General features: G+C 59.9%; 60 protein-coding genes (1 of these 60 only partly in view). 33 read left to right on the top strand and 27 right to left on the bottom strand.

What is annotated here, in order from left to right:
* Both PG5_RS27930 and PG5_RS27925 read right to left on the bottom strand, forming a co-directional pair.
* Window positions 1–892: the 5' portion of an acyl-CoA dehydrogenase family protein gene (locus PG5_RS27930; RefSeq protein WP_020800434.1), read on the bottom strand. 302 nt of this gene lie to the left of the window's left edge; only the first 892 of its 1,194 coding nucleotides appear in the window; it begins with the start codon at window positions 890–892; its stop codon lies beyond the left edge, outside the window.
* Window positions 889–2,061, bottom strand: a complete 1,173-nt coding sequence (locus PG5_RS27925) for an acyl-CoA dehydrogenase family protein (RefSeq protein WP_020800433.1) — start codon at window positions 2,059–2,061, stop codon at window positions 889–891. Before PG5_RS27925 ends, PG5_RS27930 begins: the two co-directional genes overlap by 4 nt.
* Before the next feature lie 227 nt (window positions 2,062–2,288).
* On the opposite strand from PG5_RS27925, the gene PG5_RS27920 reads away from it, so the two are divergent.
* Window positions 2,289–2,936, top strand: a complete 648-nt coding sequence (locus tag PG5_RS27920) for a YceH family protein (protein WP_020800432.1) — start codon at window positions 2,289–2,291, stop codon at window positions 2,934–2,936.
* 42 nt (window positions 2,937–2,978) lie between these two features.
* Here PG5_RS27920 and PG5_RS27915 read toward each other — a convergent pair whose 3' ends face one another.
* Window positions 2,979–3,806, bottom strand: a complete 828-nt coding sequence (locus PG5_RS27915) for a shikimate 5-dehydrogenase (protein ID WP_020800431.1) — start codon at window positions 3,804–3,806, stop codon at window positions 2,979–2,981.
* Between the two features lie 244 nt (window positions 3,807–4,050).
* Here PG5_RS27915 and PG5_RS27910 point away from each other — a divergent pair, with 244 nt between their 5' ends.
* The 3 genes from PG5_RS27910 to PG5_RS27900 all read left to right on the top strand — a co-directional run bounded on the left by PG5_RS27910 (window position 4,051) and on the right by PG5_RS27900 (window position 5,109).
* Complete coding sequence (locus tag PG5_RS27910; RefSeq protein ID WP_020800430.1) at window positions 4,051–4,434, top strand: hypothetical protein; 384 nt, start codon at window positions 4,051–4,053, stop codon at window positions 4,432–4,434.
* 173 nt (window positions 4,435–4,607) lie between these two features.
* Window positions 4,608–4,802 (top strand): hypothetical protein, encoded by a 195-nt coding sequence (locus PG5_RS27905; RefSeq protein WP_020800429.1) that lies wholly within the window; start codon window positions 4,608–4,610, stop codon window positions 4,800–4,802.
* A 115-nt stretch (window positions 4,803–4,917) separates the two neighbouring features.
* A complete protein-coding gene (locus PG5_RS27900; RefSeq protein ID WP_032831464.1) occupies window positions 4,918–5,109 on the top strand; it encodes a hypothetical protein in 192 nt (63 codons plus the stop codon).
* Here the strand turns inward: PG5_RS27900 and PG5_RS27895 are convergent.
* The 3 genes from PG5_RS27895 to PG5_RS27885 form a co-directional block, all read right to left on the bottom strand.
* The gene (locus PG5_RS27895; RefSeq protein WP_020800428.1) at window positions 5,106–6,164 is read right to left on the bottom strand and encodes an AI-2E family transporter; all 1,059 of its coding nucleotides are present in this window, start codon (window positions 6,162–6,164) and stop codon (window positions 5,106–5,108) included. The two genes, PG5_RS27900 and PG5_RS27895, sit on opposite strands and share 4 nt — an antisense overlap.
* 193 nt (window positions 6,165–6,357) lie before the next feature.
* Complete coding sequence (gene oadA, locus PG5_RS27890; protein ID WP_020800427.1) at window positions 6,358–8,166, bottom strand: sodium-extruding oxaloacetate decarboxylase subunit alpha; 1,809 nt, start codon at window positions 8,164–8,166, stop codon at window positions 6,358–6,360.
* Window positions 8,167–8,177: 11 nt separating this feature from the next.
* Complete coding sequence (locus tag PG5_RS27885; RefSeq protein WP_008056950.1) at window positions 8,178–9,593, bottom strand: acetyl-CoA carboxylase biotin carboxylase subunit; 1,416 nt, start codon at window positions 9,591–9,593, stop codon at window positions 8,178–8,180.
* A 189-nt stretch (window positions 9,594–9,782) separates the two neighbouring features.
* Here PG5_RS27885 and PG5_RS27880 point away from each other — a divergent pair, with 189 nt between their 5' ends.
* Window positions 9,783–10,745 (top strand): LysR family transcriptional regulator, encoded by a 963-nt coding sequence (locus tag PG5_RS27880; protein WP_033042890.1) that lies wholly within the window; start codon window positions 9,783–9,785, stop codon window positions 10,743–10,745.
* Here the strand turns inward: PG5_RS27880 and PG5_RS27875 are convergent.
* The 3 genes from PG5_RS27875 to uraH form a co-directional block, all read right to left on the bottom strand.
* On the bottom strand, window positions 10,687–10,899 hold the full coding sequence (locus tag PG5_RS27875; protein WP_033042891.1) for a PA3496 family putative envelope integrity protein: 213 nt from the start codon (window positions 10,897–10,899) through the stop codon (window positions 10,687–10,689). The genes PG5_RS27880 and PG5_RS27875 overlap by 59 nt on opposite strands.
* A 171-nt stretch (window positions 10,900–11,070) precedes the next feature.
* A complete protein-coding gene (hexR, locus tag PG5_RS27870; protein WP_008056956.1) occupies window positions 11,071–11,937 on the bottom strand; it encodes a transcriptional regulator HexR in 867 nt (288 codons plus the stop codon).
* A 265-nt stretch (window positions 11,938–12,202) separates the two neighbouring features.
* Window positions 12,203–12,556: a hydroxyisourate hydrolase gene (gene uraH / locus PG5_RS27865; RefSeq protein WP_020800424.1), complete on the bottom strand. Its 354-nt coding sequence runs from the start codon at window positions 12,554–12,556 to the stop codon at window positions 12,203–12,205.
* 434 nt (window positions 12,557–12,990) lie between these two features.
* Between uraH and puuE the strand changes: the two genes are divergently transcribed.
* The 8 genes from puuE to PG5_RS27825 all read left to right on the top strand — a co-directional run bounded on the left by puuE (window position 12,991) and on the right by PG5_RS27825 (window position 21,118).
* Window positions 12,991–13,917 (top strand): allantoinase PuuE, encoded by a 927-nt coding sequence (puuE, locus tag PG5_RS27860; protein ID WP_020800423.1) that lies wholly within the window; start codon window positions 12,991–12,993, stop codon window positions 13,915–13,917.
* Window positions 13,914–14,429 (top strand): 2-oxo-4-hydroxy-4-carboxy-5-ureidoimidazoline decarboxylase, encoded by a 516-nt coding sequence (gene uraD, locus PG5_RS27855; protein ID WP_020800422.1) that lies wholly within the window; start codon window positions 13,914–13,916, stop codon window positions 14,427–14,429. Before puuE ends, uraD begins: the two co-directional genes overlap by 4 nt.
* 86 nt (window positions 14,430–14,515) lie before the next feature.
* On the top strand, window positions 14,516–15,511 hold the full coding sequence (gene alc, locus PG5_RS27850) for an allantoicase (protein WP_020800421.1): 996 nt from the start codon (window positions 14,516–14,518) through the stop codon (window positions 15,509–15,511).
* Window positions 15,512–15,650: 139 nt separating this feature from the next.
* On the top strand, window positions 15,651–16,154 hold the full coding sequence (locus PG5_RS27845) for an ureidoglycolate lyase (RefSeq protein WP_007988150.1): 504 nt from the start codon (window positions 15,651–15,653) through the stop codon (window positions 16,152–16,154).
* A 50-nt stretch (window positions 16,155–16,204) separates the two neighbouring features.
* Entirely contained in the window at window positions 16,205–17,509 is a 1,305-nt protein-coding gene (locus tag PG5_RS27840) for a urate hydroxylase PuuD (RefSeq protein ID WP_033044497.1), read from the top strand.
* 138 nt (window positions 17,510–17,647) lie between these two features.
* Window positions 17,648–19,000 carry a nucleobase:cation symporter-2 family protein gene (locus PG5_RS27835; RefSeq protein ID WP_020800419.1) on the top strand — a complete coding sequence of 451 codons (1,353 nt, stop codon included), beginning with the start codon at window positions 17,648–17,650 and terminating at the stop codon, window positions 18,998–19,000.
* A gap of 170 nt (window positions 19,001–19,170) precedes the next feature.
* Complete coding sequence (locus tag PG5_RS27830) at window positions 19,171–19,956, top strand: outer membrane protein OmpK (protein ID WP_020800417.1); 786 nt, start codon at window positions 19,171–19,173, stop codon at window positions 19,954–19,956.
* Window positions 19,957–20,332: 376 nt separating this feature from the next.
* A complete protein-coding gene (locus tag PG5_RS27825; protein WP_033044650.1) occupies window positions 20,333–21,118 on the top strand; it encodes an outer membrane protein OmpK in 786 nt (261 codons plus the stop codon).
* Between the two features lie 101 nt (window positions 21,119–21,219).
* On the opposite strand, the gene PG5_RS27820 is transcribed toward PG5_RS27825, so the two are convergent.
* The 3 genes from PG5_RS27820 to PG5_RS27815 are packed head-to-tail and all read right to left on the bottom strand — an operon-like array spanning window position 21,220 to window position 23,489.
* Window positions 21,220–22,392: a patatin-like phospholipase family protein gene (locus PG5_RS27820; protein WP_020800414.1), complete on the bottom strand. Its 1,173-nt coding sequence runs from the start codon at window positions 22,390–22,392 to the stop codon at window positions 21,220–21,222.
* Window positions 22,393–22,408: 16 nt separating this feature from the next.
* Entirely contained in the window at window positions 22,409–22,531 is a 123-nt protein-coding gene (locus tag PG5_RS35065) for a hypothetical protein (RefSeq protein WP_020800413.1), read from the bottom strand.
* Window positions 22,532–22,556: 25 nt separating this feature from the next.
* On the bottom strand, window positions 22,557–23,489 hold the full coding sequence (locus PG5_RS27815; RefSeq protein WP_020800412.1) for a lipid A biosynthesis lauroyl acyltransferase: 933 nt from the start codon (window positions 23,487–23,489) through the stop codon (window positions 22,557–22,559).
* 118 nt (window positions 23,490–23,607) lie between these two features.
* Here PG5_RS27815 and minC point away from each other — a divergent pair, with 118 nt between their 5' ends.
* From minC to PG5_RS27780, 8 genes are all read left to right on the top strand, one after another.
* Window positions 23,608–24,345: a septum site-determining protein MinC gene (minC, locus tag PG5_RS27810; RefSeq protein ID WP_033044636.1), complete on the top strand. Its 738-nt coding sequence runs from the start codon at window positions 23,608–23,610 to the stop codon at window positions 24,343–24,345.
* Between the two features lie 200 nt (window positions 24,346–24,545).
* Window positions 24,546–25,358 carry a septum site-determining protein MinD gene (gene minD / locus PG5_RS27805; RefSeq protein ID WP_008056976.1) on the top strand — a complete coding sequence of 271 codons (813 nt, stop codon included), beginning with the start codon at window positions 24,546–24,548 and terminating at the stop codon, window positions 25,356–25,358.
* 3 nt (window positions 25,359–25,361) lie between these two features.
* Entirely contained in the window at window positions 25,362–25,616 is a 255-nt protein-coding gene (gene minE, locus PG5_RS27800) for a cell division topological specificity factor MinE (protein ID WP_007974947.1), read from the top strand.
* Between the two features lie 76 nt (window positions 25,617–25,692).
* On the top strand, window positions 25,693–26,328 hold the full coding sequence (locus PG5_RS27795) for an RluA family pseudouridine synthase (protein ID WP_020800410.1): 636 nt from the start codon (window positions 25,693–25,695) through the stop codon (window positions 26,326–26,328).
* Window positions 26,329–26,474: 146 nt separating this feature from the next.
* Complete coding sequence (locus PG5_RS27790; protein ID WP_020800409.1) at window positions 26,475–27,566, top strand: hypothetical protein; 1,092 nt, start codon at window positions 26,475–26,477, stop codon at window positions 27,564–27,566.
* Between the two features lie 88 nt (window positions 27,567–27,654).
* Window positions 27,655–28,944 carry a M18 family aminopeptidase gene (locus PG5_RS27785; protein WP_020800408.1) on the top strand — a complete coding sequence of 430 codons (1,290 nt, stop codon included), beginning with the start codon at window positions 27,655–27,657 and terminating at the stop codon, window positions 28,942–28,944.
* Window positions 28,945–29,128: 184 nt separating this feature from the next.
* Window positions 29,129–29,305, top strand: a complete 177-nt coding sequence (locus PG5_RS34505; RefSeq protein ID WP_008056983.1) for a hypothetical protein — start codon at window positions 29,129–29,131, stop codon at window positions 29,303–29,305.
* 77 nt (window positions 29,306–29,382) lie between these two features.
* A complete protein-coding gene (locus PG5_RS27780) occupies window positions 29,383–31,539 on the top strand; it encodes a mechanosensitive ion channel family protein (RefSeq protein ID WP_020800406.1) in 2,157 nt (718 codons plus the stop codon).
* A gap of 214 nt (window positions 31,540–31,753) precedes the next feature.
* Here PG5_RS27780 and PG5_RS27775 read toward each other — a convergent pair whose 3' ends face one another.
* Window positions 31,754–33,427, bottom strand: coding sequence for a DEAD/DEAH box helicase (locus PG5_RS27775; RefSeq protein WP_020800404.1), 1,674 nt, complete (start codon window positions 33,425–33,427; stop codon window positions 31,754–31,756).
* A 420-nt stretch (window positions 33,428–33,847) separates the two neighbouring features.
* Between PG5_RS27775 and PG5_RS27770 the strand changes: the two genes are divergently transcribed.
* A complete protein-coding gene (locus PG5_RS27770; protein WP_020800403.1) occupies window positions 33,848–34,639 on the top strand; it encodes a crotonase/enoyl-CoA hydratase family protein in 792 nt (263 codons plus the stop codon).
* Window positions 34,640–34,738: 99 nt separating this feature from the next.
* On the opposite strand, the gene PG5_RS27765 is transcribed toward PG5_RS27770, so the two are convergent.
* Entirely contained in the window at window positions 34,739–35,494 is a 756-nt protein-coding gene (locus PG5_RS27765) for a spermidine synthase (protein WP_020800402.1), read from the bottom strand.
* A gap of 159 nt (window positions 35,495–35,653) precedes the next feature.
* On the opposite strand from PG5_RS27765, the gene PG5_RS27760 reads away from it, so the two are divergent.
* Window positions 35,654–37,000, top strand: a complete 1,347-nt coding sequence (locus PG5_RS27760) for a class II 3-deoxy-7-phosphoheptulonate synthase (RefSeq protein ID WP_033041859.1) — start codon at window positions 35,654–35,656, stop codon at window positions 36,998–37,000.
* Window positions 37,001–37,104: 104 nt separating this feature from the next.
* On the opposite strand, the gene PG5_RS27755 is transcribed toward PG5_RS27760, so the two are convergent.
* From PG5_RS27755 to PG5_RS27745, 3 genes are all read right to left on the bottom strand, one after another.
* The gene (locus PG5_RS27755) at window positions 37,105–38,334 is read right to left on the bottom strand and encodes a winged helix-turn-helix domain-containing protein (RefSeq protein ID WP_020800400.1); all 1,230 of its coding nucleotides are present in this window, start codon (window positions 38,332–38,334) and stop codon (window positions 37,105–37,107) included.
* Between the two features lie 67 nt (window positions 38,335–38,401).
* Window positions 38,402–38,641: a DUF1127 domain-containing protein gene (locus PG5_RS33930; protein WP_020800399.1), complete on the bottom strand. Its 240-nt coding sequence runs from the start codon at window positions 38,639–38,641 to the stop codon at window positions 38,402–38,404.
* Between the two features lie 162 nt (window positions 38,642–38,803).
* On the bottom strand, window positions 38,804–39,025 hold the full coding sequence (locus PG5_RS27745) for a DUF1127 domain-containing protein (protein ID WP_020800398.1): 222 nt from the start codon (window positions 39,023–39,025) through the stop codon (window positions 38,804–38,806).
* Between the two features lie 95 nt (window positions 39,026–39,120).
* Here PG5_RS27745 and PG5_RS27740 point away from each other — a divergent pair, with 95 nt between their 5' ends.
* The gene (locus PG5_RS27740) at window positions 39,121–39,975 is read left to right on the top strand and encodes a LysR substrate-binding domain-containing protein (RefSeq protein WP_020800397.1); all 855 of its coding nucleotides are present in this window, start codon (window positions 39,121–39,123) and stop codon (window positions 39,973–39,975) included.
* Here the strand turns inward: PG5_RS27740 and PG5_RS27735 are convergent.
* A complete protein-coding gene (locus tag PG5_RS27735) occupies window positions 39,965–40,714 on the bottom strand; it encodes a sulfite exporter TauE/SafE family protein (protein WP_020800396.1) in 750 nt (249 codons plus the stop codon). The genes PG5_RS27740 and PG5_RS27735 overlap by 11 nt on opposite strands.
* A gap of 112 nt (window positions 40,715–40,826) precedes the next feature.
* Here PG5_RS27735 and PG5_RS27730 point away from each other — a divergent pair, with 112 nt between their 5' ends.
* From PG5_RS27730 to PG5_RS27715, 4 genes are all read left to right on the top strand, one after another.
* Window positions 40,827–41,783 (top strand): LysR family transcriptional regulator, encoded by a 957-nt coding sequence (locus PG5_RS27730; RefSeq protein WP_020800395.1) that lies wholly within the window; start codon window positions 40,827–40,829, stop codon window positions 41,781–41,783.
* A 69-nt stretch (window positions 41,784–41,852) separates the two neighbouring features.
* Window positions 41,853–42,314, top strand: a complete 462-nt coding sequence (locus PG5_RS27725) for a MarR family winged helix-turn-helix transcriptional regulator (RefSeq protein WP_020800394.1) — start codon at window positions 41,853–41,855, stop codon at window positions 42,312–42,314.
* 270 nt (window positions 42,315–42,584) lie between these two features.
* Window positions 42,585–43,004 (top strand): organic hydroperoxide resistance protein, encoded by a 420-nt coding sequence (locus tag PG5_RS27720; protein ID WP_020800393.1) that lies wholly within the window; start codon window positions 42,585–42,587, stop codon window positions 43,002–43,004.
* A 36-nt stretch (window positions 43,005–43,040) separates the two neighbouring features.
* A complete protein-coding gene (locus PG5_RS27715; RefSeq protein ID WP_020800392.1) occupies window positions 43,041–44,051 on the top strand; it encodes an alpha/beta hydrolase in 1,011 nt (336 codons plus the stop codon).
* A 76-nt stretch (window positions 44,052–44,127) separates the two neighbouring features.
* Here PG5_RS27715 and efp read toward each other — a convergent pair whose 3' ends face one another.
* Window positions 44,128–44,697, bottom strand: a complete 570-nt coding sequence (gene efp, locus PG5_RS27710; RefSeq protein ID WP_008057003.1) for an elongation factor P — start codon at window positions 44,695–44,697, stop codon at window positions 44,128–44,130.
* Window positions 44,698–44,745: 48 nt separating this feature from the next.
* Window positions 44,746–45,888: an elongation factor P maturation arginine rhamnosyltransferase EarP gene (gene earP / locus PG5_RS27705; protein WP_020800391.1), complete on the bottom strand. Its 1,143-nt coding sequence runs from the start codon at window positions 45,886–45,888 to the stop codon at window positions 44,746–44,748.
* Between the two features lie 124 nt (window positions 45,889–46,012).
* Here earP and PG5_RS27700 point away from each other — a divergent pair, with 124 nt between their 5' ends.
* Both PG5_RS27700 and PG5_RS27695 read left to right on the top strand, forming a co-directional pair.
* Window positions 46,013–46,423 (top strand): hypothetical protein, encoded by a 411-nt coding sequence (locus PG5_RS27700; protein ID WP_020800390.1) that lies wholly within the window; start codon window positions 46,013–46,015, stop codon window positions 46,421–46,423.
* A 2-nt stretch (window positions 46,424–46,425) separates the two neighbouring features.
* Entirely contained in the window at window positions 46,426–46,908 is a 483-nt protein-coding gene (locus PG5_RS27695; RefSeq protein ID WP_020800389.1) for a GreA/GreB family elongation factor, read from the top strand.
* 33 nt (window positions 46,909–46,941) lie between these two features.
* On the opposite strand, the gene cysB is transcribed toward PG5_RS27695, so the two are convergent.
* From cysB to PG5_RS27670, 5 genes are all read right to left on the bottom strand, one after another.
* Window positions 46,942–47,916 (bottom strand): HTH-type transcriptional regulator CysB, encoded by a 975-nt coding sequence (cysB, locus tag PG5_RS27690; RefSeq protein WP_008057010.1) that lies wholly within the window; start codon window positions 47,914–47,916, stop codon window positions 46,942–46,944.
* A 112-nt stretch (window positions 47,917–48,028) separates the two neighbouring features.
* A complete protein-coding gene (locus tag PG5_RS27685; protein WP_020800388.1) occupies window positions 48,029–48,532 on the bottom strand; it encodes a universal stress protein in 504 nt (167 codons plus the stop codon).
* Between the two features lie 94 nt (window positions 48,533–48,626).
* The gene (locus PG5_RS27680; RefSeq protein ID WP_020800387.1) at window positions 48,627–49,532 is read right to left on the bottom strand and encodes a 5'-nucleotidase; all 906 of its coding nucleotides are present in this window, start codon (window positions 49,530–49,532) and stop codon (window positions 48,627–48,629) included.
* Between the two features lie 25 nt (window positions 49,533–49,557).
* Complete coding sequence (locus PG5_RS27675; protein ID WP_020800386.1) at window positions 49,558–50,514, bottom strand: putative 2-dehydropantoate 2-reductase; 957 nt, start codon at window positions 50,512–50,514, stop codon at window positions 49,558–49,560.
* Window positions 50,511–50,897: a co-chaperone YbbN gene (locus tag PG5_RS27670; protein WP_042955803.1), complete on the bottom strand. Its 387-nt coding sequence runs from the start codon at window positions 50,895–50,897 to the stop codon at window positions 50,511–50,513. The genes PG5_RS27675 and PG5_RS27670 overlap by 4 nt, the downstream gene beginning before the upstream one ends.
* Between PG5_RS27670 and PG5_RS27665 the strand changes: the two genes are divergently transcribed.
* Window positions 50,896–51,339, top strand: coding sequence for a PilZ domain-containing protein (locus PG5_RS27665; protein WP_020800384.1), 444 nt, complete (start codon window positions 50,896–50,898; stop codon window positions 51,337–51,339). The two genes, PG5_RS27670 and PG5_RS27665, sit on opposite strands and share 2 nt — an antisense overlap.
* Window positions 51,340–51,466: 127 nt before the next feature.
* Window positions 51,467–52,543, top strand: coding sequence for a 3-deoxy-7-phosphoheptulonate synthase (locus PG5_RS27660; protein WP_020800383.1), 1,077 nt, complete (start codon window positions 51,467–51,469; stop codon window positions 52,541–52,543).
* Between the two features lie 72 nt (window positions 52,544–52,615).
* Here PG5_RS27660 and PG5_RS27655 read toward each other — a convergent pair whose 3' ends face one another.
* Entirely contained in the window at window positions 52,616–52,903 is a 288-nt protein-coding gene (locus PG5_RS27655) for a GNAT family N-acetyltransferase (protein WP_020800382.1), read from the bottom strand.
* A gap of 640 nt (window positions 52,904–53,543) precedes the next feature.
* On the opposite strand from PG5_RS27655, the gene oprI reads away from it, so the two are divergent.
* Window positions 53,544–53,795: an outer membrane lipoprotei OprI gene (gene oprI, locus PG5_RS27650; protein WP_003183784.1), complete on the top strand. Its 252-nt coding sequence runs from the start codon at window positions 53,544–53,546 to the stop codon at window positions 53,793–53,795.
* A gap of 124 nt (window positions 53,796–53,919) precedes the next feature.
* Here oprI and PG5_RS27645 read toward each other — a convergent pair whose 3' ends face one another.
* Window positions 53,920–54,891 carry a L,D-transpeptidase family protein gene (locus PG5_RS27645; RefSeq protein ID WP_020800381.1) on the bottom strand — a complete coding sequence of 324 codons (972 nt, stop codon included), beginning with the start codon at window positions 54,889–54,891 and terminating at the stop codon, window positions 53,920–53,922.
* Window positions 54,892–55,146 lie beyond the last annotated feature (255 nt).

Raw genomic sequence — 55,146 nt, 5'->3', positions numbered from 1 at the left:
TCCGCAACCCACTCCAGGCCTCGGCCAGGCGTTGGCGCAGGATCGGATCGCGGGCAGCCCCGTTGCGCTTGGCGATGGCGATGATTTCGTTGAGTTCGTTCTGGAACTGCATCTGTTGGCCGAGGGTCGACACGCCGCGCTCGAACCCCAGCAACGCCATGGCGATTTTCCAGCCGTCGCCCGGCGCGCCGATAATATTGGCGGCGTCGGTGCGGGCGTCATCGAAGAACACTTCGTTGAACTCCGAGGTGCCGGTCAGTTGCTCGATCGGTCGCACGGTGATTGAAGCCTGGGCCATCGGGACCAGCAGGAAAGACAAACCTCGATGGCCGACGCTGCCCGGTTCAGTGCGAGCAATCACAAAGCACCAATCCGATTCATGGGCCAGGGAGGTCCAGACTTTCTGCCCGTTGATCACCCAACTGCCGGTCGCTTCGTCCAGCGTCGCGCGGGTCTTGACGTTGGCGAGGTCGGAGCCGGCCCCTGGCTCGGAATAGCCCTGGCACCAGAAGCTCGTGCCGTTGACGATCCCAGGCAGAAAACGCTGTTGCTGCTCGACCGTGCCGAATGCGGCAATAGTCGGCCCGGCCAGGCCTTCACCGATATGCCCCATGCGCCCTGGGCCGCCAGCGCGGGCGTACTCTTCGTGAAAAATCACCTGCCGCGTGATCGACAGCCCACGCCCGCCATGCTTAGGCGCCCAGCCGACGCATGTCCAGCCGCCCTCGGCCAGTTTACGCTCCCAGGCTTTGCGCTCTTGGGGAAACATGTGCTCATCGCCAGGGCCACCGCGAAAACGCAGGGACTCGAATTCGCCACAGAGGTTGGCGCTCATCCAGTCGGCGACTTCCTGGCGAAAGCACTCGTCTTGCTCGCTGAAACTGATTTTCATGGTTGCTCTCCAAGAATCACCGCGGCGATCCGCTCGCGATGCCAGGCCGGCAGCCCGAGGAAGCTCTCGCTGGCGCGGGCGCGCTTGAAGTAGAGGTGTGGGTCATATTCCCAAGTGAAACCGACGCCGCCATGCAACTGGATCGACTCGGACGCGCAGTGGAAAAAGGTTTCCGAGCACTGCGCCTTGGCCAGCGCTGCTGCCAGCGGCAGTTCGCCCGCCACGTCGGCATCGCCCCGGGGATCAAGGGCTTCCTGAGCGACGCACGCCGCGTAGTAGCAGGCCGAACGCGCGCATTCGACTTGCAGCATCATGTCCGCGGCACGGTGTTTGAGGGCCTGGAAACTGGCGATGGGGCGACCGAACTGCTGACGCTCCTGCATGTAGGCCACGCTGAGGTCGAGCACCTGCTGCGCGCCGCCGGTCTGTTCGGCAGCCAGGCCGATGCAGGCCAGTTGCAGGACCTGCTCCAGGTGCGGCCAGCCGTTGCCGAATGTACCCAGCAGGCAGTCGGCTTCGAGGTACAGGCCCTTGAGCTCGATGCGAGCCTGGCGCCGGGTCTGGTCCATGGTCGGCAGCATTTGCCGCTCGATGCCCGCCCGCGCGGCGTCAATGGCGAACAGACTGATGCCCGCCTCGCCGGTCGATCCGGGTTGCCGTGCGGCAATGATCAAGAGGTCGGCGCCATGGCCATCCAGTACATGCTTGAGCGTGCCGTCGAGGACAAAACCGTCGCCCTCAGCCACCACCGTGGCCTGGACATCGCCGGCCGACCAGCCGTTGGCACTGCTGAACGCCAGGGTCGCGGTCAGGCTGCCGTCGGCAATCGAAGGCAACCAACGCTGCTTCTGTTCATCATTGGCGGCCAGCAATAACGCTGGCGTGGCCATGCAAGCAGTGGCGAAAAACGGCGAGCACAACAATCGCCGCCCCATCTGCTCCAGCAGGATTGCCAGCTCGACGAAGCCCAGCCCGAGGCCGCCATAGGCTTCGGGAATATGGATCGCGGGCCAGCACATTTCCTGGCATAACCGCTGCCAGAGGGCCTCGTCGAAACCCCGTTCGCTGACCATTGCCGCGCGCACGGCGGCCGAATCCGACACATCGGCGAGCAAGCCCTCGGCCGATGAGCGGATCATTTCCTGTTCGTCGCTGAATGCAAACTCCATCGCGGCGCCTTCTGCTCGTCTGGTGGGGCACGCGTGGCGCAACACCCCTTTGAACATGAAGTCTGCCGCTGTGCGGGCGCGGTGAAATCGTCAGCCTTGCCTAGTCCGAACGAGCGATGCCGTGGACAATGAAGCGCTGCACGCAGGCAAGGCTCGACTAACCTCCATCAACGAGGTCTTATAAGCCGAGAAAATCCTGACCAACCCTTAGCGAGGTTCCAGACACTGTGAGTACTGAGCAAGAAACGACTTTCGACGAACCACGCCTGAACAGCACGGAAATCCGCATTCTGGGTTCCCTGATCGAAAAACAGGCCACCAGCCCGGAAACCTACCCGCTGACCCTCAATGCCCTGGTGATTGCCTGCAATCAGAAAACCAGCCGCGAGCCGGTGATGAACCTCACCCAGGGCCAGGTTGGCCAGAGCCTGCGCGCCCTCGAAGGACGCGGCTTCGCCAGACTGGTGATGGGCAGCCGCGCCGATCGCTGGGAGCACAAGGTCGACAAGGCACTGGAACTGGTGCCAGCGCAGGTGATCCTGACCGGGCTGATGTTTCTGAGGGGACCGCAGACGGTCAACGAACTGCTGACCCGCAGCGGGCGCATGCATGATTTCGAGGATGCGGAGCAGGTCGTGCATCAGCTGGAACGCCTGATCGCCCGTGGCCTGGCAGTGCTGATCCCGCGTCAGGCCGGACAACGCGAAGATCGTTATACCCACGCACTGGGTGATCCGGCGGATATCGAAGCGATCCTCGCGGCCCGCCAAAACGCGCCGGAGCGTGGTGCTGGCGGCGCGGTATCGGTTGAACGAATCGAGGAGCTCGAAGCACGAATTGCCGCGCTGGAAGAGCGCTTGGCACGCCTCGAATAAAGGGGCGAGCCTTTGCGGGCGGCAATTGCGGCTGCCCGTCAATCAATAGGCAAGGCTGCTGCGGGCAAACTCCACGGCTTTTTGAAACTGCTCATCGGTCGGGCGCACACCGGTATAAAGCACGAATTGCTCCAGTGCCTGGATCGCAATCACTTCGAGCCCGGTGATGACATGTTTGCCCTCGGTACGAGCGCGCACGATCAGCGGAGTTTCCGCAGGAACCGCGACGACATCGAAGACGATATCCGCAGCCGCAATGGCATGGGCATCGAACGCCAACTGCTCGGCATGTGGGCCGGTCATGCCGATGGGCGTGACGTTGATGAGCATTTGCGGACGTTGCTCACCGAGCTCGGCTTGCCACGGGTAACCCAGCGACTGGGCCAATGCCTGGCCCGCGCGCTCATTACGCGCCACGATCAGGCCATCGCGGTAACCGCCATCGCGCAAGGCGCTGGCCACTGCCTTGGCCATGCCGCCACTGCCAAGCAACGCAAACGTGGTGTCCTTGGACACCTGGTGGGTCTGCAGCAACTGGGCAATGGCGATGTAGTCGGTATTGAAGGCCTTGAGATGGCCGTCGGTATTGACGATGGTGTTGATCGACTGGATGGCTGCGGCAGAAGGGTCCAGTTCATCGACCAGGGCTATGCAGGCTTCCTTGAACGGCATCGATACACCGCAACCCCGAATTCCCAGGGCGCGAATGCCGCCGACGGCGCCCGGCAGATCCTGACTGGAAAACGCCTTGTAGTAGAAATTCAGCCCCAACTGCTCATACAGGTGATTGTGAAATCGCAGGCCAAAGTTCCCAGGGCGTCCGGAGAGGGACATGCACAGCTGGGTGTCTCTGTTGGGGTTCATCTGCATATGAATCTCCTTGTGCTGCACTTTCGGATGGAAGGGATTAGCCTGCCCATCGGGTTCTGATCAATCATATTTGCGTGCACTGGCGGACGCCGCATGACCGTAAGGATGACGACACAGACCTTACACAAAATTTACCCGGCGGCTGTGCTGTTTTTTTAAAAAAAGCTGTCTTAGAAGTATCCCCGCGACATTCCTTGAGTCTATTGCAGACACAAGCGCCGGGGCGAAGCACCGAGGAGTCATCATGATCCGTAGAATCCCCACAGTGGCTTTGCTGATCGGCGCCCTCGCGGTCGCAGGCCAAGCAGAGGCCCATGGCGGTGGCGGTTGGGAAGGTCCGGCGGTATTTGGCGCGATCGTCGGCTCTGCCATCGTTGGCTCGGCAATCATCAACAGCAACCGGCCTGTGTACGTGACGCCGCAACCGGTCTACGCCCAGCCGGTTTATGCGCAACCGCAGCCGGTGTACATGGCGCCGCCCCCACCGGTCTACTACCAACCCGCACCGGTGTATGTGGGGCAACCGATCTACTACCGCCCGGCACCGGTCTATTACGGCCCACCCCGTGGTTACTACGGCCCACCTCGCGGCTACTACGGTCCGCCCCACGGCTACGGCCGCTGGTAATCCCGCGCGCGCAATCCGCCGTTCGTCGTCACAGGTCTGGAAAGATCCTGTCGGTGTCGTTCTCGGGACAGTGTCGACCGGTGAAGTCGGCAAGATTGACTCGCCCTTCCCTTTTGCGCCAGCAACAGCAATAACGGCGCCTGCAACGGGTCAATAACAACAAGGACGAGCTCATGCCCACGCAAAACCCGCACCGCATCAATGGCCTGTGCACTTGCAGCAAGGTCTACAACGCCCTGACGGAACTCAAGCAGCTCGAAGGTCATCGCAGCGCCAAGTTCCTTTCGCTACTGACGCAGAACCTGGTGAGAAAGGGACTGCTCAGCGAGCAGGAAGTGGTTCATATGCTCGACCAGGTGGTCGTCTGAGCGTCAGCCGGTGGGCTGACCTCACTGGCATCAATGACCACTATTGAAAACGTTGATTTTCCCTCGACGCACCCGGACCGTAAGGTGACTCCACAGATTGATGGAGGTCCCTATGATGTCTCAGATTCAGATCATGTCCGTTATCGGCAGCGCCGTTCCCGCACCGCTCAGAGCGCTTGGGTTGCTCGCCTGCTGGTACCTGGTCCAGGACGGCGAACAAATCAGCGGCCCGCTGACCTCACTACCGGACGCCCAGGCGTTGTCCCTGCAAATCGGCACGGGACAGCCGGGCAAGCTCAGTGCCTAAGGCAGCTGAACCCGCGGTTTGGTCTCGATGAAAATGGCCCAGCTCGACATGAACAGGGCCGCGATCAACGGACCGATGACAAACCCGTTGAGCCCGAACAGCGCCAGGCCGCCCAGGGTCGAGATCAGGATCATGTAGTCCGGCATCTTCGTGTCCTTACCCACCAGGATCGGGCGCAGCACGTTATCCACCAGGCCGATTACGAATACCCCGAACAACCCCAGCACCACGCCTTGCCAGACTGCGCCGGTCAACAGGAAAAACGCCGCCACCGGCGCCCAGACAATCCCTGCCCCAACTGCTGGCAACAAGGACAGAAGCGCCATCAACACCGCCCAGACCAGCGCGCTCGGAATGTCGAGAAACCAGAAAATCATTCCGCCCAATGCACCCTGGGTAATCGCTACCAATAGGTTGCCCTTCACCGTGGCTCGCACCACGCGGTTGAACTTGAGCTGCAAACGGCGTTTCTGGTGTTCTTCCAATGGCACGGCCATGCGTACCTTGCGCGCGAGTTCAGCGCCGTCGCGCAGGAAGAAAAACAACAGGTAGAGCATGATGAAAAAGCTGACGATGAACTCGAATGTACCCTGGCCAAGACTGAACACCCGATTAGTCACCTCGCCGCCTGCCATCGCGCTCTTGACGATTTTCTCCCGAAGCCCGTTCAACTCTCCCACGCCGAACCGATCGAGCAAATGCTGGAAATACGGTGGCAAGTGATGCTTGAACTGCGTTACATACGCGGCAATGTCCAGCTCACCGCTCTCGATACTCTTGTACAGCGCCGTCCCTTCCTGAACCAGCAGGAAGCTGATGATGATCACCGGCAGGATCGCAATCACCAGGCAGATGCTTAACGTACAGAACGACGTCAGGTTGCGCTCCCAGCCGAACTTGAGCTGCAGCCGGCGCTGCATGGGCGCAAAGACAATCCCCAGGATCACCGCCCAGAACACCGCACCGTAGAATGGCAGCAGGATCCAGATGAACGCGATGCTCACCAACACCAGCAAAACCGCCAGCGATTTATCTTTTAGCGTCTCTTCGTTCATATCCGATCCTGGCCAGTCACCGGGCGCAACGTTGCGCCCTGATGCTTAGGCCATCACAGCGAGCGCGAGTGCCGTACGTTGTTCAAAAAGCATCGGAGGAAGGCGCCCAGGGGACCAATGGTGAAAATCCGGGCAAAAAAAAGGGGAGCACATGCCCCCCCGAGGTTTAAAGCGTTGTATCGCGGCCGTTAACTCAGCCTTCGATCTCGATCAGGATCTCGCCCGGGTTCACCCGGTCGCCCTTGGCCACGTGAATGGCGGTGACTTTGCCGGCGATGGCGGCCTGGACTTCGGTTTCCATCTTCATCGCTTCGGTGATCAGCACAGCCTGGCCCGCCTTGACACTGTCGCCTTCCTTGACCAGCACATCGACGATGTTGCCCGGCATGGTGGTGCTGACGTGGCCCGGTGCGCTGGCCTGCTTGCGCTTGCTGCTACCACCGCCGACGAATTCGTTGAGCGGCTCGAACACCACTTCTTCCGGCATGCCGTCGATGGACAGGTAGAAGTGACGCTTGCCTTCAGCCTTGACGCCCACACCGGTGATGTCGACGCGGTAGGTTTCGCCGTGGACGTCGATGACGAATTCGGTCGGCACGCCTTCGCCGCCAGCCGAAGCGACGCCACCGGCTTCCGGAATCGGCAACAGCACTTCCGGGGTCAGGGTGCCCGCTGCACGCTCTTCGAGGAACTTGCGCCCGATGTCCGGGAACATGGCGTAGGTCAGCACGTCTTCTTCAGACTTGGCCAGGGCACCGATGTCCGCACGCAGCTTGGCCATTTCCGGCTTGAGCAGGTCAGCTGGGCGCACGTCGATCACTTCTTCGCTGCCGATAGCCTGGCGACGCAGTTGCTCGTTCACTGGGGCCGGCGCCTTGCCGTAGCCACCTTGCAGGTACAGCTTCACTTCGTTGGTGATGGTCTTGTAGCGCTCGCCGGCCAGCACGTTGAAAAACGCCTGGGTGCCGACGATTTGCGAAGTCGGGGTCACCAGTGGCGGGAAGCCGAGGTCTTCGCGAACCCGCGGAATCTCTGCCAGCACTTCGCTCATGCGGTTCAGGGCGCCCTGCTCTTTCAACTGGTTGGCCAGGTTGGAAATCATCCCGCCCGGCACCTGGTTGACTTGAACACGGGTGTCGACCGCGGTGAATTCGCTTTCGAACTGGTGGTACTTCTTGCGCACGGCGTAGAAGTACAGGCCGATTTCCTGGATCAGCTCGAGGTTCAGGCCGGTGTCGTACTCGGTGCCCTTGAGGGCCGCGACCATCGACTCGGTGCCTGGGTGGCTGGTACCGGAGGCAAAGCTGGAGATTGCGGTGTCGATGTGGTCGGCGCCGTTTTCAATCGCCTTGAGCTGGCACATGGTTGCCAGGCCGGCGGTGTCGTGCGAGTGAATGAACACTGGCAGCGATTGCTCGGCCTTCAGCGCCCTGACCAGTTCGCCTGTGGCGTAGGGGGTCAGCAAACCAGCCATGTCCTTGATCGCCACCGAGTCGCAACCCATGGCTTCCATTTGCTTGGCCTGTGCCACGAACGCGTCGATGGTGTGCACCGGACTGGTGGTGTAGGCGATGGTGCCCTGGGCGTGCTTGCCGGCGGCTTTCACCGCTTCGATGGCGGTACGCAGGTTACGCACGTCGTTCATGGCGTCGAAGATGCGGAACACGTCGATGCCATTGACCGCTGCCTTGGCGACGAAAGCCCTGACCACGTCGTCGCTGTAGTGGCGATAGCCCAGCAGGTTCTGGCCGCGCAGGAGCATTTGCAGGCGAGTGTTAGGCAACGCGGCGCGCAGTTGGCGCAGACGCTCCCACGGGTCTTCCTTGAGGAAGCGTACGCAGGCGTCGAACGTTGCGCCGCCCCAGCATTCCAGCGACCAATAGCCAACCTTGTCGAGCTTGTCGCAGATCGGCAGCATGTCTTCAGTGCGCATGCGGGTCGCGAGCAGCGATTGGTGGGCGTCGCGCAGGATGGTGTCGGTTACGAAAATCTTCTTGGACATTGTTCTATTCCTCACAGGCCTGCGTGGGCGGCGATGGCGGCGGCGATGGCCAGGGCCAGCTCTTCGGGTTTGCGCTTGATCGAGTAGTTGGTCAGTTCAGGGTGGCTTTCGACGAAGCTGGTGTTGAACTGGCCGCTACGGAATTCCGGGTTACGCAGGATTTCCTGGTAGTAGGCCGCGGTGGTCTTGACCCCTTGTACGCGCATGTCGTCCAGCGCGCGCAGGCCGCGGTCCATCGCTTCTTCCCAGGTCAACGCCCAGACCACCAGTTTCAGGCACATGGAATCGTAGAACGGTGGAATGGTGTAGCCGGTGTAGATCGCCGTATCGGTCCGTACGCCCGGGCCGCCGGGTGCGTAGTAACGGGTGATCTTGCCGAAGCTGGGCAAAAAGTTGTTTTTCGGGTCTTCGGCGTTGATCCGGAACTGCAGCGCGAAACCGCGATGCTGGATGTCTTCCTGTTTCACCGAGAGCGGCAGGCCGGATGCAATGCGGATTTGCTCGCGGACGATGTCGATGCCAGTGATTTCTTCGGTGATGGTGTGTTCCACCTGCACCCGGGTGTTCATTTCCATGAAGTACACCTCGCCCTCGGCGAGCAGGAACTCCACGGTACCTGCGTTCTCGTAACCCACGGCCTTGGCTGCGCGCACCGACAGGTCGCCGATGTAGGCGCGCTGTTCCGGGGTCAGTTGCGGGCTCGGTGCGATTTCGATGAGCTTCTGGTTGCGGCGCTGGATCGAGCAGTCACGCTCGAACAGGTGCACCACGTTGCCAAAGCTGTCGCCGAGGATCTGCGCTTCGATGTGCTTGGGGTTAACGATGCACTTTTCCAGGAACACTTCCGCGGAACCGAACGCCTTGGTGGCTTCGGAAATGACGCGCGGGAACGCCTGTTCAAGTTCTTCACGGCTGTTGCAGCGACGGATACCGCGACCGCCACCACCGGAGGTAGCCTTGAGCATCACCGGGTAGCCGATACGGTCACCCTCGGTCAGGGCTTCTTCGATGCCCGAAACGTTGCCTTCGGTACCCGGGGTGACCGGGACACCCGCCTTGATCATGCTGCGGCGAGCTTCGGTCTTGTCACCCATCCGGCGAATGACTTCAGCCGATGGACCGATGAATTTGATCCCGCGTTCGGCGCAGATGTCGGCCAGTTCAGCGTTTTCCGAGAGGAATCCGTACCCAGGGTGCAAGGCATCGCAACCGGTTTCCACCGCCAGGTTCACCAGCTTGCGCGGGTTCAGGTAACCGGCCAGTGGCTCGGCACCAATACTGTGGGCCTCATCCGCACGTTTGACATGCAGGGCATGGCGATCGGCGTCGGAATAGATCGCGACCGAGCGAATGCCCATTTCGGCACAAGCGCGTACGATTCGTACGGCAATTTCACCGCGGTTGGCGATCAGGATCTTTTTTATCACTTGGAGTTTCCCTTGATCCGGTGGTACCCACGACCTGCTAGACCAGGTCGACGAGTGACCAAATGTTTCAATTTGGTCGCACCGCCACACTAGCGCTCACAAGGGATTAACAAAAATGAATAATTATTGGGTCATGCATAAGTAAAGACTTATAGTTGACGCACCAGCCGTGGCCAGAGTGTTCAAAAAATGCGTAAGTCCTTGATGCGAATGACATTACGTCAATTGCAGATCTTCAACGAAGTCTGTGACCTGAGGTCCTACAGCCGGGCAGCCGACGAAATGTCCCTCACGCAACCGGCCGTCAGCCTGCAGATTCGTCAACTTGAAGAGCTGGTTGGCCAGCCCCTGTTCGATTATGTCGGCAAAAAACTCTACATGACCGAGGCCGCAGAAGCGCTGCAACGAGCGAGCCGGGACATTTTCGGGCGGCTGGAAAACCTCGACATGCAACTGTCGGACATGCAGGGCTCCTTGCAAGGCCAATTAAAACTGGCGGTGGAATCGAGCGCCAAGTATTTCGTACCGCATCTGTTTGCCGCCTTCAAGCGCCAGCACCCGGAAGTGAACCTGCAACTGACGGTGGTCAATCGCGCCCAGGTGATTCGGCGACTGTCGGACAACCGCGACGACCTGGTGATCATGTCCATGGTGCCGCAGGACATGGGGCTGGAGTTCCTGCCGTTCTTGAACAATCCGATCGTTGCTGTGGCACCGCCGGACCACCCGCTGTGCCATCAGGGGCCTTTGCGCCTGCAGGATCTTGAGCCTTACACCTTGCTGATGCGCGAGGTGGGTTCGGGCACGCGATTGGCCTGCGAGGAATACTTCAAGGAGAAACGTGTGCACTTCAACCAGACCCAGGAGGTCTCCTCGGCCGAAGCTCAGCGCGAATGTGTGCTGGCGGGCCTGGGCGTGGCTCTGTTGACGCGCCACGCCCTGAACCTTGAATTGGCCACCGGCGGCTTGATCGAGTTGCCGATCGAAGAACTGCCGCTCTACCGCAGCTGGTGCCTGGTACAGGCCAAGGCCAAACGCCTGTCACCGGTGGCTCACGCCTTCCTTGCGTTCATTCGAAGCGAAAGAATTCAGATCAGCGCGCTGGTTGAGCGCTTCGACGGGAAGCTGTCGCGGCCGCCTGCCAGTAATTGAGCTCAAGGTCGCCAGTAAAATCGGCAATCTCGGCCAGCAGCTGACGCTGCTCACAACGATCTTCGATCGCACGGCGAAACGCCATGCGGCGCCGGTCTTCCTGCTGGCGACGGGTTTTGACGACACTGTTGCGTTCTTCGTAGGGCTGGGCCATTTGAGTTCTCCCAAGTCGAATACGGGAGTTTCAAGATAGGCGCGAGGGATGACGGTTTGGCGGCGGGTCGGTGACAGAGAGATGAACAATCAAAAGATCGCAGCCTGCGGCAGCTCCTACAGGGATTTGTGAACACCTGTAGGAGCTGCCGCAGGCTGCGATCTTTTGACCTTAGTCGTCCAGCGCTTTCACCGACTTGGGTGACAGGCGCAAGCTGCGCAGGCTGCGCTTGACGCTCTTGAGGTGGTTGACCAGGCTCGGCCCGCGGGCCATGGCCACGCCCATGGCCAACACATCGATCACCACCAGGTGGGCGATGCGCGAGGTCAGCGGCGTATAGATTTCGGTGTCTTCGTGCACGTCGATGGCCAGGTTGACGGTCGACAGTTCAGCCAAAGGCGTCTGGCTAGGGCACAAGGTGATCAATGAGGCGCCGCTCTCACGCACCAGGTTGGCGGTGATCAGCAGATCCTTGGAGCGGCCGGACTGCGAAATGCAAATCGCCACGTCGCTTGGTTTCAGGGTAACCGCCGACATCGCCTGCATGTGCGGATCGGAATACGCCGCCGCCGTGAGCAGCAAGCGGAAGAACTTGTGCTGCGCATCCGCCGCCACCGCACCAGAGGCGCCGAAACCATAGAATTCGACGCGCTGGGCCTGGGACATGAGCGTCACCGCACGCTGCAACTCCAGCGGATCGAGCTTCTCGCGAACCTCCATCAGCGTGTGCAGGGTGGTGTCGAAAATCTTCAGGCTGTAGTCCGCTACCGAATCGTCCTCATGGATCGCGAACTGCCCGAAACTCGCGCCCGCCGCCAGGCTCTGGGCCAGCTTCAGCTTCAAGTCCTGGAAACCCGAGCAACCGATGGCGCGGCAAAAGCGCACGATGGTCGGCTCACTGATCCCCACGCTGTGGGCCAGGTCCGCCATGGAACTGTGCATCACGGCCGCAGGATCAAGCAAAACGTGATCGGCGACCTTGAGCTCCGACTTGCGTAACAGGTGGCGAGACTGGGCGATGTGTTGCAGCAGATTCAAAGGGCTGGACTCTTTTTTATTTGGCAGGCGCCGGGGATGTAGCACGCTTGTAGTTATACTACATGAATCGCCTTTTTGCCTGCTCAATAAGTAACTGAATTGTCTTCGTCACACCCTGTTTTGGCGGGATGGGCTTTATGTAGCAGCGGATCCGGCCTTTGCCACCCAGGATTTTTTGCGAAAAAAAGCCCGCAGTGTGAGCGGGCGAAAGACCAAAGAAGCTATATGCGCAGTCGCTTCCAGGTGGAGAAAGCTGCTTGGGGGATCAGCTTCCTCGGTACGTTGAATAGCTGTAGGGCGAAATGAGCAGCGGTACATGGTAGTGATCCTGCTCGGCAGAGATGCCAAAACGTAGCACCACCACATCCAGGAATGCCGGCTCCGGCAACTGGACACCACGGGCGCGGTAATAGTCGCCCGCATGAAACTGAACCTGGTAGACGCCGGTCCGGTACTCATCGCCTTGCAGCAGCGGCGCATCGACACGACCATCGCTGTTGGTTATCGCGCTGGCGACCAATTCCAGCTGCGAACCTTCAACGCGGTACAACTCGACCTTGATCGAGCTGCCCGGGCAACCATGTGCAGCGTCCAAAACATGTGTAGTCAAACGTCCCATTGATTCTGCGCACCTGTCTGCGTGGAGCAGCCAGGCTTCGCGCCTCCCGAAGTCAGATGAAAAGGAGACCGCACCGATTCGGAGCACGAAAAGCTGCGGCGAGCTATTGATTAAGACACTTTTCAAAAAAATTGTACACAATAAAAACGACATTTTTGCGACTGATGGCGCCAACGATAAAAATCCCGCGGATTTCCTGTGAAACCCGCCACCTCTGAACCGTGCAATCATTAACTGACCAGCCAGGCAGGTTTCTTGCAGGTGCTTGTCATTAACACGCAAAGATGACCGTTAACGAAAAATGCAAAAAATCAGGCTTACAAAGTGAATATAAAGTTGTATACAATCACCCCATCGCTGTGACGCCACCCAGTGATCCAACCTTTAGTCGCGTCACACCAACTGTCACCACGAATATAAGAAGGAAGACTGCAGTGAGCGCTGACTACCCTCGCGACCTGATCGGTTACGGCAGTAACCCTCCGCACCCACACTGGCCGGGCAATGCCCGCATCGCCCTGTCATTCGTTCTCAACTACGAAGAAGGCGGCGAGCGCAATATCCTGCACGGCGATAAAGAGTCCGAAGCATTCCTCTCGGAAATGGTGTCTGCCCAGCCGCTACAGGGCGCGCGCAACATGAGCATGGAATCGCTTTACGAGTATGGCAGCCGCGCCGGCGTCTGGCGGATTCTGAAGCTGTTCAAGGAATTCGACATTCCGCTGACCATCTTCGCCGTGGCGATGGCCGCCCAGCGTCACCCGGATGTGATCCGCGCGATGGTCGATGCCGGCCACGAAATCTGCAGCCACGGCTACCGCTGGATCGACTACCAGTACATGGACGAAGCGCAGGAACGCGAGCACATGCTCGAAGCGATCCGCATCCTCACCGAAATCACCGGCGAGCGTCCGCTGGGCTGGTACACCGGTCGCACCGGCCCCAACACCCGCAAGCTGGTGATGGAAGAAGGCGGTTTCCTATACGACTGCGACACCTACGACGACGACCTGCCCTACTGGGAACCGAACAACCCGACCGGCAAGCCGCACCTGGTGATCCCGTACACCCTGGACACCAACGACATGCGCTTCACCCAGGTGCAGGGCTTCAATAAGGGCGACGATTTCTTCGAATACCTCAAGGATGCGTTCGACGTGCTCTACGCCGAAGGCGCGGAAGCCCCGAAAATGCTGTCGATCGGCCTGCACTGCCGCCTGATCGGCCGTCCGGCGCGTCTGGCTTCGCTCAAGCGCTTTATCGAATACGCTAAAAGTCATGAACAGGTGTGGTTCAGCCGCCGCGTCGACATCGCGCGCCACTGGCAGGAAACCCACCCGTACCAAGGGGCCGCGAAATGAGCGCCTTTCAAACATTGAAACCCTCGACCCTGAGCCGCGACGCCTTCGTCAAAGCCTTCGCCGACATCTACGAACATTCGCCATGGGTGGCCGAGAAGGCCTTCGACCTGGGCCAGGACGCTTCGATCGACCAGATCGAAACCCTGCACCAGCGCATGAGCGACATCCTGTTGAGCGCTGATCACGAAAGCCAGTTGGCCCTGATCAACGCTCACCCGGACCTGGCTGGCAAAGCTGCCGTCCAGGGCCAGTTGACCGAAGCCAGCACCCATGAACAGGCTGGCGCCGGTATTCACCAATGCACGGCCGAAGAGTTCCAGCGCTTCACCGAGCTGAACGACGCCTACAAGGCCAAGTTCAAGTTTCCCTTCATCATGGCGGTAAAAGGCAGCAACCGGCATCAGATCCTCGCGGCGTTCGAAACGCGCATCCACAACCCGGTAGATACCGAGTTCAAGTGCGCGCTGGCGGAGATCAACAAGATCGCCCTGTTCCGATTACTGACCCTATAGCGAGTTTTGCCCGAGTGTTAAAAACGCTGAAGCACCCAGGGCACTGCAAGCATCCCAAGCCAACTTATTAAAGGCAGACAAGAAGAATGAAAGCTTACGCCGTACCTTTCGAGAAGTTCGTCAACCTGGCCGACGCCCGCCTGGGCACCAAGATCATCTCGGTCACCGATGACTGGTTCGCAGACGCCAACCGTCTGTTTCAACCGACCCCGGCCGTATGGAAGGAGGGCGTGTTCGATGATAACGGCAAGTGGATGGACGGCTGGGAGTCGCGCCGCAAGCGCTTCGAAGGCTACGACAGCGCCGTGATCCGCCTGGGCGTGCCTGGCTCGATCAAAGGCGTGGACATCGACACCTCATTCTTCACCGGCAACTTCCCGCCGTCGGCTTCCCTGGAAGCCTGCTTCCTGGCCGAAGGTGAGCCAGACGAAAACACCCAGTGGACCGAAGTGCTGTCGGCCGTCGAGCTGCAAGGCAACAGCCACCACTACCACGAAATCAGCAACGACCAGGCGTTCAGCCACCTGCGCTTCAACATCTACCCGGATGGCGGCGTGGCTCGCCTGCGCGTGTACGGCATCCCGTTCCGTGACTGGTCCGCCGTGGGCGACAACGAGCAAGTCGACCTGGCCGCAGCCCTCAACGGTGGCCGCGCCCTCGCCTGCTCCGACGAACACTTCGGCCGCATGAGCAACATCCTCAACCCGGGCCGTGGCATCAACATGGGCGACGGCTGGGAAACCGCACGTCGTCGCACGCCAGGCAATGACTGGGTGATCGTCGCCCTCGGCCATCCGGGCGAGATCGAGAAAATCATCGTCGACACCCTGCATTTCAAGGGCAACTACCCGGACAGCTGCTCGATCCAGGGCGCGTTCGTGAAGGGCGGTACTGACAGCCAGATCGAAACCCAGTCGCTGTTCTGGCGCGAACTGCTGCCAAGCCAGAAGCTGGAAATGCACGCCGAACACACCTTCGCCGAGCAGATCAAGGCCCTGGGCCCGATCACCCACATCCGCCTGAACGTGTTCCCGGACGGTGGTGTGAGCCGCCTGCGCGTCCTCGGCAAGGTCGCTAAATAAGGTGTAGATGATCGTTCCCACGCTCCGCGTGGGAATGCATACCGTGACGCTCCGCGTCACAGTGGACGCGGAGCGTCCATGGCGGCGTTCCCACGCAGAGCGTGGGAACGATCAAATTCAAAAGATTAAGAAGACCAGCATGCGCACACTGACGATTGAACCGCTGACCAAAGAAGCCTTCGCCCCTTTCGGTGACGTGATCGAAACCGACGGCAGCGATCACTTCATGATCAACAACGGTTCGACCATGCGCTTTCACAAACTGGCGACGGTGGAAACCGCCACGCCAGAGGACAAGGCGATCATCAGCATCTTCCGCGCCGACGCGCAGGACATGCCGCTGACCGTCAGCATGCTGGAGCGTCATCCGCTGGGCAGCCAGGCTTTCATTCCGCTGCTCGGCAACCCCTTTCTGATCGTGGTCGCGCCACTTGGCGATGAACCTGTATCAGGCTTGGTCCGCGCCTTCGTCACCAACGGCAGGCAGGGCATTAATTACCATCGCGGCGTCTGGCACCACCCGGTGCTGACGATCGAAAAGCGGGATGACTTCCTGGTGGTTGATCGCAGTGGCACAGGCAATAACTGCGATGAGCATTTTTTCAAAGAGGATGAGCGTTTGATCCTCGCCCCCCACCAATAAGAGAAGGTCTGATCACTCGACAACAGAGTGACAGGCGAGAGGTAAAGACTGTGGAAGCACATCTGTTGGAATGGCTGAACCTGAGCGTGCGCTGGGTTCACATGATTACTGGCGTGGCCTGGATCGGCGCATCGTTCTACTTCGTCTGGCTGGAAAACAACCTCAATCGGGTCAACCCGAAAAGCGGTCTGGCCGGTGACTTGTGGGCGATCCATGGCGGCGGTATCTACCACCTGGAAAAATACAAACTGGCTCCACCGACCATGCCGGACAACCTGCACTGGTTCAAATGGGAAGCCTACTTCACCTGGATGTCGGGTATCGCGCTGCTGTGCGTGGTGTTCTATTCCAACCCGACGCTCTACCTGCTGGCTCCGGGCAGCACCCTGAGCGGCCCTGAAGGCGTGGCCATCGGTATCGGCTCGTTGTTCATCGGCTGGTTCATCTACTCCTTCCTCTGTGACTCGGCCCTGGGCAAACGCCCTGCCCTGCTGGGTTTCATCCTGTTCGTACTGATCATTGGCGCCGCCTATGGCTTCAGCAAGGTGTTCAGCGGTCGTGGTGCATACCTGCACGTCGGCGCGATCATCGGCACCATCATGGTCGGCAACGTGTTCCGCATCATCATGCCGGCGCAACGCGCACTGGTGGCGGCCATCGCCGAGAACCGCACGCCCGATCCGGCGCTTCCGGCCAAAGGCCTGCTGCGTTCGCGCCACAACAACTACTTCACCTTGCCGGTGCTGTTCATCATGATCAGCAACCACTTCCCGAGCACCTACGGCAGCCAATACAACTGGCTGATCCTGGCCGGGATCGCGGTACTGGCGGTGTTGGTGCGTCACTACTTCAACACCCGTCACGACAGCCACAAGTTTGCCTGGACCCTGCCGGTGGCAGCGGTGGGCATGATTTGCCTGGCCTATGTGTCCGGTCCGAAACCGATGTCCAGCGCGCCTGAAGTGGCCAAGGCACCTGCCGCGATCGAGTACCAGCCTCTGCCGGAAACAGCAGTGGGTGGTGGTTTGAAACCGGCTGAAGCAAAACCTGCCGAAGCCCCTGCAACCGCGCAAGTTAAGGCGTCCAACGCCGGCCCTGGTTTCGACAAGGTGCACAGCGTGATCCAGGAACGCTGCGCAGTCTGTCATTCGGCCAAACCGACCAGCCCACTCTTCAGCGCCGCTCCCGCCGGCGTGATGCTCGACACCCCCGAGCAGATCCGCCAGAACGCGGCGCGCATCCAGGCTCAAGCGGTTGCCACCCAGATCATGCCGTTGGGCAACATCACCCAGATGACCCAGCAGGAACGTGACCTGATCGGCGCCTGGATCGTTCAGGGTGCCCCGACCAATTAAGCAATAAAAGCTTCGCGAGCAGGCTCGCTCCCACACAGACAATGCAAAACCTGTGGGAGCGAGCCTGCTCGCGAATGGCCGCACCGCGGTCGACCCTGATGCAAAAATCACAAGAATAAAAATGATCCGAGGTGTTGCATGTCCGAGCTCTTCCAAGCGCGCATCCCCGACGCACCCGCCATTCAGCGTTTGCCCCTTTTGCAACTGATCCTGGTCGGTCTGCAACATGTTCTGCTGATGTACGGCGGCGCCATTGCGGTGCCGCTGATCATCGGACAGGCCGCTGGCCTGAATCGTGAAGAAATCGCCTTCCTGATCAACGCCGACCTGCTGGTCGCCGGCATCGCCACCATCGTCCAGTCTCTCGGTATCGGTCCCATGGGCATTCGCATGCCGGTGATGATGGGTGCCAGTTTCGCCGCCGTCGGCAGCATGGTCGCCATGGCCGGCATGCCGGGCATCGGCCTGCAGGGGATCTTCGGCGCGACCATCGCCGCCGGGTTCTTCGGCATGCTGATCGCGCCATTCATGTCCAAGGTCGTGCGCTTCTTCCCGCCGCTGGTCACTGGCACGGTCATCACCTCGATCGGTTTGTCGCTGTTCCCCGTGGCCGTGAACTGGGCCGGCGGTGGTGCTCAAGCCGCTCAATTCGGCTCACCGATCTACCTGACCATCGCCGCGTTGGTGCTGGGCACCATCCTGCTGGTGCATCGCTTCATGCGCGGCTTCTGGGTCAACATTTCCGTATTGATCGGCATGTGCCTGGGCTATGTACTTTGTGGCGTGCTGGGCATGGTCGACCTCAGCGGCATGGCCCAGGCGCCATGGCTGCAATTTGTCACGCCGCTGCACTTTGGCATGCCGAAATTCGAGCTCGCGCCAATCCTCTCGATGTGCCTGGTGGTGGTGATCATTTTCGTCGAGTCCACCGGGATGTTCCTGGCCCTGGGCAAGATCACCGGCCAGGAAGTCTGCCCGCGCATGTTGCGTCGCGGCTTGTTGTGTGATGCTGGCGCCTCGTTCTTCGCCGGCTTCTTCAACACCTTCACCCACTCCTCCTTCGCGCAGAACATCGGCCTTGTGCAGATGACTGGCGTACGTTGCCGCTCAGTAACCATCGTTGCTGGCGGCTTGTTGATCGTGCTGAGCCTTCTGCCCAAGGCCGCGTTCCTCGTGGCCTCGATTCCACCGGCGGTGCTGGGCGGCGCGGCGATCGCAATGTTCGGCATGGTCGCCGCCACCGGGATCAAGATCCTGCAGGAAGCCGACATCGGTGACCGACGCAACCAATTGCTGGTGGCGGTGAGCATCGGCATGGGCCTGATTCCGGTGGTTCGGCCGGAGTTTTTCGCCCACCTGCCGGTGTGGATGAGCCCGATCACCCACAGCGGTATCGCCATGGCCACGCTTAGCGCCCTGACCCTGAACTTGCTGTTCAACATCCTCGGCGGCGCCGAACGCGCGGCCATCAACGACTGTCACGCCCACTAAGACAGAAACGCCCTCCCACTGTAGGAGCGAGCATGCTCGCGATGGACGTGAAGACAACGCGTTTAACCAGATACCACGCGTAATCGTTAACGACCATCGCGAGCATGCTCGCTCCTACAGGGGTTGGGGTTTCCTGCGCCTTGAAAAATAAAAACAAGAGGGAGCAACAGATGATTCGGACACAGAAAAACATGCTGTTGGGTGCTGGCCTCCTGGCCGCGAGCCAAGCGATGGCCGGCGATCTACTGCTGTGGCAAACCAACAGCCTGAGCTATCTGTATGGCAAGGACTTCGCGGTCAACCCGCCGATCCAGCAAACGATCACTTTTGAACATGCCGACCGCTGGAAGTACGGCGACAACTTCATGTTCATCGACAGCACCTACTACAACGGCGAGAAAGACCGCAACAAAGGCGTGCACGCCTATTACGGCGAGTTCAGTCCGCGGCTCTCCTTCGGCAAGATTCTCGACCGCCGTTTCGAACTCGGCCCAATCAAGGATGTGTTGCTGGCCTTGACCTACGAGAATGGCGAAGACGACAGCGAGGCGTACCTGATCGGCCCCGGTTTTGACCTCGCGGTACCGGGCTTCAACTTTTTCACCTTGAACTTCTACTATCGCCAGACCGAAGGCTCGCGTCCCGGTGATGACGTCTGGCAGATCTCGCCGGCCTGGTCCTACACCGTGCCCCTGGGCAACTCGAGCCTGTTGATCGACGGCTACCTGGACTGGGTCGTCGACAATGACCAGAACTCGCGCGGCACGTATCACGCCAACCTGCACTTCAACCCGCAGGTCAAATATGACTTGGGCAAAACCCTCGGCTGGCGGGAAAAGCAGGTGTACGTCGGCGTCGAATACAGCTACTGGAAAGACAAATACGGCATCGAAAACAACAACAACCTCGATACCCACGAAAGCACCACCAGCCTGCTGGTGAAGGTGCATTTCTAAGATGATCCGCAACCATGCCCCAAACCTGTCGTCGGTGCGCTGTTGCGGAGCACTTGAGACCTGGCCGAGGAGTCAGTATTCTCCGCGGCCGCCTGAATCCGCTTTAAAAAAAAGCCCGGATTTAATTCCTGACCAGAAAGCCAACTTATCCCGGCTCTGGACGGTACCAAGGCACCCCCAAACCACTCTCAATCGACTGCTCCAGAGCCGCCGAACGGGAGTTTTTTTGTTTTCTGAAAGCCTTGGCGCAGCTCTTGCTAACAGTACAAAGCTGACCGAATGGATGATTTTTTTGCAGTTACGGAAAAAGGCGCCACACCAGAGCGTCGACCTTAAAAAAATAACGTGAAACCACTACTTTTTTGGGAGCAACCGAATGAAACGTACGTGCACTAGCCTGATGCTGGCAGGATCGTTGCTGGCGGGGGGTCAGGCCATGGCCGGCGACTTGCTGCAATGGCAGAACAACAGCCTGACCTACCTGTATGGCAAGGACTTCCAGGTCAACCCGCGCATCCAGCAGACGGTGACCTTCGAACACGCCGACGGCTGGAAATACGGCGACAACTTCTTCTTCATCGACAAAATCTTCTACAACGGCAAGGAAGACGCCTTCGCGGGCAAGAACACTCACTATGGTGAATTCAGCCCGCGCTTGTCGTTCAACAAGATTTTCGATCAGAAGCTGGAGTTCGGTCCGATCAAGGACGTGCTGCTGGCCATGACCTATGAGTTCGGTGAAGACGATACCGAGTCGTACCTGATCGGTCCGGGATTCGACCTGGCCATCCCCGGCTTTGACTACTTCCAGCTGAATTTCTACAACCGTCATACCGAAGGCGACCGCCCGGGTGACGATGTCTGGCAGATCACTCCCGCCTGGTCCTACACCATTCCGGTGGGTGACTCGGACGTGCTGATCGACGGTTTCATGGACTGGGTCGTTGACAACGACGTCAACAAGAAAGGCGAATACCACGCCAACCTGCACTTCAACCCACAGATCAAATACGACCTGGGCAAGGTGCTGAACCTGGGCGCCAAGCAGCTGTACGTCGGTGTCGAGTATGACTACTGGAAAAACAAGTACGGTATCGAAGACAGCCAGGGCTTCAAGACCGATCAGAGCGTGACCAGCTTCCTGGTCAAGGTGCACTTCTGATTTAAAAGCTTCGCGAGCAGGCTCGCTCCCACATTTGATCTTTGTCGCACTGAAGATTCACTGTGGGAGCGAGCCTGCTCGCGAATGCCGCACCGCCAATCTCAAGCCGAAACCACAGGCTCCGCCAACCCGAGAAACCGGCAAATCTCCCCGCGCTTGGCCAACGCATCCCGCCGCCCCAGATCAATCAACTCGCTGCAATACCCCGCCTCGAACAGCAGATAACTCAACACTCCCGCCCCACTGGTCTTGGTCGCTCCCGGCCCACGCAAGAACAGGCGCAGCGCCGCTGGCAGTTCCTGGCGATGGCGTGCGGCGATTTCGTCGATCGGCTGGCTGGGTGAAATCACCAACACCTCCACTGGCGCCACCCCCAACGTACGGATCGGCGTGCCATCGGGCATGAGGCGACTGAACTGATTCAAGCGCTGCAAAAGTTCGATATCACTTTCCAGGCTATCGATGAACGTGCTGTTGAGCAAATGCCCACCGATTTGCGCCAAGGTTGGCTGCTGACCGGAGTAGGCGCGTTGCAGCGGCTGCTCCGGGTCGATGCCGCGCGGGTTGCCGCTGACACCTACCACCAGCACCCGGTTGGCGCCCAGATGCAGGGCCGGGCTGATCGGTGCCGATTGGCGCACCGCGCCGTCGCCGAAATACTCCTCGCCGATTTTCACCGGGGCGAACAGCAGCGGAATGGCCGAACTGGCGAGTAAATGGTCGACCGACAATTGTGTGGGAACGCCGATCCGCCGATGGCGCAACCAGGCGTCTATAGTGCCGCCGCCCTGATAGAACGTCACCGCCTGACCGGATTCATAGCCGAACGCCGTGACCGCGACGGCCTGCAACTGCTTCTGCTCGATGGCGTGGGCAATGCCGCCCATGTGCAGTTTGTCGTCGAGTAATCCGCGTAGCGGCGAGCTGTTGAGCAACGCCACGGGCACCGGGGCGCCAAGGCCCAACAAACTGTGGCTAACGAACCGGGCGGCCTGGCTGATCACGCCCGGCCAGTCGCTGCGCAACACCAGATGGCTGCGAAAACCCTGCCAGAACGCCGTCAGCCGCTCGATGGCCGCGCGAAAATCCATCGCCCCGCTGGCCAGGCTGACGGCATTGATAGCGCCGGCGGACGTGCCGACGATCACCGGAAAAGGATTGTCCGCACCCAATGGCAGCAACTCGGCAATCGCCGCCAGCACGCCCACTTGATAGGCCGCCCGAGCCCCCCCGCCGGAAAGGATCAAGCCCGTGACGGGTTCAGCGGGATTCATGAATAACGCTCCATGCTCATTGATGGGGATCGTCCCTTGTAGGAGCGAGCATGCTCGCGATGGACCCGAGGACGCCGCTGGGTGTCAGGCTGCCAGCATTATCGTTGACGACCATCGCGACGGTGCGACGATTCGACATGCTCGCTCCTACAGGGTGCGGCCGTTCAGCCGCGCTTTGGGTACAGCTTCGGTTCACCGGGCGGACGGCTCTTGAAGCGGCGATGGGCCCAGAGGTATTGCTCTGGGCAATCACGCAAGACGCCTTCGATCCACTGGTTGATGCGCAGGCAGTCGGCTTCCTCGGTTTCGCCTGGGAAGCCTTCGAGCGGCGCGTGGATCACCAGGCGATACCCACTCCCGTCCGCCAGGCGTTCCTGGGTGAACGGCACCACCAACGCCTTGCCCAACCGCGCGAACTTGCTGGTGGCGGTGACGGTGGCGGCCTGGATGCCGAACAACGGCACGAAAATGCTTTGCTTGGCGCCATAGTCCTGGTCCGGCGCATACCAGATCGCACGGCCGGCGCGTAGCAACTTGAGCATGCCGCGCACGTCCTCACGCTCCACCGCCAGCGAATCCAGGTTGTGCCGCTCGCGACCGCGACGCTGCACATAGTCGAATAGCGGGTTCTTGTGCTCGCGGTACATACCGTCGATGGTGTGTTGCTGGCCGAGCAGCGCCGCACCGATTTCCAGCGTGGTGAAGTGGACGGCCATCAGGATCACGCCCTTGCCCTCACGCTGGGCATTCTTCAGGTGCTCCAGGCCTTCGACATGGGCCAGTTTCGCCAACCGCTCGCGTGACCACCACCAGCTCATCGCCATTTCAAAGAAGGCGATACCGGTGGACGCAAAATTTTCCTTGAGCAGACGCTTGCGCTCTGCCGCGGATTTTTCCGGGAAGCACAGTTCGAGATTGCGCTTGGCAATGCGCCGCCGGTCGGCCGCTACCCGATACATCAAGGCACCCAGGACCCGACCGATCCACAGCAATGCAGGGTACGGCAGCTGGACAATCAGCCATAACAGCCCCAGGCCGCACCAGAGCGGCCAGAAACGCGGCATCAGAAAAGTTGTTCGAAAACGCGGGCGATCCATTAAAGGTTCCGAAAAGACGTTGGCCGCGCATTCTACATCGTTCGACCCGGCTTGCGGCTCGCGGGCGTTCTCGTTATAAGTCTGGGCACTTTTAGTGACAAGTCGTTGTATGCCGACCATGAGCCAAACCGAACCGCTTGACCAAGATCCCGTGTTCCAGTTGAAGGGCAGCATGCTTGCCATAACGGTGCTGGAACTGGCCCGAAATGACCTTGAAGGCCTCGATCGGCAGCTGGCCGCCAAAGTCGCTCAGGCGCCGAACTTCTTCAGTAATGCACCGCTGGTCCTGGCTTTGGACAAACTCCCGGCCAACGGTGGTGCCGTGGATCTGCCCGGCCTGATGCGCATCTGCCGTCAGCACGGCCTGCGTACCCTGGCCATCCGCGCCAGCCGCATCGAAGACATCGCGGCCGCCATCGCCGTCGACCTGCCAGTGTTGCCGCCATCCGGGGCCCGTGAACGGGCGCTGGACCTGAACGAAGGCGTCGTTGCGAAAAAACCGGAAAAACCAGCGGAACCGACCATCAAGCCGACGAAAATCATCACTTCGCCAGTGCGCGGTGGCCAGCAGATCTACGCCCAGGGCAGTGATCTGGTAGTGATCTCCTCGGTCAGCCCGGGGGCGGAACTTCTCGCCGATGGGAACATCCATGTATACGGCCCGATGCGCGGTCGTGTGCTGGCCGGCGTCAAAGGCGACACCAAGGCACGGATTTTCTGCCAGCAAATGAGCGCTGAACTGATCTCTATTGCCGGACATTACAAGGTTTCCGAAGATCTGCGCCGCGACCCGTTGTGGGGCTCGGGCGTGCAGGTCAGCCTGTCTGGCGATGTGTTGAACATCATTCGGCTTTAACGGATACTGCCGCATTTTCCAAGCATCTCTAAAACGTAGCGAAAACGGCTCAAACGAAGTAGGAAACAGGCTACAAACAGTGTTTACCGGGGGTAAATGCCGTCTGCGGCCATATTCCAGCCAAGGCTGTCCAACTGCTGTAGTTTTCAAGAGATGTTTTTCAGGGGCTAAAAGTCCTTTTTCCTTAGGGGTGAAACACCTTGGCCAAGATTCTCGTGGTTACATCCGGCAAGGGTGGTGTGGGTAAGACCACCACCAGCGCCGCTATCGGTACCGGCCTCGCTCTGCGCGGTCACAAAACAGTCATCGTCGACTTCGACGTCGGTTTGCGTAACCTCGACCTGATCATGGGTTGCGAGCGTCGCGTGGTGTATGACTTCGTCAACGTAGTGAACGGCGAAGCCAACCTGCAACAGGCCTTGATCAAAGACAAGCGCCTGGAGAACCTCTACGTACTGGCCGCCAGCCAGACCCGCGACAAAGACGCGCTGACGGTCGAAGGCGTGGAAAAAGTCCTGATGCAACTCAAGGAAGACTTCGAGTTCGTGGTCTGCGACTCCCCGGCGGGTATCGAAAAAGGTGCTCACCTGGCCATGTACTTCGCAGACGAAGCGATCGTGGTGACCAACCCCGAAGTCTCCTCGGTGCGCGACTCCGACCGCATGCTTGGCCTGCTGGCCAGCAAGTCCCGTCGAGCCGAGCGTGGCGAAGACCCGATCAAGGAACACCTGCTGATTACCCGTTACCATCCAGAGCGCGTGAGCAAGGGTGAAATGCTCGGCGTCGAAGACGTCAAGGAGATCCTCTCGGTGGCCCTGCTCGGCGTGATCCCTGAATCCCAGGCGGTGCTCAAGGCATCCAACCAGGGCGTTCCAGTGATTCTCGACGACCAGAGCGATGCAGGCCAGGCCTACAGCGATACCGTGGACCGCCTGTTGGGCAAAACCGTGGAACATCGTTTCCTTGATGTACAGAAGAAGGGATTCTTCGAGCGCCTGTTTGGAGGCAACTAACCAATGAACCTTTTTGACTTCTTTCGTGCCAACAAAAAGCAAAGCACCGCGTCGGTAGCGAAAGAGCGTCTACAGATCATCGTGGCGCACGAACGCGGCCAACGCAGTACCCCGGATTACCTGCCAGCCCTGCAGAAGGAACTGGTCGAGGTGATTCGCAAGTACGTCAATATCGGGTCCGATGACGTGCACGTCGCACTGGAAAGCCAGGGCAGCTGCTCGATTCTGGAACTCAATATCACCCTGCCAGATCGCTGAGTCGATCCGGGTGGAACCACGGCGGTTCAGGCCTGCAGGCCTGAACCGCCGTTGGCGTTTGTAACGAGGCTGTTTGATGCCGCTGTCCAATATTCACATCATCCATGAGGACGCTGCTGTCCTGGTGGTCAACAAACCCACCCTGTTGCTCTCCGTGCCCGGTCGGGCCGACGACAATAAGGACTGCCTGATTACCCGCCTGCAGGAAAACGGCTACCCGGAAGCGCGAATCGTCCATCGACTGGACTGGGAAACCTCCGGCATCATCCTGCTGGCCCGGGATCCCGATACGCACCGTGAACTGTCTCGGCAATTTCACGACCGCGAAACGGAAAAGGCCTACACCGCATTGTGCTGGGGCCAGCCGGAGCTCGACAGTGGCAGCATCGACTTGCCGCTGCGCTACGACCCGCCGACCAAGCCACGTCACGTGGTGGACCATGAATTCGGCAAACACGCCCTGACCTTCTGGCGCGTGCTGGAACGCTGCGGCGATTGGTGTCGCGTCGAACTCACGCCGATCACCGGACGCTCGCACCAATTGCGCGTGCACATGCTGTCGATCGGTCATCCATTGCTGGGCGACGGACTCTACGCCCATGAGCAAGCCCTGGCCGCCTGGCCACGCCTGTGCCTGCATGCAAGCATGCTTAGCTTCACCCACCCACAAAGCGGCGAGCGACTGCGCTTTGAGTGCCCTGCACCTTTTTGAGTGGCTGACCACTGAAAGCGCATTGAAAACGCCCTTGCAATGAAGGGCGCTTTTCATTTGTCGTTACAACATTTGCTGACAACAGCGCGCCTGCATTGCCCCAGGCCAATACGGTAAACTCGCGCTTCTGTTGCCTGGAGCTACTTATGCGCGAAGCGCTGCCCCCCCTGGAAAAAACACCGCACCAGTTGCTCTACCTCATCTATGGCAACCAGGATGTCTACCGGCGCGAAGCCAAATTCAGCATGCTCACCGCCCTGTCGCAACTCAAACGGGGCGAGTCATTGTGCATCAGGGTCATGACCGATCGCCCGGAAGATTATGCTGGCTGGCCGGTGGACACGATCGCCCTGAACGAGCAGACCATGACCCAGTGGCAGGGCGAAAACGGCTATCACCATCGACGCAAGGCCTGCGCCATTGCCCAAGGGCTGAAGCTTGCGCAAAAGACGCTGTTCGTCGACACCGATACACTGTTCCTGGAATCGCCGCATCGCGTCTTCGACCGCATCGCGCCCGGGCGTTATGTCATGGACCGTTTCGAGTACGACTGGAGCTACGTCTGCGAACGCCCGGACTACGTCAAGCTCGGCCGCTGCCTGCAAACCCATGGCATCTCGGCCAACAACAGTTTCAAGCTGTATAACAGCGGGCTGTGCGGTGTCACCGACGGTGATACGCGGTTGCTCGATGAATCAATCCGCCTGATCGATGAATGGACCCGAGACTCATTCGATATCCACACCATCGAGCAAATCGCCCTGTCGTTCGCGATGCGCAACCAACCCGTTCAGGAAGCAAAGAAGTTCGTCTATCACTACTTCGCGGAAAAACGCTTCTTCCATGCCATGCAGAAGCATTTTTTCTCCCGCCATGGCGAGCAGTTCCGTGCCGAGCTGCCAGCGCTGTGCACAGAAGTCCCGCGCTGCAAGCCCGTGCCCTCACCCTGGCAGCGCCTGCGCATCAAGTGGAAGCTGCGCAACAAGCGCAAGAGCGTGAAAAAGGTCGGTCGTGACCTACTCTATGGAAGCGCGGCGCCCGAACATCCTTACTACGAAGTGTGCCGCCATGAATGGTGGGAGTCCGCCTCCCGCGAAATCCTGCGCTGGGATGAAGACAAACAGAAAAGGTTTTTCGGCACGGACAAGGGTCGCTGGCCAAAACATCTGCCGCGGCCAGCCAAGTCCAGCGACGAACAAACCATCATTGCCTACCTGCGCGAGCGAATGACCCATTGAGCGCCCGGCCAGGCCCGGTGCTGCAAGCTCTTGTCCAACGCACCGGGCCAATACGTTAAACTGGCGTCATTGCTGTCTGGAGCTACTTATGCGCGAAGAGTTGAACCAAGGCCTGATCGATTTCCTCAAGGCCTCCCCTACCCCGTTTCATGCCACCGCCAGCCTTGTTCAGCGTCTGGAAGCGGCGGGCTTCCAACGCCTGGACGAACGCGAGCCATGGAACACCGAAGTCAATGGTCGCTACTACGTCACCCGTAACGACTCCTCGATCGTCGCGATCAAGATGGGCCGGCACTCGCCACTGCACGGCGGCATTCGCCTGGTCGGTGCCCACACCGACAGCCCGTGCCTGCGGGTCAAGCCTCAGCCGGAACTGCAACGCCAGGGTTTCTGGCAATTGGGCGTCGAAGTCTATGGAGGCGCCCTGCTGGCTCCCTGGTTCGACCGCGACCTGTCCCTGGCCGGCCGCGTCACCTTCCGTCGTGATGGAAAGGTCGAAAGCCAGCTGATCGACTTCAAGGCGCCGATCGCGATCATCCCCAACCTGGCCATTCACCTCAATCGTGAAGCCAACATGGGCTGGGCGATCAACGCCCAGACCGAACTGCCCCCGGTACTTGCGCAATTCGCCGGGGACGAGCGCGTGGATTTCCGCGCCGTGCTCACCGACCAACTGGCCCGCGAACACGGCCTGAACGCCGATGTCGTGCTGGATTACGAATTGAGCTTCTACGACACCCAAAGCGCGGCCGTCATTGGCCTGCATGGTGATTTCATCGCCGGCGCGCGCCTGGACAACCTGCTGTCATGCTATGCCGGCCTGCAAGCGCTGCTGACCACGGACACCGACGAAACGTGCGTCCTGGTCTGCAATGACCACGAGGAAGTCGGATCCTGCTCGGCCTGTGGCGCCGACGGTCCGATGCTGGAGCAGACATTGCGCCGCCTGCTGCCAGAAGGCGATGAATTCGTACGCACCATTCAGAAATCACTGCTGGTCTCGGCCGACAACGCCCACGGCGTGCACCCCAACTACGCCGACAAGCACGATGCCAATCACGGCCCGAAACTCAACGCCGGCCCTGTGATCAAGGTCAACAGCAACCAGCGCTACGCCACCAACAGCGAAACCGCCGGGTTCTTCCGTCACCTGTGCATGGCCGAAGAAGTGCCGGTGCAGAGCTTCGTGGTGCGCAGCGACATGGGTTGCGGCTCGACCATCGGCCCAATCACCGCCAGCCACCTTGGGGTGCGTACCGTGGACATCGGCCTGCCGACCTTCGCCATGCATTCGATCCGCGAACTGTGCGGAAGCCATGACCTGGCGCACCTGGTAAAGGTGCTCAGTGCGTTCTACGCCTGCCGCGAATTGCCGTAACCGCGCATGAATCTGCATCTTTATCTGTAGGAGCGAGCATGCTCGCGATGGAGGCACAAGCACCGCGAGGTGTCAGACGGCCAGCGATTTCGTTGGCGTCCATCGCGAGCATGCTCGCTCCTACAGACAGCAGCCTGCAAAATGCCACCTAGACTTTAACCACTCCTTTGACAAGGCAGTCGCCATGATCACGATGTCCTCATTTCACGCCATGCTCATCCCCATTCTTATCGGGATGATCATGTTGGCAGTCGGTTTCAATTTTCGCGACAAGAACGCCGGCGTGCTCGCCATGTGGCTCGGCATGCTGCTGATCCTGGCCACGGTGATCTTCAAGATCCTGGCCAAACTCAACGAATAAAATCCCCACCCCGCTCGCATTGGTTTTGACGGGCTCGTACACTCGGTCGATCTGCCCATTTCGAGGTTGACCGCCTAGTGTTCGCTCGCCTGCTCGCCCTGCCATGTCTTTTCCTTATCTGCCTGATGACCCTGATGGCGTCAGCACCAGCCCAGGCCGTCGGGTTGCCGGGCCTGCTTGGCAGCCCGGCAAAAACCCAACCCGAGGCGCAGGAACCCCTTGGGCAATCCCTCGACGAAGTCATCAAGTCGCTGGAGAACGATCAGCAGCGCAGCAAGCTGCTGGCTGATCTGAAGAGGCTGCGCGACGCCACAAAAAAAGCCCAACCGGTCGCCGAGGAAGGCGTGCTGGGCCTGATCGGCGGGACCCTGGCCAGTTTCGAAAAGCAATTCTCCGGCGCCGACAGCCCAATCACTCGCTGGTCCGCCGAATTCGACCTGGCCAAGGATGAATTGGCGGCACTGGTGCTGCCGGCCAGCGAGTGGCTGCCGATCATCTTCGCCTTTGCCATGATCCTGATGGTCTGGAGCCTGCTGGCGGCGGTGCTGATCTGGGTCAGCCATCGGGTACGGATGCGCTTCGGCCTGACCGAGGAATTGCCGCAACACCCCCGGGCCGTGGATATGCTGCGCTTTGCCCTGCGCAAGCTGGGGCCGTGGTTGATTGCCTTGGTCATCACGGTCTACATGAGTTACGCCCTGCCATCGTCACTCGGTAAAAGCCTCGCCATGGTGTTGGCCTATGCACTGGTGGTCGGCACCTGTTTCTCAGCAATCTGCGTGATTGCCTTTTCCCTGCTCGACGGCCCGCACCGTCACCGGGCCCTGTACATCCTGCGGCACCAGGCCTTCCGACCGCTATGGTTGATCGGCAGTTTCGCCGCTTTTGGTGAGGCCTTGAGCGACCCACGCCTGGTTGAAAGCCTTGGCGTACACCTGGCGCACACTGCGGCGACGGTGGCCAATGTGTTGGCGGCGTTGTCCACGGGGCTGTTCATCCTGCGCTTCCGGCGCCCGATTGCCCACTTGATCCGCAACCAGCCACTGTCCCGGCGCCTGACCCGCCGCGCCCTCAGCGACACCATCGAAATTCTCGGCACCTTCTGGTTTGTACCGGCGCTGGTGCTGGTGGGGATCTCCCTGTTCGCCACCTTCGTCTCGGCAGGCGACACCAGCACCGCGCTGCGCCAGTCGCTGATCTGCACCGTGTTGCTGGTGTTGTGCATGGTCATCAATGGTCTGGTGCGCCGCCACGCCCTCAAACCTCAACGCGGCGCAAAGCGTCACGCACTGTATTCAGAACGCCTGAAAAACTTCTTCTATACCCTGGCCCATCTAGTGGTATGGCTGGCATTCATCGAACTGGGCCTGCGGGTGTGGGGCATGTCACTGATCGGCTTCACCGAAGGCGAAGGACACGAGGTCAGCGTCAAGCTGTTCAGCCTTATTGGCACACTGATCTTTGCCTGGCTGATCTGGATCCTCAGCGACACCGCCGTGCATCACGCCCTCACCCGCTCTCGCAAGGGCCTGGCCAACGCTCGCGCACAGACCATGATGCCGTTGATCCGCAACGTGCTGTTCGTGGCGATTTTCATCATCGCGCTGATCGTCGCCCTGGCGAACATGGGCATGAACGTTACGCCACTGCTGGCCGGTGCCGGCGTGATCGGCCTGGCGATCGGTTTTGGCGCCCAATCGCTGGTCGCCGACCTGATCACCGGCCTGTTCATCATCATCGAAGACTCCCTGGCCATCGACGACTACGTGGACGTCGGCGGCCACCTGGGCACCGTCGAGGGCCTGACCATTCGCACCGTGCGCCTGCGGGACATCGACGGCATCGTTCACACCATTCCGTTCAGCGAAATCAAGAGCATCAAGAATTACTCCCGGGAATTTGGCTACGCGATTTTCCGGGTCGCGGTGCCTGCCAGCATGGACATCGACAATGCGATCAAACTGATGCGCGACGTTGGCCAGAAAATGCGCACCGACCCGCTGCAACGACGCAATATCTGGTCGCCCCTGGAGTTTCAGGGCGTGGAGAGCTTCGAGTCTGGCAACGCGATTCTGCGGGCTCGATTCAAGACCGCTCCGATCAAGCAATGGGAAGTTTCACGGGCATTCAACCTGTCGCTCAAACGGCATCTGGATGAAGCCGGACTGGACCTGGCGACACCGCGCATGAGCATTCAGGTGGTGACGGCGGGCGGCGGGCCAACTGCCGAATAACCCCATAATGTAGGAGCAGCCAGTCGACGCTCGAATTCTCGCGATGGAGGATCAGGCAGCGCGGGGTGTCAGACAGCCAGCGTTTTCGTTGACCACCATCGCGAGCATTCGAGCGTCGACCGGCTGCTCCTACGACAACAACAAATCACAGGCATAAAAAATCCCCGAACCAGTCGGGGATTTTTTATGTTCGATCAATCAGCCCGTGGGCGGATCAATCTTCGCGGTAGCGACGCAGCTTCAACTGCTTACCGGCAACGCGAGTGTCCTTCAGCTTGCTCAGCAACTTCTCAAGACCGTCTTCCGGCAGTTCGACGAGGCTGAAGCTGTCACGCACCTGGATGCGACCGATGGCTTCACGCGCCAGACCACCTTCGTTGAGGATCGCGCCCAGCAGGTTCTTGGCAGCGATACCATCACGCGCACCCAGCGCGGTACGGCAACGAGCACGGCCTTCGGCCAGAGGGATCGGTGCGCGACGCTCGCGGTCACCACGCTCAGGACGATCACCGGAACGCTCTGGACGATCGCCACGCGGTGCGTTGTTCGGCACCAGTGGACGCTCTTTCTCGATAGCGGCCAGGTTCAGCGCTTGACCGTTGGTTGCCTTGCGCAGCAGGGCTGCGGCCAGGGCACGCGGGCTGCAACCGATGTCGGCGGTCAGGCGATCGAGCAGATCACCGTGGGTCGATTCGGCTTCAGCCACCAGCGGCGACAGGCTGTTGGTCAGTTTCTTGATGCGCGCATCCAGAACGGCTTGAGCGTCCGGCAGGCGAACTTCAGCAACCTTCTGACCGGTTACACGCTCGATCACTTGCAGCATGCGGCGCTCACGTGGAGTCACCAGCAGCAATGCACGACCTTCGCGACCGGCACGGCCGGTACGACCGATACGGTGAACGTAGGATTCCGGATCGTACGGCATGTCGACGTTGAACACGTGAGTGATGCGCGGAACGTCCAGGCCACGAGCGGCAACGTCGGTCGCCACAACGATGTCCAGACGGCCATCCTTGAGGGAGTCGATCACGCGCTCACGCTGGTTCTGGGCAATGTCACCGTTCAGCGCAGCGGCTTTGTAGCCTTTGGCTTCCAGGGCGCTGGCCAGGTCCAGGGTCGCTTGCTTGGTGCGCACGAACATGATCAGGGCGTCGAAGTCTTCCACTTCCAGCAAGCTGAGAACGGCGGAAGTCTTCTGGTCAGCGTGAACCAGCAGGTGAGCCTGCTCGATCGCGGTAACGGTCTGGGTCTTGCTCTGGATCTTGACGTGCTTCGGATCGCGCAGGTGGCGCTCAGCGATGGCACGAATCGATTGAGGCAAGGTGGCCGAGAACAGTACGGTCTGACGGGTTTCCGGCATGGCCTTGAAGATGACTTCCAGGTCGTCCATGAAGCCCAGCTTGAGCATTTCGTCTGCTTCGTCGAGAACCAGGTGGTTCACGGTCGCCAGAACTTTTTCGTCGCGACGCAGGTGGTCGCACAGACGGCCCGGAGTGGCGACAACGATCTGTGCGCCATTACGGATTGCTTTCAATTGTGGGCCCATCGGCGCGCCGCCGTAGACAGCCACAACAGTTACGCCCGGCATTTGCTTGGCGTAGGTTTCGAAAGCGGTTGCAACTTGTAGCGCCAACTCACGAGTTGGGGCCAGGATCAGAGCTTGCGGCTCGCGCTTGGACGGATCAATGCGGTGCAGGATAGGCAGGGCAAAGGCAGCGGTTTTACCGGTACCGGTTTGCGCCTGGCCAATCATATCGTGACCGGCGAGAATGATCGGGATCGACTGCTGCTGAATGGCCGAAGGCTCTTCATAGCCGGTAGCGACTACTGCAGCGACAATATTAGGGTGAAGTTCAAGAGCGGCGAAGCCGCCGATTTCCTGGGTCATGGGTCTGCCTCTAAGTGCATCCGCAAAGACCCATGCTCCAAAGCTGCGCATGCCGTGTTGAGACTCAAGAGTCGCCCTGGCAGCTTTGTCGGCGGGGATTTGCGAAAACGAATGAATGAAAGAATCGTTTAGGAAGAGTTCGCTGGGCGAACGTGCAACCGAATCTGACTTCGGGGAATTGCGCCACCTAAACGCGGCCCGGCTAAAGGCCGGCGCGCACTATACCGGAATTTGCCGAAAAAGGGAGCTTTTTTTATCGCAAAACTCCCGCGCACGGCGTTCTATCGCAGGCTTTGCGGATAATCGCTCGAGCGTCTACTTTTCAAAGGCCCTGCCCTGCGGGCGATGACGCTAAAACGGTTCACCCACCCGCCACAGACCTTGAGTCTGCGCGCCCTCAGCCGCTCGAGGAAATGCACCATGAAAGAGCTCAATACCAGCCGTGTGAGTCGGGAAAAGCGTGGTCATGTCCTGTTGATCGGGCTGGACCGGGTGGCCAAGCGCAACGCCTTTGATATCGACCTGCTCAACGAGTTGAGCCTGGCCTACGGTGAATTCGAAGCTGACAGCGAAGCACGGGTGGCCGTGGTCTTCGGGCATGGCGATCATTTTACCGCCGGCCTGGACCTGGTCAGCGCCAGCGCGGCACTGACCGAAGGCTGGCAAGCCCCACCCGGTGGCTGCGACCCGTGGGGGGTCTTCGCCGGGCCCAGGGTCAGCAAACCGGTGATCGTCGCCGCCCAGGGCTACTGCCTGACCATCGGCATCGAGTTGATGCTGGCCGCCGATATCAACCTGTGCGCCAGCAACACCCGCTTTGCGCAAATGGAGGTGCAACGCGGCATCTTCCCCTTCGGTGGTGCCACCTTGCGCCTGCATCAGGTGGCCGGCTGGGGCAATGCCATGCGCTGGATGCTGACCGGCGACGAATTCGATGCCCATGATGCCTTGCACCTGGGCCTGGTGCAGGAAGTCATGGCAAGCGAGGATTTGCTGCCGCGGGCGATTGAACTGGCCGAACGCATTGCCCGGCAGGCGCCGTTGGGGGTTCAGGCAACGCTGATGTCTGCCCGGCAGGCCCGTTATGAAGGGGAAACGGCCGCGGCGCAGGGATTGCCGGCGCTGGTGAAGAAATTACTGGCCAGCGAGGATGCACAGGAGGGTGTGCGGTCACTGGTGGAGCGCCGGCCCGGAATTTTCAAAGGTTGTTGACCCCTGTAGGAGCTGCCGCAGGCTGCGATCTTTTGATCTTAAAAAAACAAAATCAAGAGATCGCAGCCTGCGGCAGCTCCTACACGGGGATTTGTGTTCTCAGGTCGCCGGGCGAATCGCCTTGATCAGCGACTGCAACGAATACCCCAACCGCGGCGCCAATGCTTCGGCCCGTGCGGTCAGGCTTTCCATGTCCAGCGCCTGATCCAGTTCCGACGGCACGATCAGGATCACGTTGCCCTCCTTCACCGGCAGCTCCCAGTAATGCCGATGGTAGAGCCCGCGCAGCAACGCGGCGCCCAGTGGCTTGCCATCGTCGGTGGCCCATTGGTTGATCACCAGCCAGCCTCCCGGATTCAGGCGCTTCTGACAGTTCTCCAGGAAGGTCCAGGCCAGATGCCCGACACCCGGGCCGACGTCGGTGTAGAGATCGACAAAAATCAGGTCCGCAGGCTCGGCGGTGTCGAGCAGCTCAAGCGCATCGCCCACGCGGATATACAGGCGCGGGTCGTCGTCCAGCCCCAGGTACTCGATGGCCAGGCGCGGCACATCCGGGCGCAGTTCGATGGCTTCGACATCCTCCAGCGGCAGGAACTTGAGGCAGGCCTGGGTCAGCGTTCCGGCGCCAAGCCCCAGGAACAGCGCGCTTTCCGGCTGCTCATGGCACAGCGCACCGATCAGCATCGCCCGGGTATAGTCGTACTCGAGCCAGCTCGGATCGGCCGTGAACACGCAACTTTGTTCGATGGCATCACCGAATTCGAGGAAGCGGTAATCGGCCACTTCCAGCACGCGAATCACGCCATATTCGTCCTGCACCTCGGCGAGCAGATGCTCGACGCGCTCCTCAGTCATTTCGTCTCCTGATCGTTGCCGGGCCTTCTTGGGCAAACAGCAACGCGATAAACCGCAGCGGAAGCGGCAAAGGCGCGATTGTCCGCGAATCGACGGGAACAGGTCACGCACTAATTGCTGATAACATGGTCGTCCGAGCGGAAAACACTAGAGATCATGATGAGCCAACCCTGGAGCCCTGACAGCTGGCGCGCCCTGCCGATCCAGCAACAACCCCAATACCCCGACGCGGCGCATCTGCAGCACGTCGAGCAGACCCTGGCCAGCTACCCGCCGCTGGTGTTTGCCGGGGAAGCCCGGGAATTGCGCCGTCAGTTCGCCGAAGTGACCCAGGGACGAGCGTTTTTGCTGCAGGGCGGCGATTGCGCCGAAAGTTTCGCCGAGTTTTCCGCTGCGAAAATCCGCGACACCTTCAAGGTGCTGCTGCAAATGGCCATTGTCATGACTTTCGCGGCCGGCTGCCCGGTGGTCAAGGTCGGGCGCATGGCCGGGCAGTTCGCCAAGCCTCGCTCGGCTAACGACGAGACCATCGACGGCGTGACATTGCCGGCCTACCGTGGCGATATCGTCAACGGCATCGGTTTCGATGAAAAAAGCCGCGTACCGGACCCGGAACGCCTGCTGCAGTCGTACCACCAGTCCACCGCCACCCTCAACCTGCTGCGTGCCTTCGCCCAGGGCGGGTTTGCCGACCTGCACCAGGTACACAAGTGGAACCTGGACTTCATCGCCAACTCTGCCCTCGCGGAAAAATACAGCCACCTCGCCGACCGCATCGATGAAACACTGGCGTTCATGCGCGCCTGTGGTATGGACAGCTCGCCGCAACTGCGCGAAACAAGTTTTTTCACCGCTCACGAAGCGCTGCTGCTCAATTACGAGGAAGCCTTTGTCCGTCGCGACAGCCTGACCAACGACTATTACGACTGTTCGGCCCACATGCTATGGATCGGCGATCGCACCCGCCAACTCGATGGCGCGCATGTCGAATTCCTGCGCGGGGTGAATAATCCGATCGGGGTCAAGGTCGGCCCGAGCATGAATCCCGAGGAGCTGATTCGCCTGATCGACGTGCTCAACCCCGACAACGATCCGGGGCGCCTGAACCTGATCGCCCGCATGGGCGCGAACAAGGTTGGCGATCATTTGCCGCAACTGATCCGCGCCGTGCAGCAAGAAGGCCGGCAGGTGCTCTGGAGTTCCGATCCGATGCACGGCAACACGATCAAGGCCAGTAGTGGCTACAAGACTCGCGACTTTGCGCAGATCCTTGGCGAGGTGAAGCAGTTCTTCCAGGTTCACGAAGCCGAGGGCAGTTACGCCGGTGGCATCCACATCGAAATGACCGGTCAGAATGTCACCGAGTGCATCGGTGGAGCGCGGCCGATCACCGAGGACGGTTTGTCGGATCGCTACCATACGCATTGCGACCCGCGGATGAATGCCGATCAGTCGCTGGAATTGGCGTTTTTGATTGCTGAGACATTGAAGCAGGTTCGGCGTTAAACAGCGCTGAATTCTTCGCGAGCAGGCTCGCTCCCACAGTGGACCGCGTCCTACAGGGCAACTCGGTTTACTGTGGGAGCGAGCCTGCTCGCGAAGGGGTCGGCTCAGGCACCATCAATACTGGCCAATGCCACCCGCAATCTTGCCGCACTCGCCCGCGGGCAATTCAACTGGACCTGCGCCAGTCCCAGCCAATCCGCCATCCGCCGCAAATTCACCGCCAACGCCAACATCCCCTCGTCATCCAGCCCCGACGCTTCCTCATGTACCGCATGCACCGCCAACCGCCCGGCCGCCCTCTCGGCACGCAGGTCAACCCGCGCGGCAATCCGTTCATTGTGCAAAAACGGCAGGACGTAATAGCCATAGATCCGCTTGTCCGGCGGCGTGTAGATCTCCAGCCGGTAGCGAAAATCAAACAGCCGCTCGGTACGGCTGCGCTCCCAGATCAGTGAGTCGAACGGTGAAAGCAAGGCACTGGCCTCGACCTTGCGCCGCACCTTTGGCTCAGGCAGGCAATAGGCAGGTTGCCGCCAGCCCTCGACTTCGCAGCAGAGCAACTCGCCTGCCTCGACCAACTCCGCCAGGCGCGGACGACTGTCCCCAGGACCCAAGCGAAAATAGTCTCTCAGATCTTTCTCGGTGCCGACGCCCAAGGCCGACGCAGCATGCCGTATCAGCCCGCGCTGGGCCTCAGCCTCGCTCAGCAGCGGCTGGGCCAGTATTGCAAAAGGAATAACCCGCTCCGGCAGGTCGTAGAGGCGTTCGAAGCCGCGCCTGCCTGCCACTGTCACTTCACCGGCGGCGAACAGCCATTCCAGTGCATGCTTTTCCGCACTCCAGTCCCACCAGGGCCCTGCCCGTTCCTGGCGAGTCGACAGGCTGCCAGCGCCCAACGCGCCCTGCTCCTGAACGCAGGCCAGCACCCGGCGAACCGTGTCCTGCTGCTCACGACCGAAACGCGCCAGTTGCTGATAAATATCTTCGCCACGGCTTGCCCGCTGCATGCGCCAGCGCATCAATGGGTACATCGACAAGGGCAGCAAGGACGCTTCATGCCCCCAGTATTCGAACAAGGTACGCTGTCGTCCCTGGCTCCAGGCGGCTTGATCTAGCAGGTCGGCGCGATACTGGCCAAGCCGGGAAAACAGCGGCAGGTAGTGCGAACGCACCAGCGCATTGACCGAGTCGATCTGCAAAATGCCCAGGCGCTCGATCAATCGATTGATCCTGGCAGGCTTGACCGGAACAGGGGGCTGGCGCCCGACAAAACCTTGTGCGGTCAGCGCCAGGCGTCTGGCTTGCTTCAAGGAAAAAGACAGGGATGCAGGCATCTGGCGACTCTTCGGCAAGGGTCTTCCCACCTTAGCGGCAGGCGGGAAAAACGCCACTACCAACGCCTCATCGCTTGAGAGGATCATTCCAGAATGGCCGGGCAGACTCCCTGCGGACATCGGCTCGACTCAAGCCAATATCACGCAGGCACTCGTCGCTCAGTCGCGCCAACTCGGTTCGATCCCTGTTCAGTTTGCGCCAGCGCTGCAATTGCGTGACCACCGCCCAAACGGGCTGTCGGAGCCTGAGCAGCGCATCGCGCACGCCATGCCTCGCACGCTTTCGTTCAATGCCTTGTCGTTCCATGACACCACTCCTCAATGTTGGGGAGGGGATCTTCGGCCAGCGCAGAACCAGGCTCCAGCAAAGCTCTATGACCATCTGTTTCGGACTCGCGCCTACCCCATCAGCCCGGGGTTTGGCCGGGATAATGGGGTAGTGACAGGACATTTCCATGGGTCGTCGAGCCTATTTTCCATTGCTCATCGGGTCTTGCCAGAAGTGCAGTTCAGCTTCGTGGGCGACGTCGGCACGACTCAAGCCGATGTCCTTCAACGCCTCATCACTCATGCTCGCCAGCATTTCGCGCTCACGGTGCAGTTCGTACCAGCGACTGAACTTGTGCAACAGGTCGGATATCAGGTGAACCGAATGTTTTTCAGTGCCGTGAATTTCATGATGACCTTTCATCTTGTTGCCCTCCGTTTGGATGGCTCAAGTCTCTGCCCAGGTCTAAGATCAATCCAACGAATGTTTCTGATGGTAACCATCTCGGAGATTGATGAATGTCCGCCTACCCGAGTATCGATACCGAAGTGCTGCGTACCTTTGTCGCCATCGCTGACCAGGGGGGCTTCACTCGTGCCGGTGAATTGGTCAACCGTACCCAGTCGGCCGTCAGCATGCAGATGAAGCGGCTGGAAGAAGATGTGCTGCAGCGCCAATTGTTCCAGCGCGACGGACGCCAGGTGCGGCTCACGGCCGAAGGCCAGGTACTGCTGGGTTATGCGCGGCGTATCCTCAAGCTGCACAGCGAAGTATTCAACACGCTGCGCGAGCCACACATGGTCGGTACGGTTCGCATTGGCACCCCGGACGACTACGTGATGCGTTTTCTGCCGGGGATCCTGCGTCAGTTTGCCCAATCCTATCCGCTGATCCAGATCGAAGTGCATTGTGAATCATCAAAACAACTGCTGATGCGCCAGGATCTCGACCTGTCCATCGTCACCCGTGAACCGGGCAGCGAAATCGGCCAGTTGTTGCGCAAGGAGCGTTTGGTCTGGGCCGAGGCGCAATGCTACAGCGCCCACGAGCAGACGCCGTTGCGCCTGGCGATGTTCAACACTGATTGCTTCTGCCGGATGTGGGCCTGTAACGCCCTTGATGCCCAAGGGCGCGATTATCGCGTGGCGTATAACAGCGACAGTCTGTCGGCGATCATGGCGGTCGTCAGCGCTGGCCTGGCTGTCACCGCGCAGCTTGAAAGCCTGATCACCGCGGACATGCGCATCCTGGGTGAAGCCGAGGACCTGCCAGTGCTACCCGAGGCCAGCATCATGCTGGTGCGCAACCTGCATAATCCGTCACCGATCACCGAGTGCCTGGCAGAGCATATCGTCGAAGGCTTCAAGCTTTAAACACAAGCATGACCGCACAGCACAGCAGGAAGCCGCAAAACAAGGCGCGCAACAGGCGCTCCGGCAGGCTGTGGGCGATCTTCACGCCCCAACTGATACTCATCAGCCCGCCGATCGCCAGTGGCACACCGATCATCCAGTTCACCTGGTGATGGACGCCATAGGTGACCAGCGTCACACCGGTGCTCGGCAGTGCCAGTGCCAGGGACAACCCTTGGGCAACCACCTGTGTAGTGCCGAACACGCTGGTCAACACCGGTGTGGCCACCACCGCCCCGCCCACGCCAAACAGCCCGCCCATGGTGCCGGATGCGGCACCGAGCACGCCGAGCCATGGCCAGGAATGGTTCATCTGCGTTGAAGGCGCTGCACTGGTGAAGAACATCCGCACCAGGTTGTAGGCGCACAACGCGATCAGGAACGCGACAAAACCGATGCGCATGCTTTGTGCATCGATACCCACCGCCCAGATCGATCCAAGCCAGGCGAAGCAAAAGCCCATCGAGGCCAGCGGCAGCGCGTAGCGCAACTCGATCTTGTTGCGCTGGTGGTAGCGCCACAGCGCCAGCATCACGTTCGGCACCACCATCACCAACGCCGTACCTTGGGCAATCTGCTGATCGAGACCGAATAACACGCCCAGCATAGGAATGGCGATCAATCCCCCGCCGATGCCAAAGAGGCCGCCGAGTGTTCCCAAGGCGGCGCCGAAAACCAGGTACAGCACAAACTCAATCACTGTGTATCTCTCCCAAACGTCAGGCGATTCATCCTACGCAACTGGTTCTGGCGGCGAAACGCACAGCAACGCACAATGGCTATGCCAAACTCGCACAAGCATCGAGCCACTCATGAATCCCAACCAACTGACCGATCAACTGGGCCTGTTTCTCGACGTTCTGGAAACCGGCAGTTTTTCCGCCGCGTCACGCCGTCATCCACTGACGCCCTCGGCTGTGGCACGGCGCATTGACAGTCTGGAAGGCGCCGTCGGCAGCCAATTGTTCATACGCAGCACCCATGCGGTGCGCGCGACGCCTGCGGGCATGGCGTTCGCTGAGCGCGCACGCAGGATCGTCGCCGAATTGCGCCTGGCCCGGGCCGAAGCGGTGTCCCTGAGCAGTGCTCCGGAAGGCCTGATTCGTATCGACGCACCGGCCGCGTTCGGGCGGCGTCACCTGGCACCGGTGATTGCCGATTTCCTGCTGCTCTATCCCGGCCTCGACGTGCAATTGCAGTTGATCGACAGCTTTGTCGACATGCAGGGCTTGAACCTGGGCAAGGTCGACCTGGTGTTGCGCGCCGGGCAATTGGCCGATACCCGGTTGGTGGCCACGCCGCTGGCGAGCATGGTTCGCATTGCCTGCGCCAGTCCCGCCTACTTGCAACGCCGCGGCGTGCCGAATGATCCGGCGCAACTGGTCGAGCATGATGGCCTGGACTGGGCCGGCCTGGCCCCTCCCTTCGCCTGGCGCTTTGAACGGAACGGCCAGATGCAATTGCATCGGCCGTCGCGCGTGCGCATGAGCGCCAACAATGCCGAAGCGTTGATCTCCAGCGCACTGGCCGGCCTGGGCATTGCCCACTTGCCGACCTGGCTCGTCAGCGAATACCTGTTGCGCGGCGAACTGCTGCCGTTGTTCTGCGAGAACGGCCTGCCAAAGCCGGAAAGCTCCGGGATCTACGCCTTGCGACTGCAGCAACAACCCAACTCCCGCAGTCGCCTTCTCCTGGAATACCTGAAAACCCGTTTCAGCCCCATTCCGCCCTGGGACCTGGAGCTGCAAACCCATCTGGGACGGCACTAGCCAAGAATTGTCTGGCGCGTTAAAGATTTGCCCGCTAGATTCATGAAGATCACTGATCAAGGTTTCCCAATGACCACCAAGCGCGACACCCCGGACAACTGCGACGACCTGCTGCTCGACAACCAGGCCTGTTTCGCCCTGCATTCCACTTCGCTGATGATGACCAAGGTCTACAAGCCCTTGCTGCAGGCGCTGGGCCTGACCTATCCGCAATACCTGGCGATGATGGTGCTGTGGGAGAAGGACGGTTTGACCGTAGGTGAAATCAGTGCGCGCCTGTTGACCGATCCCGGCTCGCTCACGCCACTGCTCAAGCGTCTGGAGGCCGAGGGTCTGCTCAGCCGCACCCGCAGCCGTGAGGACGAGCGCGTGGTGATCGTCGAACTCACCGAACAAGGCCGCGCCTTGCGCGACAAGGCCCGTGACATTCCGCAATGCATCCTCGGTGCCAGCGGCATGACGCTGGAACGTTTGCAGAAACTCCAGGCAGAACTTCAGGAACTGCGCCGGCATCTGCAAGACAGCCTCTGATTTTCAAACCTCCCGAAAATCCTCCCCTGTGGGAGCGAGCCTGCTCGCGAAGAGGGCATGTCAGGCGATATTGATGTTGCCTGGCACACCCTCTTTCGCGAGCAGGCTCGCTCCCACAGTCGTTTTGCGTTTGCGGTGAAAATTCAACTGATCCGAATTTTTTCATGAAAATATCTTGCGCACTAAACATTAGCGCGATATATTCATCTCGCACTTACTTAGCGCGCAAACATTTAGCGCAAACAACAAAACCCGAACGAGGCTTTCACCATGCAAACTCTCTACACCGCCATCGCAACATCCACCGGTGGCCGCGACGGTCGTGCGATCTCCAACGACAACGTTCTCGACGTCAAGCTCGCCACCCCGAAAGAACTCGGTGGTGCTGGCGGGGCGGCGACCAATCCTGAGCAACTGTTCGCCGCCGGTTACTCCGCCTGCTTCATTGGCGCGCTGAAATTCGTCGCCAGCCAGACCAAACGCAAAATTCCGGATGACGCGTCGATCACGGCCCACGTCGGCATCGGCCAGATCCCTGGCGGTTTCGGCCTGGATATCGACTTGCACATCAGCTTGCCGGGCCTTGAACAAGCCGACGCACAAACATTGGTCGAGGCTGCCCACCAGGTCTGCCCGTACTCCAACGCCACCCGCGGCAACGTCGAAGTGCGTCTGCACGTAACTGTCTAACGTCGCTTTCCACTCAGGCCCGAACAGGAAATGAACATGAACACTTTCAGCAAAGTCTTGACCGGTACCCTTCTCGCCCTGTCTGTCCACAGTGCATTCGCCGGCGACGTTGAACACAACACCCAGGCGTTTCTCGATGTGCTGAATGCCGGCACTGGCAAACCGATGGAACAGCTGACGCCCAAAGATGCTCGCGCCGTGCTGGTGGGCGCGCAATCCGGGGTGAAGCTGACGTTGCCAAAAGCCGATGTCAGCCAGAAGACCATCCAGGTCGATGGCCAACCGCTGGACCTGACCATCGTCCGGCCGGCCGGGGTCAAGGGTGAGCTGCCGGTGTTCATGTTCTTCCACGGCGGCGGCTGGGTTCTGGGGGACTTCCCGACGCACGAGCGTCTGGTTCGGGATCTGGTAGCGGGCTCGGGGGCGGCAGCGGTTTTCGTCAACTACACGCCGTCACCGGAAGCGCACTACCCGGTGGCGATCAACCAGGCTTACGCCGCGACCCAATGGGTGGCCGAGCACGGCAAGGAGATCAACGTCGATGGCAAACGCCTGGCGGTGGCCGGCAACAGTGTTGGCGGCAACATGGCGGCAGTGGTCGCGCTGATGGCAAAAGACAAAGGTACACCGGCAATCAAATTCCAGGTCCTGTTGTGGCCGGTGACCGATGCCAACTTCGACACCGGTTCCTATAACCAGTATGCCGAAGGGCACTTCCTGACTCGCAACATGATGAAGTGGTTCTGGGACAACTACACCACCGACCCCAAGCAGCGTAACGAGATCTACGCTTCGCCGCTTCGGGCGACCCCGGCGCAACTCAAGGGCCTGCCACCTGCGTTGGTGCAAACCGCCGGAGCCGACGTACTGCGCGATGAAGGCGAGGCCTACGCCCGCAAACTCGACGAGGCCGGCGTGGCGGTGACCTCGGTACGCTACAACGGCATGATCCACGACTATGGTTTGCTCAACGTGGTCAGCCAGGTGCCGGCAGTGCGTTCGGCGATGTTGCAGGCGTCGCAAGAGCTCAAGCAACACCTGAAGTAACACCCCCCCCTGTGTTTCCGACAGGCACAAAAAAGCCCGACTCGATGGTCGGGCTTTTTCATTCCTGAAGCAGTGCTTATTTAGCACGGCCTTTGTAGGAACCGCCTTCGCGGGTATCGATCTCGATCATGTCGCCGATTTCGATGAAGTCAGCAACCGACAGCTCGGTACCGTTCTTCAGTTTGGCAGGCTTCATCACCTTGCCGGAAGTGTCGCCGCGAGCGGAACCTTCGGTGTAGTCAACCTGACGCACGATGGTGGTCGGCAGCTCTACGGAAACCAGGCGGCCTTCGAAGAACACGGCTTCGCAAACGTCGGTCATGCCTTCTTCGATGAACGGCAGAACGCTTTCGATGTCTTCGGCATTCAGTTCGTACATGGTGTAGTCGGTGGTGTCCATGAACGTGTAGCTGTCACCGCTGATGAAGGACAGGGTCGCTTCTTTGCGGTCCAGGATCACGTCGTCCAGCTTGTCGTCGGCGCTGTAGACGGTTTCGGTCTTGTAGCCGGTCAGCAGGTTTTTCAGCTTGGTCTTCATGATCGCGCTGTTACGGCCCGACTTGGTGAATTCAGCTTTCTGAACCAGCCAAGGATCGTTGTCGATACGGATCACGGTACCGGGTTTGAGTTCTTTACCAGTTTTCATTGCGAATATCCGAATTTGGATGGGATTTACAAAAATCTAGGCCGCGTATCATATCCAATTTACATAAAACTGTACCAGCGCCGCGGCAAGATCGGTGTGCAAGGCCTGTTCCAGACACCACGTCTCGGCGTGATTTTGCAGCTGCGGCCAGTGTTTTCGGGTTGATTGCCAGTGGTCGGTCATTGTCTCACCGGCATTCCAGGCCCGCCAGAGACCACTGATCGCCTCGCCAGCCGCAGGCGAAAGGTCTTTGGTGTAGAGAGAGAGGAAGGCTTCGAGCTTGTCCAGATGAACATCTTCCTCCTGCTGATAGATGTGCCACAACATCGGCCGTCCCGCCCATTGCGCGCGGACAAAGGAATCTTCGCCGCGTACGGCGTTGAAATCACAGCACCAGAGCAGCTGGTCATACTGGTCCTGTCGGACGAACGGCAGCACCTGCACGGTCAAGGCATCGCGCACATGCAATGCCCCCGCCTGCAGGTCCTGCACGCTCAGCCAACGCTCGACGTCACCCAGGATACGCCCTTGCGGCACCAACAGATGAGTGGGCATCGAGTCGCTCGCCAAGGTGTCCAGCCAGCTGGCCAACCCGGAATTTTCATAGGCAAACAGTGAAATCAGTAGCGCACCGGGCGCGCGGTCGACTCCCAGGCCTTGCAGGAAGGTTTGCTGAGCCTCGGGACTCTGCTGGAATTGCCGGCGCCGCTCGAGCAATCCGCTTTCACGCAGCAGGCCGCCCGTACCTTTGTGGAACCCGGGGAAGAAAAAGTGCTTCTGGACGTGTTTGTATTTTACCGACGGCAAGCCGTGGCAGCCGATCACCCAGTCCTCGGCGCTCAGGTAATCGAGGTTCATCCACAGCGGCGTTTTGTCCCGCTGCGCCATGGCGTCCATGTAGGCGCCTGGCAACTGGCAGGCAAACGCGGCGATCACCACATCGGCCGCTTCTACCGGTTGCCAGTCGGCCGACCATTGACATACCTCGACACCCTGGTGCCATTGCCGACCAGCGTGAATGTCGATCTGCGGACACAGGCGCTCGAAGGCACGCAGATCATCGACCCACAAACGCACCTCCACCCCGTGCTCGGCCACCAGTTGCCGGGACAGCCGCCACGTCACGCCGATGTCGCCAAAATTGTCGACCACGGTGCAAAAAATATCCCAGCGGGTTTTCATATCAGGCATTCCAGGCTCCCGTTGGCAAAGGTGCCAATTGTCCGCATAAATCAGCCCGCGCAGAAGAGCCGACGCCGATTAATCTTCGTGCGACAATCGGCACTCGCCCGCGACCCCTCGCCAGGAGGCAACCATGCCCTACCGCCCTACTCCGCGCCGACCCATTGCGATTCACCTCAGTGCCCTGCAACTGACCGGCAGCATCGCCCTGGGGCTGTGGCTGGGTTTCATCGCCATCGCGTTGACCGGCTGGCTGGTGTCCCGGCTTTTTTTCAGCGAGCAACTGGCGCCGGTCGCTGCCGCGGTGGAACAACTGGCCAAGCCGCCAGTGGTGGCACGCCCGGTGCCGGACAATCCCGCACAGAGCCCGTTGTTCGAGCAGTATGAAGAAAACCTGCGCAAGAACGAGCAGGCGCAACGACTCGACCAGGCGCGCGGCAGCAACCGCAACCTGTCGAACCCCCGCTGCCAATTCTGGTTACAACAGGATCAGACGGCACCGAGCGAAAAAAGCCGCGCCAACGTCCTGCAATTCTGCGATTGATCATGAATAAGCACACTGTCCACCAACTGATTCTCGACAAATTGCGGGTCGATCTCGACATTGCCGAGCGCGCGGCGCAAACCGCCTACGAAACCGCGACCCACGAAGAAAACATCGCTGAAAACAAGTACGACACCCTGGGCCTGGAGGCGTCTTACCTGGCTGCAGGCCAAGCCAGGCGGGTCGAGGAGATTCGCCAGTCACTGGCGCTTTGCCAGAACCTGGCATTGCGTGCGTATGACGCGCAACGGGGTATCGAGATAGGTGCGCTGCTCGGCCTGGAGGACGAAAAGGGCCGCGAGCAATGGTTGTTCCTGGCGCCGGATGCGGCGGGCCTGAAGGTTGACCTGGTGGGGCAACTGATTACCGTCATCACCCCGCGCTCACCGCTGGGCAAAAGCCTGCTGGGCAAGCTCGCAGGCGACGAGGTGGAGATCCTGGTGGCGGGCGCTCGGCAACAGTTTGCTGTCACCGAGGTGGTTTGACCGGCTGCCCCGCCAACGCGGCGGGCCGCTCTATCAGTGAACCGGCAGTTCGACGCCGTCGAACAGCTCTTCCAGCTCCTGTTTGTTGTGGCACTGGATGGCCTTGGCCATGACTTCGCGGGTCAGGTGCGGGGCGAACTTCTCGATGAAGTCACACATGAAACCGCGCAGGAAGGTGCCGCGACGGAAACCGATCTTGGTCACGCTGGATTCGAACAACTCGCTGGCATCGAGCACCACCAGGTCGTTGTCGAGCTTGGTATCGACCGCCATTTTCGCCACGATGCCCACACCCAGGCCCAGGCGCACGTAGGTCTTGATCACGTCGGCGTCCGCGGCGGTAAACACCACCTTGGGCGTCAGGCCACGGTGGCTGAAGGCTTCGTCGAGCTTGGAACGGCCGGTGAAACCGAACACATAGGTCACGATCGGGTATTCGGCCAGGGCTTCGAGAGTCAACTTCGAGAGTTTGGTCAACGGATGCCCCTGGGGCACGACCACACAGCGATTCCAGCGATAGCAAGGCATCATCACCAGGTCGCCAAACAGCTCGAGGGCTTCGGTGGCAATGGCGAAATCCACGGTGCCATCAGCGGCCATCTCGGCGATCTGCATCGGCGAGCCCTGGTGCATGTGCAGGGCAACGTCCGGATACTGCTTGATGAAATTGCTGATCACCGGCGGCAACGCGTAGCGCGCCTGGGTGTGGGTGGTGGCGATCGACAGGGTGCCTTTTTTCTCGTTGGAGAATTCCTGGGCGATCTGCTTGATGCTTTCGACCTTGCGCAGGATCTCGCCAGCGGTGGTGATAATGCGCTCACCGGCCGGAGTAACGCGCGTCAGGTGCTTGCCGCTGCGGGCGAACACTTCGACGCCCAATTCGTCTTCCAGCAAACGGATCTGCTTGCTGATGCCCGGCTGAGAGGTGTAGAGACTTTGGGCAGTAGCGGAAACGTTGAGGTCGTGGTGCGCCACTTCCCAGATGTAGCGCAATTGTTGGAGCTTCATATGAATCCCTCAAAGCAGGTAGACGCCACGGGCATCAGCGACGGTATATAACTATATTAATGGTTTGAAGAATAAATCTAGAACTTTTTGTCAAAATGCCATTATTCGTGTTCTAGCGATCCCCTTGGCGACGACGCTGCACCAGCGGCACCAGGTAGACCGGTACCTTGGCCAGTTGCAACACACGCGCTGCGGTCCGGCCCAAAGGCGTTTCAGCACCCGCACCGTGACTGTGACTCCCTACGATGAGCAAATCCACCGAGAGTTTCTGCGCCTGGTCGAGAATCACCTGCGATGGATCACCCTGCAGCACCCGTACCGCCTTGATCCGCAAAAGATCCTGCTCCCCCTCGTCACCCAACTCTTCGCGAAAATTGTCGAGCACCCGCTGCTCGATGCTGGCAATCACCGTGTTAAGACCCTGACTGTGAAATTCGTTCAATGCCTGCTCATCGAGATAACTCTGCAGCACCGATTCGGCAAACAGCCCCATGGGCTCGACGGCGTGCACCACGTACAGGTCGGCATCGAATGTTCGGGCCAATTCCAGGGCATGCTGCATCACCACGGGTGCGTACAGCCCGAGGTCAGTGGCATACAGCATCGAACGAATCATATGACCTCCTCGCGTGCCGACATGGCGGAGATTGATTCAGCTTAGCAGTGCCTTGGCGAGAGCGACATCTGGCGTAACACGTTGAACGGCGGGCTTAAACCTTTTGCTCGTTGCTTATGCCATGCGGCACATGGCCGGTAGCAACCACTTCGCGCGCCAACTCGCAGTGACCGGCCTGATCGTCGAAAAACACATCGGCGGCAAAGGCTTCGAGAAAGGCCGACTTGGTCAGGCCACCGAGAAACAGCGATTCATCCAGGCGAATATCCCACTCCCGCAACGTACGGATCACCCGCTCATGGGCTGGCGCCGAGCGTGCCGTGACCAGTGCCGTGCGAATCGGACAAGCGTCATCCGGGAACTCGCGCTGCAACAGATTGAGGGCAGCGAGGAAGCCCTTGAACGGCCCACCGCGCAGAGGCTCGCGGGCCGCTTCGCGCTCGCTGGCCTGAAACGCTTCCAGCCCACCGGCCTGATAGACGCGTTCGGATTCGTCGGAAAACAGTACGGCATCACCGTCGAAGGCAATGCGCAGTTCATCGCTGGCTGCACGGCTGGCGCCGCCGGACAGAATGGTCGCCGCGGCGAATCCGGCGTCCAGCGCACTGCGTACGTCTTCGGCGTGGGTTGAAAGAAACAGATCGCAGCCAAAGGCCTTGAGGTAGGGATACGGACTGCGCCCTCCGACAAACGCCGCACGGGAAATCGCCAGTCCATAGTGATGGATCGAGTTGAACACGCGTAGTCCGGTGTCGGCGCTGTTGCGCGAGACCAAAATCACCTCGACCCGTGCCCGGCCGAGGTGGGCATTGAGGTTCAGGAGTTTTTGCACCAGCGGGAAGGCGTCACCGGGCTCGAGTATTTCTTCTTCGTGTTCAATCTGATATTGCCGGTAGGCCTCGACACCACTCGACAGATAGACCTTGTGGCTTTCACTCAGGTCGAACAACGCTCGCGAAGAAATCGCCAGCACCAACTTGTCGTCTATGGACTTTGGCATCCCCTTCCCCCTCCGGTTGATCGACTCAGGTATTACGTCGATCGATGAAACTCAAACTGCGATACATCGCCTCGATCCGTGGCAATTCACAGCCGACGGCCTTCGCCGCGGCCAGAGGCCGAGCGTAGATGGCCTCCAGTTCCAGCGGACGCTTGTGCAAAAAATCGTGGTACATGCTCGGCCAGTAGTCCGGCATTCTCTGCGTCACCTGCAAAAGCTGCTCGGCATAACCGGCGGGCACTTCGTGACCGCAGGCGGTTGCGCCCTGGATCACTTCGGCCATCAGCGAGGTGATCAGCTCACGGCTGTCGGCGTCGGCCATGAGCGGCGTGGTACTCGCCCCGAGCAGCACGGACAGGCCGTTGTACGGAATATTCCAGACCAGTTTCTGCCAGCGCGCCTGGTGCAGGTTAGCCATGGCCTGGGCGTCGATACCAGCCGCACGAAACAACCCGGCCCCCTCCTCGACAATCGCGGCACGCGATGGATCATCGGACGCCGGCCCGCTGTGATAGCCGACATGTACCGCCCCCAGCGCCTGATGAGTGATGACACCGGGGCCCTGGCGATGGACGCAGATATAGCAGAGCCCGCCCAGCACATGCAGCGCATCGGGCAGCAGTTCACGCAGGCTGTCTTCGACATCCAGGCCATTTTGCAACAGCAGCACCCTGGCATTCGGTGCAGCGGCTTGCACGATGGCGGGCGCGAGATCGCGGTTACTGGTGGTTTTTGCGCCAACCAGCAACCAGTCGCAAGGTGGCATGTCTTCGGCCGCCGAGTAGGCCTGCACCGGATTCAGCGTCAGCGCTCCATGTACAGCGCTGTGCAGTTGCAGCCCGCGCTCGGCCACCGCACGAAACTCGCTGCGCAACAGAAAATGCACATCGTAGCCGGCCTGCGCCAGCATCATCCCGTAGAACCCGCCGATGGCCCCGGTCCCGATAATTCCGATTGTCGGTTTCGCAACTGCACCCGTCATGGCAACTCCTCTGCTGTTCGACCCAGCGCCTGCCCCAGAGCGGCGTTGAGCTCGGCGCCGGTCAGGCGCGATTTTAGTGCCCCGAAGAATTCGCCGTCGCGTACCACAAACAGCGCCGGCAAGTGAAAGACCTGATATTGCTCGACCACCCCGCCATTGTTGCCGGCATCGATCCAGCACAGGCGATCGACGTCCAGGTCGAGCGCAGGCAGCTGCTCACGGGCAAAACGACAGGAGGCGCAGCCGACACTGGTGAAAATCACCAGCGATACGCCGCTCATTGCCAGCAGCCGTTGGTCGGCGTCGAAATCGGTCAGTTCCAATTCGACCACTATACTGGGTGGAACAATGTCAGATGGCCGACACATGGAGTCCGTGCTCATGGGACGTTTTCTTCCTCATCCTGACGATATACCTGTCGAGTTGACGTTGCTCAAACCTGAGTGCATCTCCAGGCAACAGCTGCACACTATCAGCCTCGGGGGCATGGCTTGCAATTATCACCGCGCCTGGCGCCATGGCACCGCGCTGGAGGTACGCATGCCGACCCTGAACCCGGACCTGCGCTTTCTGGGCTATGTGGCCTGGTGCCTGCGACGAAAGCGAGGCTACCTGGTGGGTATTGCCTTCGTCGACGAACAGACACTTTTCAGCGCAAGAATGGGCGAGCAGGTGTGCCAGATCGAGCGTTACTGCCGCCAGCATGACGCCCACAACGACCTGCAGGAAATCCAGGCCCTGGCCCTGGAGTGGGTCCAGCAGCATGCCGACGAGTTCTCCCACGACAAGGTTCACCAGGCATTTGCACAGGCCGTGCTGGATTAAACCGGGCCAGCCCATTGTCTAGCCACGGTGTAACGCGCTAAGGTTCTGCTCCCCGACGCGCTTAATTTGCTGTGCTCCGCCGCGCGGGTTCGCTGGCGGCCGGCACCCGTGACCTGACGAGTAAACGATGGCTGATTTACCGATCAACGACCTAAACGTCGCTTCCAACGAGACGCTGATCACTCCTGACCAGCTCAAGCGTGATATCCCCCTGAGCGATGCCGCCCTGCGCACCGTCACCAAGGGCCGCGAAGTCATTCGCAACATTCTCGATGGTACCGACCATCGCCTGTTCGTGGTCATCGGGCCTTGCTCGATCCACGACATCAAGGCGGCCCACGAGTACGCCGAGCGCCTGAAGGTTCTCGCGGCGGAAGTGTCCGATACCTTGTATCTGGTCATGCGTGTGTATTTCGAGAAGCCACGCACCACCGTTGGCTGGAAAGGCTTGATCAACGACCCCTACCTGGACGACTCGTTCAAGATCCAGGACGGCCTGCATATTGGTCGCCAGCTGTTGCTGGACCTGGCCGAAATGGGCCTGCCAACCGCTACCGAGGCACTCGATCCGATCTCCCCGCAATACCTGCAGGATTTGATCAGCTGGTCGGCCATCGGCGCGCGTACTACCGAATCCCAGACTCACCGTGAAATGGCCTCCGGCCTGTCCTCGGCCGTCGGCTTCAAGAACGGTACGGATGGCGGCCTGACCGTTGCGATCAACGCCCTGCAATCGGTTTCCAGCCCGCACCGCTTCCTGGGCATCAACCAGGAAGGTGGCGTGTCGATCGTTACCACCAAGGGCAATGCCTACGGTCACGTCGTACTGCGCGGCGGCAACGGTAAGCCGAACTACGATTCGGTCAGCGTAGCCCTGTGCGAACAAGCGCTGAACAAAGCGAAGATCAAGCCCAACATCATGGTCGATTGCAGCCACGCCAACTCCAACAAGGACCCGGCCCTGCAACCGCTGGTGATGGAAAACGTCGCCAACCAGATCCTCGAAGGCAATCAGTCGATCATCGGCCTGATGGTCGAAAGCCACCTGAATTGGGGTTGCCAGGCCATCCCGAAAGACCTCGCCGACCTGCAATACGGCGTGTCGATCACCGATGCCTGCATCGACTGGACTGCTACCGAAAACACCTTGCGCAGCATGCATGCCAAGCTCAAGGAAGTACTGCCAAAACGCCAACGCACCTGATTGGCGCTTGCCGCAGACAAAAAAACGCCGGGCTGAGCCCGGCGTTTTTTTATGCAGCGATTTTCTCGAGGGTCACTGGCTCAGCTTGGCAGCATGGCGCTGGTGACGCTCCATGTAGCGCTCGACATAGGAGCACGAGGGAATGACGGTATAGCCCATTTCCTCGGCGTACTGCAGCGCCTGTTCGGTCAGGGCCGCGGCGATGCCGCGACCGCGCAATGCATTGGGCACAAATGTGCGATAGATATCCAGGGTCTGTTTCCCCAGATCCATATAGGTCAGGTAGGCACGATGACCGTCCACATTGGTCTCGAATTGATGACCAGCCTGGTCATGGTGGATGGACAACGCCTCGCTCATCACTACTCCTCGCGGGTCTGGAATTCTGACCCCTACCTTACCGATGTTTTTCCGGCGAAGGAACAACTACGCCACCCCGTGCCTGAATCGACACCGAGAAGAGCTACACCGATCTCGCGCAACCGAGCACGTACAAATAGTAGGCACCATTGGCAGAAATGCTCAAGGTTCGCTCGTCATCATGCTGGTTGGCAGGTGCTGCTGTGGATAACGCAGGAAACAGCTCGACCGAAAGGTCTTGCAGCGATCGGTAGCCTGAACATTGCCGGATGTTGAGACATAAGACGAGCGCCCCTCGTTAAAGTCACCTGAACATCGAGAAAGATATGAGGGACACTGCGCAATTTCCGAACAAAAGTGTAGACGAATGCATCTAGAAGGACTTTAGCCAAGACCGGAAAAAGAGCTTTGAGCCTGGGGAACTTTTCCTTGGCGGCTCGCTCATCTCGGGCCTTGCAGCTGGATATTTTTTATACAACGCAGTTAAAAGTTGCTCGAAAAAGAATCAACGCCTACAATTTTTTTTGCTTCTTGCTTCACGTCAGTTTACTTACGACAAGTAATGGGTAGTATGTACGCCGGCTATTTCCTCACTCGGAGGAGACAGCCACTTAATAGAAAGTCCTTGAAGGGGAACACGATGAACAACGTTCTGAAATTCTCTGCTCTGGCCCTGGCCGCAGTTCTGGCTACCGGTTGCAGCAGCGCATCGAAAGAAACCGAAGCACGTCTGACCGCTACTGAAGACGCAGCAGCTCGCTCCCAAGCTCGTGCAGACGAAGCTTACCGTAAAGCTGATGAAGCTCTGGCTGCTGCTCAAAAAGCACAACAGACTGCTGACGAAGCTAACGAGCGTGCTCTGCGCATGCTGGAAAAAGCTAGCCGCAAGTAATAGTCCTTCGGGATTATTATCAAGCCGACCCATTTTTTGGGTCGGCTTTTTTATTGCCTGCTGTTTCCTGCAGCCAATAAAAAACCCGCCGACGCGGCCTGCGTCGGCGGGTTTTTTTCAGGCATTACTGCAGCGGGTCGATCGGCGCACTCGTCACCATGGCCGCGGTAGTGTTCGGCACGCCGATTTCCACCGGCAGGCCATCTTCGGCAGCCACTACATCACGTACCACATCCCAGTTCATACGCAGGTTATTGGTGATGTCTTCACGCTTGAGCATCGCGTTGATCACCGCAGTGTGCTTGTCGACCACCGACGGGTTGCCCTTGTCATCCAGCGGCGTGTGCGCTTCCAGGTAGACCTTGCCGCCACTCACGCCAAACTTGTAGGAGTCGTTGATGATCCGCACCGACGTTCCAACCGGCACCATGCCTGCCATTTCCAGCACGTTATTGTTGAACATGCGGAAGCAGCCATGGCTGGTGCGCATGCCGATGCCGAACTTCTTGTTCGAGCCGTGGATCAGGTAGCCCGGAGTCCCCAGGGTGAACTTGAACGGCCCCAGCGGGTTGTCAGGGCCGGCCGGCACCACGTTGGGCAGCGGATCACCATCGGCGGCATGTTCGGCCTTGATCGATGCTGGAGGCGTCCAGGTAGGGTTCGGCGTCTTGGCGGTGATGCTGGTGTGGGCAATCGGCGAGCCCCAACCTTCACGACCGATACCCAGCGGGTAGGTGTACACCACGTTCCGGCCTTTCGGGAAGTAGTAGAGGCGGTACTCGGCCAGGTTGATCACAATACCTTCACGTGGTCCTGGTGGCAGGATGAAGCGGGTTGGAAGCACGATTTCAGTGCCGGCACCAGGCAACCATGGATCGACGCCAGGGTTGGCGGCCACCATTTCCGAATAACCCAGGTCGTAGGTCGTGCCCAGGTCGGCGAAGGTATCTTCGTACTTGGCCTTGATCACCTGTACCTGACCAACGATGTCTTCACCAGGCGGTGGCAGGGGTAGCTCCAATGCTGCGACGGGACCCGCTACACAGAGGGCGGCAAGTGTCAGGCAGCGGGTGACGGCGGGAAAGCGCGGCAACATCCGGAAAATCCTTTGCATGATCGACATAGGGTATAAGAACGCGATTGTACACCGCTGGCCGTTATTTCGGGGAGGTTGCGGGGGGTGTAGGCGATGCAAGGCATTTCGTGTCGCCTGCCATTCGACCTATTGTTTGTTAACGGAGTACATATCCATTCCTGCGGTAACGGCCACTTAGGGTTTCGCTTTTACAGCGAGTCACTTGGAAAAGCCCCAAGTAACCAAGGGCTCTTGCCCCTGGCGTTCGGTGCCTCG

Origin of the sequence: Pseudomonas sp. G5(2012) (assembly GCF_000408945.1) — a bacterium.
In the GTDB taxonomy this organism is placed as follows: domain Bacteria; phylum Pseudomonadota; class Gammaproteobacteria; order Pseudomonadales; family Pseudomonadaceae; genus Aquipseudomonas; species Aquipseudomonas umsongensis.
The sequence above is the reverse complement of the archived record's forward strand: the minus strand, read 5'-3'. Positions and strand labels throughout refer to the sequence as shown.

Excerpts from the sequence above, each read along its gene's own strand:
- PG5_RS27895 (WP_020800428.1), bottom strand. The coding sequence starts at position 6,164 with ATGAACGAAGAGACGCTAAAAGATAAATCGCTGGCGGTTTTGCTGGTG.
- alc (WP_020800421.1), top strand. The coding sequence starts at position 14,516 with ATGAAAGCTTACGCCGTACCTTTCGAGAAGTTCGTCAACCTGGCCGAC.
- PG5_RS27740 (WP_020800397.1), top strand. The coding sequence starts at position 39,121 with ATGTCCGCCTACCCGAGTATCGATACCGAAGTGCTGCGTACCTTTGTC.
- PG5_RS27820 (WP_020800414.1), bottom strand. The coding sequence starts at position 22,392 with ATGAATCCCGCTGAACCCGTCACGGGCTTGATCCTTTCCGGCGGGGGG.
- PG5_RS27715 (WP_020800392.1), top strand. The coding sequence starts at position 43,041 with ATGAACACTTTCAGCAAAGTCTTGACCGGTACCCTTCTCGCCCTGTCT.
- PG5_RS27660 (WP_020800383.1), top strand. The coding sequence starts at position 51,467 with ATGGCTGATTTACCGATCAACGACCTAAACGTCGCTTCCAACGAGACG.
- minE (WP_007974947.1), top strand. The coding sequence starts at position 25,362 with ATGAACCTTTTTGACTTCTTTCGTGCCAACAAAAAGCAAAGCACCGCG.
- PG5_RS27835 (WP_020800419.1), top strand. The coding sequence starts at position 17,648 with ATGTCCGAGCTCTTCCAAGCGCGCATCCCCGACGCACCCGCCATTCAG.
- PG5_RS27645 (WP_020800381.1), bottom strand. The coding sequence starts at position 54,891 with ATGTTGCCGCGCTTTCCCGCCGTCACCCGCTGCCTGACACTTGCCGCC.
- PG5_RS27825 (WP_033044650.1), top strand. The coding sequence starts at position 20,333 with ATGAAACGTACGTGCACTAGCCTGATGCTGGCAGGATCGTTGCTGGCG.
- PG5_RS27785 (WP_020800408.1), top strand. The coding sequence starts at position 27,655 with ATGCGCGAAGAGTTGAACCAAGGCCTGATCGATTTCCTCAAGGCCTCC.
- PG5_RS27845 (WP_007988150.1), top strand. The coding sequence starts at position 15,651 with ATGCGCACACTGACGATTGAACCGCTGACCAAAGAAGCCTTCGCCCCT.
- PG5_RS27775 (WP_020800404.1), bottom strand. The coding sequence starts at position 33,427 with ATGACCCAGGAAATCGGCGGCTTCGCCGCTCTTGAACTTCACCCTAAT.
- PG5_RS27795 (WP_020800410.1), top strand. The coding sequence starts at position 25,693 with ATGCCGCTGTCCAATATTCACATCATCCATGAGGACGCTGCTGTCCTG.
- PG5_RS27815 (WP_020800412.1), bottom strand. The coding sequence starts at position 23,489 with ATGGATCGCCCGCGTTTTCGAACAACTTTTCTGATGCCGCGTTTCTGG.
- PG5_RS27875 (WP_033042891.1), bottom strand. The coding sequence starts at position 10,899 with ATGGCCCAGCCCTACGAAGAACGCAACAGTGTCGTCAAAACCCGTCGC.
- PG5_RS33930 (WP_020800399.1), bottom strand. The coding sequence starts at position 38,641 with ATGGAACGACAAGGCATTGAACGAAAGCGTGCGAGGCATGGCGTGCGC.
- PG5_RS27915 (WP_020800431.1), bottom strand. The coding sequence starts at position 3,806 with ATGCAGATGAACCCCAACAGAGACACCCAGCTGTGCATGTCCCTCTCC.
- PG5_RS27755 (WP_020800400.1), bottom strand. The coding sequence starts at position 38,334 with ATGCCTGCATCCCTGTCTTTTTCCTTGAAGCAAGCCAGACGCCTGGCG.
- efp (WP_008057003.1), bottom strand. The coding sequence starts at position 44,697 with ATGAAAACTGGTAAAGAACTCAAACCCGGTACCGTGATCCGTATCGAC.
- PG5_RS27830 (WP_020800417.1), top strand. The coding sequence starts at position 19,171 with ATGATTCGGACACAGAAAAACATGCTGTTGGGTGCTGGCCTCCTGGCC.
- PG5_RS27685 (WP_020800388.1), bottom strand. The coding sequence starts at position 48,532 with ATGATTCGTTCGATGCTGTATGCCACTGACCTCGGGCTGTACGCACCC.
- PG5_RS27770 (WP_020800403.1), top strand. The coding sequence starts at position 33,848 with ATGAAAGAGCTCAATACCAGCCGTGTGAGTCGGGAAAAGCGTGGTCAT.
- PG5_RS27670 (WP_042955803.1), bottom strand. The coding sequence starts at position 50,897 with ATGAGCACGGACTCCATGTGTCGGCCATCTGACATTGTTCCACCCAGT.
- cysB (WP_008057010.1), bottom strand. The coding sequence starts at position 47,916 with ATGAAGCTCCAACAATTGCGCTACATCTGGGAAGTGGCGCACCACGAC.
- PG5_RS27725 (WP_020800394.1), top strand. The coding sequence starts at position 41,853 with ATGACCACCAAGCGCGACACCCCGGACAACTGCGACGACCTGCTGCTC.
- PG5_RS27880 (WP_033042890.1), top strand. The coding sequence starts at position 9,783 with ATGCGTAAGTCCTTGATGCGAATGACATTACGTCAATTGCAGATCTTC.
- PG5_RS27695 (WP_020800389.1), top strand. The coding sequence starts at position 46,426 with ATGAATAAGCACACTGTCCACCAACTGATTCTCGACAAATTGCGGGTC.
- earP (WP_020800391.1), bottom strand. The coding sequence starts at position 45,888 with ATGCCTGATATGAAAACCCGCTGGGATATTTTTTGCACCGTGGTCGAC.
- PG5_RS35065 (WP_020800413.1), bottom strand. The coding sequence starts at position 22,531 with ATGTCGAATCGTCGCACCGTCGCGATGGTCGTCAACGATAATGCTGGC.
- PG5_RS27760 (WP_033041859.1), top strand. The coding sequence starts at position 35,654 with ATGAGCCAACCCTGGAGCCCTGACAGCTGGCGCGCCCTGCCGATCCAG.
- uraD (WP_020800422.1), top strand. The coding sequence starts at position 13,914 with ATGAGCGCCTTTCAAACATTGAAACCCTCGACCCTGAGCCGCGACGCC.
- uraH (WP_020800424.1), bottom strand. The coding sequence starts at position 12,556 with ATGGGACGTTTGACTACACATGTTTTGGACGCTGCACATGGTTGCCCG.
- PG5_RS27910 (WP_020800430.1), top strand. The coding sequence starts at position 4,051 with ATGATCCGTAGAATCCCCACAGTGGCTTTGCTGATCGGCGCCCTCGCG.
- PG5_RS27925 (WP_020800433.1), bottom strand. The coding sequence starts at position 2,061 with ATGGAGTTTGCATTCAGCGACGAACAGGAAATGATCCGCTCATCGGCC.
- oprI (WP_003183784.1), top strand. The coding sequence starts at position 53,544 with ATGAACAACGTTCTGAAATTCTCTGCTCTGGCCCTGGCCGCAGTTCTG.
- PG5_RS27905 (WP_020800429.1), top strand. The coding sequence starts at position 4,608 with ATGCCCACGCAAAACCCGCACCGCATCAATGGCCTGTGCACTTGCAGC.
- PG5_RS27745 (WP_020800398.1), bottom strand. The coding sequence starts at position 39,025 with ATGAAAGGTCATCATGAAATTCACGGCACTGAAAAACATTCGGTTCAC.
- PG5_RS27655 (WP_020800382.1), bottom strand. The coding sequence starts at position 52,903 with ATGAGCGAGGCGTTGTCCATCCACCATGACCAGGCTGGTCATCAATTC.
- PG5_RS27665 (WP_020800384.1), top strand. The coding sequence starts at position 50,896 with ATGGGACGTTTTCTTCCTCATCCTGACGATATACCTGTCGAGTTGACG.
- PG5_RS27730 (WP_020800395.1), top strand. The coding sequence starts at position 40,827 with ATGAATCCCAACCAACTGACCGATCAACTGGGCCTGTTTCTCGACGTT.
- minC (WP_033044636.1), top strand. The coding sequence starts at position 23,608 with ATGAGCCAAACCGAACCGCTTGACCAAGATCCCGTGTTCCAGTTGAAG.
- PG5_RS27675 (WP_020800386.1), bottom strand. The coding sequence starts at position 50,514 with ATGACGGGTGCAGTTGCGAAACCGACAATCGGAATTATCGGGACCGGG.
- PG5_RS34505 (WP_008056983.1), top strand. The coding sequence starts at position 29,129 with ATGATCACGATGTCCTCATTTCACGCCATGCTCATCCCCATTCTTATC.
- PG5_RS27790 (WP_020800409.1), top strand. The coding sequence starts at position 26,475 with ATGCGCGAAGCGCTGCCCCCCCTGGAAAAAACACCGCACCAGTTGCTC.
- PG5_RS27765 (WP_020800402.1), bottom strand. The coding sequence starts at position 35,494 with ATGACTGAGGAGCGCGTCGAGCATCTGCTCGCCGAGGTGCAGGACGAA.
- oadA (WP_020800427.1), bottom strand. The coding sequence starts at position 8,166 with ATGTCCAAGAAGATTTTCGTAACCGACACCATCCTGCGCGACGCCCAC.
- PG5_RS27700 (WP_020800390.1), top strand. The coding sequence starts at position 46,013 with ATGCCCTACCGCCCTACTCCGCGCCGACCCATTGCGATTCACCTCAGT.
- PG5_RS27680 (WP_020800387.1), bottom strand. The coding sequence starts at position 49,532 with ATGCCAAAGTCCATAGACGACAAGTTGGTGCTGGCGATTTCTTCGCGA.
- PG5_RS27720 (WP_020800393.1), top strand. The coding sequence starts at position 42,585 with ATGCAAACTCTCTACACCGCCATCGCAACATCCACCGGTGGCCGCGAC.
- PG5_RS27900 (WP_032831464.1), top strand. The coding sequence starts at position 4,918 with ATGTCTCAGATTCAGATCATGTCCGTTATCGGCAGCGCCGTTCCCGCA.